Annotated in this window: 56 protein-coding genes, 1 tRNA gene and 2 pseudogenes (1 of these 59 running past the window's edge); 54 read left to right on the forward strand and 5 right to left on the reverse strand. The window is 40.5% G+C overall.

What is annotated here, in order from left to right; all coding sequences use genetic code 11:
• The 7 genes and pseudogenes from HCJ50_RS11235 to HCJ50_RS11270 all read left to right on the forward strand — a co-directional run.
• Positions 1-276: the 3' end of a hypothetical protein gene (locus HCJ50_RS11235; protein ID WP_185344415.1), read on the forward strand. 291 nt of this gene lie to the left of the window's left edge; the window shows 276 of its 567 coding nt (coding positions 292-567); its start codon lies off the left edge, out of view; its stop codon occupies positions 274-276.
• Positions 277-403: 127 nt separating this feature from the next.
• Positions 404-577, forward strand: a pseudogene (locus HCJ50_RS11240) (FtsK/SpoIIIE domain-containing protein); the annotation flags it as partial.
• Positions 578-1,084: 507 nt separating this feature from the next.
• Positions 1,085-1,951: a hypothetical protein gene (locus tag HCJ50_RS11245; RefSeq protein ID WP_185344417.1), complete on the forward strand. Its 867-nt coding sequence runs from the start codon at positions 1,085-1,087 to the stop codon at positions 1,949-1,951.
• Positions 1,951-2,118 carry a hypothetical protein gene (locus HCJ50_RS11250; RefSeq protein ID WP_185344419.1) on the forward strand — a complete coding sequence of 56 codons (168 nt, stop codon included), beginning with the start codon at positions 1,951-1,953 and terminating at the stop codon, positions 2,116-2,118. Before HCJ50_RS11245 ends, HCJ50_RS11250 begins: the two co-directional genes overlap by 1 nt.
• Positions 2,119-2,598: 480 nt before the next feature.
• Entirely contained in the window at positions 2,599-3,786 is a 1,188-nt protein-coding gene (locus HCJ50_RS15820; protein ID WP_260443758.1) for a hypothetical protein, read from the forward strand.
• Positions 3,787-3,901: 115 nt separating this feature from the next.
• On the forward strand, positions 3,902-4,675 hold the full coding sequence (locus HCJ50_RS11265) for an isocitrate lyase/PEP mutase family protein (protein WP_185395696.1): 774 nt from the start codon (positions 3,902-3,904) through the stop codon (positions 4,673-4,675).
• Positions 4,672-5,724 carry a bifunctional transcriptional activator/DNA repair enzyme AdaA gene (locus HCJ50_RS11270; protein ID WP_185395695.1) on the forward strand — a complete coding sequence of 351 codons (1,053 nt, stop codon included), beginning with the start codon at positions 4,672-4,674 and terminating at the stop codon, positions 5,722-5,724. Before HCJ50_RS11265 ends, HCJ50_RS11270 begins: the two co-directional genes overlap by 4 nt.
• 19 nt (positions 5,725-5,743) lie before the next feature.
• Here the strand turns inward: HCJ50_RS11270 and HCJ50_RS11275 are convergent, their stop codons facing one another.
• Positions 5,744-6,382: a pentapeptide repeat-containing protein gene (locus HCJ50_RS11275; RefSeq protein WP_185395694.1), complete on the reverse strand. Its 639-nt coding sequence runs from the start codon at positions 6,380-6,382 to the stop codon at positions 5,744-5,746.
• 130 nt (positions 6,383-6,512) lie between these two features.
• On the opposite strand from HCJ50_RS11275, the gene HCJ50_RS11280 reads away from it, so the two are divergent.
• Entirely contained in the window at positions 6,513-7,454 is a 942-nt protein-coding gene (locus HCJ50_RS11280) for an NAD(P)-dependent oxidoreductase (RefSeq protein WP_185395693.1), read from the forward strand.
• An 83-nt stretch (positions 7,455-7,537) separates the two neighbouring features.
• Positions 7,538-7,610: transfer RNA gene (locus HCJ50_RS11285), tRNA-Lys, on the forward strand.
• 105 nt (positions 7,611-7,715) lie between these two features.
• On the opposite strand, the gene HCJ50_RS11290 is transcribed toward HCJ50_RS11285, so the two are convergent.
• The 4 genes from HCJ50_RS11290 to HCJ50_RS11305 form a co-directional block, all read right to left on the reverse strand.
• Entirely contained in the window at positions 7,716-8,873 is a 1,158-nt protein-coding gene (locus HCJ50_RS11290) for a site-specific integrase (RefSeq protein WP_185395692.1), read from the reverse strand.
• A 79-nt stretch (positions 8,874-8,952) separates the two neighbouring features.
• Complete coding sequence (locus HCJ50_RS11295) at positions 8,953-9,696, reverse strand: hypothetical protein (RefSeq protein WP_070783172.1); 744 nt, start codon at positions 9,694-9,696, stop codon at positions 8,953-8,955.
• 24 nt (positions 9,697-9,720) lie between these two features.
• Positions 9,721-10,248, reverse strand: a complete 528-nt coding sequence (locus HCJ50_RS11300; protein WP_185395691.1) for an ImmA/IrrE family metallo-endopeptidase — start codon at positions 10,246-10,248, stop codon at positions 9,721-9,723.
• Between the two features lie 15 nt (positions 10,249-10,263).
• Positions 10,264-10,599 carry a helix-turn-helix domain-containing protein gene (locus HCJ50_RS11305; protein WP_085621348.1) on the reverse strand — a complete coding sequence of 112 codons (336 nt, stop codon included), beginning with the start codon at positions 10,597-10,599 and terminating at the stop codon, positions 10,264-10,266.
• A 277-nt stretch (positions 10,600-10,876) separates the two neighbouring features.
• On the opposite strand from HCJ50_RS11305, the gene HCJ50_RS11310 reads away from it, so the two are divergent.
• From HCJ50_RS11310 to HCJ50_RS11530, 45 genes and pseudogenes are all read left to right on the forward strand, one after another.
• On the forward strand, positions 10,877-11,074 hold the full coding sequence (locus HCJ50_RS11310; RefSeq protein ID WP_085621341.1) for a helix-turn-helix domain-containing protein: 198 nt from the start codon (positions 10,877-10,879) through the stop codon (positions 11,072-11,074).
• A gap of 2 nt (positions 11,075-11,076) precedes the next feature.
• The gene (locus tag HCJ50_RS11315; RefSeq protein ID WP_185395690.1) at positions 11,077-11,355 is read left to right on the forward strand and encodes a hypothetical protein; all 279 of its coding nucleotides are present in this window, start codon (positions 11,077-11,079) and stop codon (positions 11,353-11,355) included.
• 13 nt (positions 11,356-11,368) lie between these two features.
• Positions 11,369-11,569: a helix-turn-helix domain-containing protein gene (locus tag HCJ50_RS11320; protein WP_038406398.1), complete on the forward strand. Its 201-nt coding sequence runs from the start codon at positions 11,369-11,371 to the stop codon at positions 11,567-11,569.
• Positions 11,562-11,837 carry a hypothetical protein gene (locus tag HCJ50_RS11325; protein WP_070783177.1) on the forward strand — a complete coding sequence of 92 codons (276 nt, stop codon included), beginning with the start codon at positions 11,562-11,564 and terminating at the stop codon, positions 11,835-11,837. The genes HCJ50_RS11320 and HCJ50_RS11325 overlap by 8 nt, the downstream gene beginning before the upstream one ends.
• Entirely contained in the window at positions 11,834-12,109 is a 276-nt protein-coding gene (locus tag HCJ50_RS11330) for a hypothetical protein (RefSeq protein WP_070783178.1), read from the forward strand. The genes HCJ50_RS11325 and HCJ50_RS11330 overlap by 4 nt, the downstream gene beginning before the upstream one ends.
• A 24-nt stretch (positions 12,110-12,133) precedes the next feature.
• The gene (locus HCJ50_RS11335; RefSeq protein WP_185398478.1) at positions 12,134-12,676 is read left to right on the forward strand and encodes a hypothetical protein; all 543 of its coding nucleotides are present in this window, start codon (positions 12,134-12,136) and stop codon (positions 12,674-12,676) included.
• Positions 12,673-13,002 carry a DUF3310 domain-containing protein gene (locus tag HCJ50_RS11340; protein ID WP_077916388.1) on the forward strand — a complete coding sequence of 110 codons (330 nt, stop codon included), beginning with the start codon at positions 12,673-12,675 and terminating at the stop codon, positions 13,000-13,002. Before HCJ50_RS11335 ends, HCJ50_RS11340 begins: the two co-directional genes overlap by 4 nt.
• Positions 12,995-13,225, forward strand: a complete 231-nt coding sequence (locus HCJ50_RS11345; RefSeq protein ID WP_038406402.1) for a hypothetical protein — start codon at positions 12,995-12,997, stop codon at positions 13,223-13,225. The genes HCJ50_RS11340 and HCJ50_RS11345 overlap by 8 nt, the downstream gene beginning before the upstream one ends.
• A complete protein-coding gene (locus HCJ50_RS11350) occupies positions 13,213-13,404 on the forward strand; it encodes a hypothetical protein (RefSeq protein ID WP_085621335.1) in 192 nt (63 codons plus the stop codon). The genes HCJ50_RS11345 and HCJ50_RS11350 overlap by 13 nt, the downstream gene beginning before the upstream one ends.
• The gene (locus HCJ50_RS11355) at positions 13,401-14,111 is read left to right on the forward strand and encodes a hypothetical protein (RefSeq protein WP_185395687.1); all 711 of its coding nucleotides are present in this window, start codon (positions 13,401-13,403) and stop codon (positions 14,109-14,111) included. Before HCJ50_RS11350 ends, HCJ50_RS11355 begins: the two co-directional genes overlap by 4 nt.
• 1 nt (position 14,112) lies before the next feature.
• On the forward strand, positions 14,113-14,634 hold the full coding sequence (locus HCJ50_RS11360) for an NUMOD4 domain-containing protein (protein WP_185395686.1): 522 nt from the start codon (positions 14,113-14,115) through the stop codon (positions 14,632-14,634).
• Positions 14,634-15,818 carry a DUF2800 domain-containing protein gene (locus tag HCJ50_RS11365; RefSeq protein WP_185395685.1) on the forward strand — a complete coding sequence of 395 codons (1,185 nt, stop codon included), beginning with the start codon at positions 14,634-14,636 and terminating at the stop codon, positions 15,816-15,818. The genes HCJ50_RS11360 and HCJ50_RS11365 overlap by 1 nt, the downstream gene beginning before the upstream one ends.
• Positions 15,819-15,835: 17 nt before the next feature.
• Positions 15,836-16,423, forward strand: a complete 588-nt coding sequence (locus tag HCJ50_RS11370; protein WP_185395684.1) for a DUF2815 family protein — start codon at positions 15,836-15,838, stop codon at positions 16,421-16,423.
• On the forward strand, positions 16,420-18,354 hold the full coding sequence (locus HCJ50_RS11375) for a DNA polymerase (RefSeq protein ID WP_185395683.1): 1,935 nt from the start codon (positions 16,420-16,422) through the stop codon (positions 18,352-18,354). The genes HCJ50_RS11370 and HCJ50_RS11375 overlap by 4 nt, the downstream gene beginning before the upstream one ends.
• Positions 18,355-18,364: 10 nt before the next feature.
• Positions 18,365-18,532 carry a hypothetical protein gene (locus HCJ50_RS11380; protein WP_185395682.1) on the forward strand — a complete coding sequence of 56 codons (168 nt, stop codon included), beginning with the start codon at positions 18,365-18,367 and terminating at the stop codon, positions 18,530-18,532.
• A 10-nt stretch (positions 18,533-18,542) separates the two neighbouring features.
• A complete protein-coding gene (locus tag HCJ50_RS11385; protein WP_185395681.1) occupies positions 18,543-18,953 on the forward strand; it encodes a hypothetical protein in 411 nt (136 codons plus the stop codon).
• Between the two features lie 13 nt (positions 18,954-18,966).
• The gene (locus tag HCJ50_RS11390; RefSeq protein ID WP_260443757.1) at positions 18,967-19,104 is read left to right on the forward strand and encodes a hypothetical protein; all 138 of its coding nucleotides are present in this window, start codon (positions 18,967-18,969) and stop codon (positions 19,102-19,104) included.
• Between the two features lie 336 nt (positions 19,105-19,440).
• Positions 19,441-21,879: a virulence-associated E family protein gene (locus HCJ50_RS11395; protein WP_187127555.1), complete on the forward strand. Its 2,439-nt coding sequence runs from the start codon at positions 19,441-19,443 to the stop codon at positions 21,877-21,879.
• A 312-nt stretch (positions 21,880-22,191) separates the two neighbouring features.
• Positions 22,192-22,473, forward strand: a complete 282-nt coding sequence (locus tag HCJ50_RS11400) for a PDDEXK family nuclease (protein ID WP_070783189.1) — start codon at positions 22,192-22,194, stop codon at positions 22,471-22,473.
• A complete protein-coding gene (locus HCJ50_RS11405) occupies positions 22,470-23,861 on the forward strand; it encodes a DEAD/DEAH box helicase (RefSeq protein WP_185395679.1) in 1,392 nt (463 codons plus the stop codon). Before HCJ50_RS11400 ends, HCJ50_RS11405 begins: the two co-directional genes overlap by 4 nt.
• A 13-nt stretch (positions 23,862-23,874) precedes the next feature.
• Positions 23,875-24,210 (forward strand): nucleoside triphosphate pyrophosphohydrolase family protein, encoded by a 336-nt coding sequence (locus HCJ50_RS11410; RefSeq protein WP_185395702.1) that lies wholly within the window; start codon positions 23,875-23,877, stop codon positions 24,208-24,210.
• Positions 24,210-24,392 (forward strand): hypothetical protein, encoded by a 183-nt coding sequence (locus HCJ50_RS11415; protein WP_185395678.1) that lies wholly within the window; start codon positions 24,210-24,212, stop codon positions 24,390-24,392. Before HCJ50_RS11410 ends, HCJ50_RS11415 begins: the two co-directional genes overlap by 1 nt.
• Positions 24,389-24,931: a hypothetical protein gene (locus HCJ50_RS11420; RefSeq protein WP_185395677.1), complete on the forward strand. Its 543-nt coding sequence runs from the start codon at positions 24,389-24,391 to the stop codon at positions 24,929-24,931. Before HCJ50_RS11415 ends, HCJ50_RS11420 begins: the two co-directional genes overlap by 4 nt.
• A gap of 276 nt (positions 24,932-25,207) precedes the next feature.
• Positions 25,208-25,474, forward strand: coding sequence for an HNH endonuclease (locus HCJ50_RS11425; protein WP_221637525.1), 267 nt, complete (start codon positions 25,208-25,210; stop codon positions 25,472-25,474).
• Positions 25,475-25,597: 123 nt separating this feature from the next.
• Positions 25,598-25,951: a P27 family phage terminase small subunit gene (locus HCJ50_RS11430; RefSeq protein ID WP_085621325.1), complete on the forward strand. Its 354-nt coding sequence runs from the start codon at positions 25,598-25,600 to the stop codon at positions 25,949-25,951.
• Entirely contained in the window at positions 25,938-27,584 is a 1,647-nt protein-coding gene (locus HCJ50_RS11435; protein WP_185395676.1) for a terminase TerL endonuclease subunit, read from the forward strand. The genes HCJ50_RS11430 and HCJ50_RS11435 overlap by 14 nt, the downstream gene beginning before the upstream one ends.
• Positions 27,585-27,595: 11 nt before the next feature.
• Positions 27,596-28,804, forward strand: a complete 1,209-nt coding sequence (locus HCJ50_RS11440; protein WP_185395675.1) for a phage portal protein — start codon at positions 27,596-27,598, stop codon at positions 28,802-28,804.
• Positions 28,801-29,613, forward strand: coding sequence for a head maturation protease, ClpP-related (locus tag HCJ50_RS11445; protein WP_185395674.1), 813 nt, complete (start codon positions 28,801-28,803; stop codon positions 29,611-29,613). The genes HCJ50_RS11440 and HCJ50_RS11445 overlap by 4 nt, the downstream gene beginning before the upstream one ends.
• A 32-nt stretch (positions 29,614-29,645) precedes the next feature.
• Positions 29,646-30,788, forward strand: a complete 1,143-nt coding sequence (locus tag HCJ50_RS11450) for a phage major capsid protein (protein ID WP_185395673.1) — start codon at positions 29,646-29,648, stop codon at positions 30,786-30,788.
• 25 nt (positions 30,789-30,813) lie between these two features.
• Positions 30,814-30,933, forward strand: a pseudogene (locus HCJ50_RS11455) (HeH/LEM domain-containing protein); the annotation flags it as partial.
• Entirely contained in the window at positions 30,926-31,222 is a 297-nt protein-coding gene (locus HCJ50_RS11460; protein WP_185395671.1) for a hypothetical protein, read from the forward strand. The pseudogene HCJ50_RS11455 and the gene HCJ50_RS11460, both read left to right, overlap by 8 nt.
• Positions 31,200-31,538, forward strand: coding sequence for a hypothetical protein (locus HCJ50_RS11465; protein ID WP_077957311.1), 339 nt, complete (start codon positions 31,200-31,202; stop codon positions 31,536-31,538). The genes HCJ50_RS11460 and HCJ50_RS11465 overlap by 23 nt, the downstream gene beginning before the upstream one ends.
• Before the next feature lie 391 nt (positions 31,539-31,929).
• Positions 31,930-32,355 (forward strand): hypothetical protein, encoded by a 426-nt coding sequence (locus tag HCJ50_RS11470; protein ID WP_070783199.1) that lies wholly within the window; start codon positions 31,930-31,932, stop codon positions 32,353-32,355.
• Between the two features lie 14 nt (positions 32,356-32,369).
• Positions 32,370-32,957 carry a phage tail protein gene (locus HCJ50_RS11475; RefSeq protein WP_070783200.1) on the forward strand — a complete coding sequence of 196 codons (588 nt, stop codon included), beginning with the start codon at positions 32,370-32,372 and terminating at the stop codon, positions 32,955-32,957.
• A 10-nt stretch (positions 32,958-32,967) separates the two neighbouring features.
• Entirely contained in the window at positions 32,968-33,222 is a 255-nt protein-coding gene (locus HCJ50_RS11480) for a plasmid partitioning protein (RefSeq protein WP_077916389.1), read from the forward strand.
• Between the two features lie 55 nt (positions 33,223-33,277).
• On the forward strand, positions 33,278-33,649 hold the full coding sequence (locus HCJ50_RS11485; RefSeq protein WP_038406433.1) for a hypothetical protein: 372 nt from the start codon (positions 33,278-33,280) through the stop codon (positions 33,647-33,649).
• A gap of 179 nt (positions 33,650-33,828) precedes the next feature.
• Positions 33,829-38,223: a phage tail tape measure protein gene (locus HCJ50_RS11490; RefSeq protein ID WP_185395670.1), complete on the forward strand. Its 4,395-nt coding sequence runs from the start codon at positions 33,829-33,831 to the stop codon at positions 38,221-38,223.
• Positions 38,220-39,131: a phage distal tail protein domain-containing protein gene (locus tag HCJ50_RS11495; RefSeq protein ID WP_038406436.1), complete on the forward strand. Its 912-nt coding sequence runs from the start codon at positions 38,220-38,222 to the stop codon at positions 39,129-39,131. The genes HCJ50_RS11490 and HCJ50_RS11495 overlap by 4 nt, the downstream gene beginning before the upstream one ends.
• Complete coding sequence (locus HCJ50_RS11500) at positions 39,131-40,159, forward strand: Gp37-like protein (RefSeq protein WP_038406437.1); 1,029 nt, start codon at positions 39,131-39,133, stop codon at positions 40,157-40,159. Before HCJ50_RS11495 ends, HCJ50_RS11500 begins: the two co-directional genes overlap by 1 nt.
• Position 40,160: 1 nt before the next feature.
• Entirely contained in the window at positions 40,161-40,931 is a 771-nt protein-coding gene (locus HCJ50_RS11505; RefSeq protein ID WP_038406438.1) for a hypothetical protein, read from the forward strand.
• Positions 40,931-41,266 carry a hypothetical protein gene (locus HCJ50_RS11510; protein WP_052010514.1) on the forward strand — a complete coding sequence of 112 codons (336 nt, stop codon included), beginning with the start codon at positions 40,931-40,933 and terminating at the stop codon, positions 41,264-41,266. The genes HCJ50_RS11505 and HCJ50_RS11510 overlap by 1 nt, the downstream gene beginning before the upstream one ends.
• Positions 41,266-41,403 (forward strand): XkdX family protein, encoded by a 138-nt coding sequence (locus tag HCJ50_RS11515; RefSeq protein WP_077916390.1) that lies wholly within the window; start codon positions 41,266-41,268, stop codon positions 41,401-41,403. Before HCJ50_RS11510 ends, HCJ50_RS11515 begins: the two co-directional genes overlap by 1 nt.
• Positions 41,404-41,440: 37 nt before the next feature.
• Complete coding sequence (locus HCJ50_RS11520) at positions 41,441-41,662, forward strand: hypothetical protein (protein WP_038406440.1); 222 nt, start codon at positions 41,441-41,443, stop codon at positions 41,660-41,662.
• Between the two features lies 1 nt (position 41,663).
• Positions 41,664-42,074 carry a hypothetical protein gene (locus HCJ50_RS11525; RefSeq protein WP_038406441.1) on the forward strand — a complete coding sequence of 137 codons (411 nt, stop codon included), beginning with the start codon at positions 41,664-41,666 and terminating at the stop codon, positions 42,072-42,074.
• A 6-nt stretch (positions 42,075-42,080) separates the two neighbouring features.
• The coding region (locus tag HCJ50_RS11530; protein ID WP_187127556.1) for a phage holin at positions 42,081-42,229 on the forward strand (149 nt) is incomplete at its 3' end.

Raw genomic sequence — 42,229 nt, forward strand, 5'->3', positions numbered from 1 at the left:
GTAATTGGAGTAGGTCTATTTGTGGCTAACAACAGTGGTAAAGATATTGATAGCTTTACTATGGATATGGAGCTACAGATAGATGGTTATCCGGAAGCCATAATCATGAGTAAAGATGTAGAATTTGAGCATAATATGCTTGGTACAATGAAGCCAAATAGTATTGTCCCACTAAAAGTTCTACTGCCTTGCCAAAATTTCAATCCAAGCAAAGATGAATTCCCATCAAACGAGATGGATATGACAGTAAAAAATATAACAGTTAATTATCATTAAGTATTTAGTAAGACTAATAAAGAATAGAGGAATTAATCTGAGAGAAAAGAAGTCCCTCAGATTATTTTTCTTGGATAAAAAAATAGTTAAAATGAGCTAAATATTACTTCTTTAAAAGCTTAGAATAAAAAATGAAACCTATAAGAGCCTTGCTGTCCCACTAGGTCTTCGCGGAAAAGACGATATCGTGCAGCTTAATTTACATGAAAAAGCACACGGACCGCATGGATTGGTAGCTGGGACGACTGGTTCTGGTAAATCAGAAATCATTCAATCCTATATTATTTCACTTGGCGTCAATAGATACATTGGCATCGAGCAGGAAGATAAAGACCAGGCTGTGAGCAGTTTGGGGCTTTAATATTACTTTGTTATAAAAGTAATATTAAAAGAGGATGTGTGCCTTCAAAGGTGAATTCTTCATTCTAATTTTGAATAGGAGTAACATTAAGAGGTGTTAAGTTGATTAGTAGTTTTTGAGTGAATAATTATTCATTAATATACAGTGAAAAAGGTATAACAAATGATTTTTTAATGAAACCGCTATCATTTCATGGTCGTATGTGAATATTTTGTGACATATTCGCAAGTTATTGTATAAAAATATGTATATGAACACAAAATGTGACTATATCATAAATTATTTTTACGAAATAGTCAAAACGTGTTTAAAAAAATGACGATTTTAAACAAAAACAGTCATTCATGACAAGAATCGGACATTTCATTACATTTTTGGTTATACATGTGATTAATTTGTTATTATGTTTGTGAAACTAAATACATATTAAGAGGGAGAGAAAACAACATGAAAATGAAAAAATTTGTAATTTTCTTTATTATTGGAGTTTTAGGGATTTCTATTGTTGCGCCATCGGTTGCAAACGCTGGTCGTATAGTGGACACGCCATATGGTCAGATTAAAGAAGAATGCATTGATGGGAAAATTGTGAGCAGTGAAGAAGATTTAGCAAATATAATAACTAACATTGATAATCATTATAACATTTCAATGTTAACGTATGATGATAGAGAAAAGCTTTATGCTAGTGCATATGATTTAGCTTCCCCTGATATTATCCAGTCTTATGAACAGAAAGTTACTAGTAAGCTTGTTGAAAATACCGAAGGATTGACTGAAATTGATGAAGAAACAATAGATAAGGTAGATGAATATGTACAGTTATCAGCGTCTGGATACAAATTGAACTTACCGTCAGAAGTTAAAAATGAAATGACAACTGAAACGTATGAATCTATTGTAAACAGTATAAATAACAGTAATCAATTCGTAGCTGAAGAGGGAGTTATAATTGATGAAGAGAATAAAGAAGCTTCTTATGCAGTAAGTGATACATCCATTTTAAGGGAAAATGGTGAAACACCTATGTTAAGGGCAAGCGGGGTCTCAAAAGTAAAAACATATTGGTGGGGCTATAAAATATATATGAGTAAGACGCTCCTGCGTTATGCTGGTGGTGGTTTAACTGGGGCGGCAGGGTACATGGTTAGTAAATTAAAATTAAGATATCCTATTGCTATCGCAGCAGCAGCAGCTATGGGGATGGCTGGTGTTTTAGGAACTAGTGCTAAGCATGGTTATGTGGTGAGAATTACAAGAGTTAGTATACCGTATGGCCCTAAATATATTGTGACTGGAGTGTGGCGACAATAGTGGATAAAAAGAAAATTATAGAGTATGTGGTTGTTGCTGTTGTTATTTTAGGTTGGACATACCTGGTAGTAATTAAGGAAATACTTCCTAAAAATGTAGGGTTCATCTCATTAGTTATTTTATCTATTATTCTTTATTTTGTAGGTAATAAGCTTAATAAAAAATGATAAAAAAGAAGCATTGCAGGGCGACCTAAGCTATATTCAGCAGATGCGAAAGAGCCACAAAAACAGGCTGTCTATCATCAAATAGTTAAAATGATAAATTATGGAATGGTCATAAAGGATATCGCGAAAAAAATAGAGTAACTAGAACGACGGTGTATAGAATTAAAATTGAAGAACTTAACGAAAAAATAATTAATATTGATGATTGAACAAAACCTGTAGTTGTTTCTGGGAAGATAACTATAGTGGAATGGAAACATTTTTCCGAATAGGAATTATAAGGTGTCAATTGATTAAGTTTGTACCCTTGAAATTAATTGGTTTTCGATGGGAGCCCTAATGGATTTCGCGATACCAAAATGAACAGGACTTTGATAATTCAAGATTCCTTGGAAGCGAACATGATTCCACCTACTGACGTAATCAAAAATAATAAACACGTTTCTATAAAAATATCCACATAAAAACGGAGGATTTTCATTGAAAATAGACCTAGAACAAGTATATACACTAAACTTCACGATGAGATTAAGGGCAGATCCCTTGGAAAATAAGAGGTTTTTAAAATGGAGTTTCTTAATAATTTTCTTTTTGAATTTAGGGCAACAAGTCTTATTGGAAGATGTATCAGGTAATTTTGGTTCGCCTAAAATAACTTCTAGCATGCTTGCTGTTGCGATAGCATCATATTTTCTGCTATCTCCAAAGAATTTGACCGTAAAATATCAAGCAACTCAGTATTTACTATCTGCTTTTTGTTTACAAGGGGTCATATTTACATTGGCAAAACTCTTCTATACGTCATTCTTTTATGTACTTCAAAATGAAATAACCCTTGATATGAGAATTCTGTATTTTGCCAACGTTATTTTTTTAACGATATGGCTGATAATTTTTATGCTTTCTTGCTTTTATTTTAAGAAGAGATTACTACGAGGAGATTTTCGGGAAGGCTCAATGACACAAAAGAAACGTAGTAATAATGACGGACTGAATTTAAGTATAAAGAGTTTAATATTTATAATTGTTTTTTCCTGTCTACTACTCGTAATGCGTATAGTTGGAGAAGATATAAATAATATATTGTTGGCGGTAATACTTCTTATCATGATGTTTATCACTTTAGGAGGAATAATGCTATTTCCAGAATACTTACTAACTGCTTACTGTAAATATAAATTCCCAGAGTTTTTTGTAGAAGTTTATGGGAAAATAGAGGAAGAAGGATTATACTTTGAACATTGTTTGACATACCAAACTAGAAGTAAATTAGACTATTGGCATTTTCCGCTTGAGGATTTAGAAGAAATAGTTATCAAAAATAATATCAATCAAACTGGGCCAGTGTTCTTTTTCATAAAAAAACCATTTAAGAAAAAAACCTATTATGAATTTAAATATTATTTACCAACAAATCAAAAAGTAGAATTAAATAATGATTTATTTGGGTATGAATCCATCGAAGTCGCAGATGCTCTTAAAACACGTGATACGAACAATGTGGATTTAAAGTATATGCGAAAGCGAATGAAGCGCTACGCTAGAGAAAGAAAATGGAAAATAAAAGCGGATGAATTATATGGGGTTATTTTAAATAATTCAGATGAAGTCATATTTGATTTTTATATTCCATTGATAAAAACGATTAACCAACGTAAAAAGTTTTAAGAAAAATCAAGTTTGTCAGCAGACTTGATTTTTTACATTGGTGTTAATTTTACTGGTATACTTCGATCAAAATTCCATTATAGTAAGTCTATCTTAACAAATGGAGTTGAAAACAATGATAAAAAACGAAGAAAAATTAAAAATGCTACACCAAAAAAAGGAACCGCTAATTTTATATAATTGTTGGGATGTTTCTTCTGCTCGAGCGATACAAGCAGGCGGGGCAAAAGCCATGGCAACAAGCAGTTACGCAATCGCAGAAAATCTTGGAGTGGCAGACGGAGAGCGACTAACTTTTGACGAAATGTTCCAAGTTCTATCACGAATTGCGGCAAATACACCACTCCCGCTAACTGTAGACATCGAGAGTGGTTATGCTGAAAATCTTAATAAACTTGCCAAAAACACTGAACGCCTACTTGAAATTGGAATAGCTGGTATAAATATAGAAGATCAACTCATGGGTGCTACCAATCCCGCATTATGCAGCACGGAGGAATATTGTGATAAAATCAAGGCAATAAAACAAACGGTAGCTAAAAGAAATGCGAATATATTTATAAATGCACGAACGGACATCTTTTTCCAGGGACGAAAAGAGACAGAAGCGCTAGTAAATGAAGCAATCAAACGAACAAAAGCATATGCCAAAGCAGGTGCAGATTCGATTTTTATTCCAGGGTTACTATCGCCGCAATTAATCCGTACTTTTGTCCAGAAATCTCCATTACCAGTCAATGTTATGCTAATGGACGGAATGGTTTCCACCGCTGAACTAACAGAAATCGGCGTAAAAAGAATAAGTTACGGGCCAAATAGTTATTTTCAGGCTAATTTAGCGATTCAACAAGCAGCGGAAAAGATTTTCGGAGGAGTTGAAAATGTATGATTACTAACTCGCGAGATATTGATAAATATTATGAAATGTTAGTAGAGAAAAACTCGAATTACGAAGGAGTATTTTTTGTTGGGGTGAAGACAACCGGGATACTTTGTAGACCAACTTGTCCGGCGAAAAAGCCACTAAAAGCAAATTGTGAATTTTTTAGTACAGCTAAAGAAGCACTTTTGGCATCTTATCGACCTTGTAAACGTTGTGAACCACTTTCAAATCCAACAAAAATGTCGCCAGCTGTGAAGTTGCTTGTTGATGCTATTGAAAAAAATCCGGAGAAGAAGTGGACGGATAAAGATTTTGATGATTTGTCAATTAGTGCAAATACGGCACGACGCCAGTTTCAGAAGCGATTTGGAATGACATTTATTGAATATGCTCGGTCGCGTCGCTTGGGGCTTGCCTTTAAACACATTCGAAATGGTGAATCAATCATCAATGCGCAGATGGATAGTGGTTATGAGTCAGGAAATGGATTTCGCGATGCTTTTTCAAAAACGATGGGAGATGTTCCTCATAAATCAAAGGACATCACCATTTTATACTCCGCCTGGCTTGAGACGAAACTTGGCTCGATGTTGGCAATTTCAGATGAGGACCACTTGCTACTTTTAGAATTTGTTGATCGAAAAGGTTTGGAAACAGAAATAAAAAAATTGCGCACACGATTAAAAGCAGGAATTTCACCTGAAAAAACAGATGTTATCAAGCAAGTGGAAGCAGAATTGGCGCTATATTTCGATGGGAAGATTGTGGACTTTAAAACACCAATTCGCTACATTGGTTCCGCTTTTCAGCAAAGTGTTTGGAACGAATTGAGGCGGATTCCAATTGGTGAGACGATTTCGTATAAAGCACTTGCGGAGAAGCTTGGAAAACCTACTGCAAGTCGCGCTGTCGCAAGAGCAAATGGGGCGAATCAACTATCGCTAATTGTTCCGTGTCATCGAGTAATCAATAGTAATGGTGCATTAGGAGGCTATGGTGGCGGACTTGCTCGGAAAGAATGGCTTATCAATCATGAAAAGATGGTTCCGGAATGAAAGGGAGCCATCTTTTTTATCATTTTATGTGAATTCCAAATAGTGGCATTAAAGCCGGGGCATGAGAATAACTAATGTTTACCCCTTTTAAATCTTGTGGTAGGGCAGTGATAGACTCAAAAATGCAAGAGCTAATATCAATTCCACTCAGCGTACAATTTAAAAACTGTGCTTTATTTAAATCAAGACCTTCTAAATATGTATCAACTAATTGCGCACCACTAAAATCACTATTTGTATAAGCGCCAGATTCAAACAAAACCCATTTTAAATTAGCATAGCGAAAGGCGATATAATCCGCATAACAATCATCAAAAACACAATTTCTAAGTGTCGCATCGCTGAAATTCACCCCAATTAATTTGCAATTTTCAAATCGAACGCGGTGGATGACAGCTCCCATCAAATCTAAATTCGACAAGTCGCAATTTCTAAAAATCACATCTGTTAAATTCGCACTTACAAGAGAGACGGAATCAAACACACAGCCTTCAAAGATAATTGTTTCTAATTGAAAATGTTCGAAAATTTCTCCTGTAAGCAAAGTTCTTTTAAAGATTTTCTCACTCACTTCCCCAATATCTTCAAGCACGTATGTATCGTCTGGATAGACCGTCAAATCTCCATCCGGAATCCGCGGCGCAGTAATTTTTTTCATTTTTCTTACCTCACTTTCACTTCTATTATAGCTTATATTGTTTGGAATTGGGCTGAAAAATCATTTACCTTTCCTAAAAAACGGCTTACAATGAGTTTAGATGAAAAATGGGATTGGAGGATTGAACGAAATGACTGCAAGCGTATTAGTAACGGGAAAATTACTACCAGAAACAATGAAAGCACTAGAAAAATGGAAAATTGAAACACTTTTAGGCGATGATTTAACAGAAACTGAACTAATCAAAAAGGTGGCGGAGGTAGATGCAATTATTTGCCCGCTTTCCACACAAATAACCGCAAAAGTTTTAGAAGCCGCAAAAAATCTTAAAATCGTTGCGAATATTGGTGCAGGATTTGATAATATTGCTGTGAATAAGGCGAAAGAATTAGGGGTTGTGGTAACTAATACCCCGGATGTATCAACAGAAGCAACTGCTGAATTAACATTGGGGCTTATTTTGGACGTAGCCCGGAGAATTTCTGAAGGAGACCGTCTATGTCGTGAAGCACCTGAGAAATTTACAGGCTGGGCACCGACGTTCTTTTTAGGCACGGAATTAAGTGGAAAAACCCTTGGAATTATTGGCTTAGGTAGGATAGGACAGGCAGTTGCAAAACGAGCAGCCGCTTTTGGAATGAAAATTATTTATTCTGGGCATAATCCGAAAGACTACAACGCCGAATTTGTTAGCCAAACCGAATTGTTAAAACAGAGTGATGTAGTAACAATTCACGCGGCCTACAATCCTGATTTAAAGCATTTAATCAATGAAAAAACGCTCCAAATGATGAAACCCAGCGCATTTTTGATCAATGCAGCTCGTGGGCCGGTTGTCGAGGAAGTTGCACTCGTAAATGCATTGAAAAGTGGAGAGATAGCTGGGACGGCGCTAGATGTTTTTGAATTTGAACCTAAAATTGGCGCAGCGTTACGAGCCTTAGATAATGTAGTTTTGACCCCGCATATTGGTAATGCAACTGTCGAAACTCGCACAGAAATGGGACGAATGGCGATTTCAAATGTCGAAGCTGTATTAGCCGGAAAAGCTCCCATTCATCCGGTTTATTAGAACAGTAAAAATAGCCGTGGTTAGACGCTGCGGCTATGTAATTTTGCTAAATTATGATATAATATTTTTTGTCGGAATACGACGGGTTGTTAGCTCAGTTGGTAGAGCAGCTGACTCTTAATCAGCGGGTCGTGGGTTCGAACCCCTCACAACCCATATTGGAAAACCGTTTAGGCCGTGGGGCTTAGACGGTTTTTTTATCTGAATTAGTTTACATTAATGTGGGAAAATAGCTTCCGTGGGCAGAGCGTGGGCAGAGAATCATGTAAAAGGGTTTTTAAATGTATTTGCAGCTTCTTGTTGTTTCTCTTTCAGAACGTGGGAATAGATGTCTGCTGTTGTGTTAAATGACTTATGGCGTAAACGCTCTTGTATCACTTTAATATCGAGACCGCTATTCAACAAAAGGGTAGCAGAAGTGTGCCGTAAGTCGTGAAAACGAATAGATGGCAAGTCATGCCTTTCTATTAGTCTTTTCCATCGTTGGTAATAGCTGTCTGGTCGGAATGGTTTCCCGTTAGAATCCGCAAATAAGAAGTGATGTCCCGCCCAACCCCCGGTACCTGGCAGCGTTAAGGGTCTATAGCTTTCGAGCAGTGCAGAGAGCCATGTCGGAATATCTACTCTTCCAGTCTCTCCGTTTTTAGTCTCAGACTTGATGCTCACGCCTTCGCCAACAATCGTGATAGCTGTTTGTTCGAATAGTATTTCATTCTCGACAAAGTCAATATGTTTCCATTCCAACGCCGCTAACTCAGCTTCTCTGCAGCCTGTCACTAATGCTATATAAATCATTGCTTGCATTTGTATAGGCTCTTTTGCTAGTGCTCTATCTAGCTGAGCGACGTTTTCAGGTGTGAATATGCTGGGTGGTCGTTTTTTAACCCTCGGAAGCTTAATTCCTTTTGTGGGATTTGCTGTTAGAACTTTCCACTCCACTGCTGTCTCTAACACTGAGCTTAGCGCAAAATATATATGTCGTACTGTTCTAGCTGAAAGCACTTCTCCTGTTACTAGATTGGCGTCGGGTTTCTGTAACTTGTCTATCAAATTTACGATTTGTAGAGTAGATAATTTATTCAACTGTATACCGCCGATTTCCGGGTACAATCTTCTTTTAATCTGTGAGTAGTATTCGTTATATGTTTTGTAAGCAAGATGCCTTTGTGCGTGTTTCGGTAGCCACTCTTTTTCTACAAATTCCTTGAAGGTGAGCCTAGAAGGGGCTTCATATCCATTCCTTTCTAACTCTTCAATAAAGCGATTGAGCTCTTTCTCCCTTTCTTTTGCACTCTTCGTTTTTGTCATCTTAGACCGTTTAATAGGTGTGCCTTTCTCATTGTAGCCTACAGTTACCCTCAGGCGCCAGCCCGTTTTTAACTTCTCAATAGAGCCAACGTATCGTTTTTTGTTTGCCATTTCTTTTCACCTCCTTTCAATTAGGAATGTATGTTCGGTTTTCGGGCTGTAAGGACCCCAAGAAAAGAGTCCTGTGGAGTTATTTTAATTTGATGTTCATGCTCATTAGCTGAGAAGACGCATTGGTCGCACTGATTATGTATTTGTTAGTCTCGTATTCCTTAGAAAAAACGCCATCTTGGCTAATCAGCCAGTCCATGTAATCAGCGTAGTATGGGACATCTTTCTCGATGCCAAGAGCTGTTAACATATAAAATCCGTAAAAATTGTCACCACCAGAAAACGCATATTCAGTTAAGTTAAAATCGTCGTCATAATAAGCAAAAACACGGCTCCCTGTAGGGACATCATTTAGGAGTAATTGAAGATAACCACCTTTAGTATTTTCTAGGAAATCAGCATTTTCGTCAATTTTAGTCATACCTTTTTTGGAAACTATCGTATTGTACTTGGTTATAAAGTTTTTGGTTTCGGAAGGTATCTGAGCTATATTATTAATTGGGGGTTTGACTGCAACAGTAAATAAGTTCCAGTGCCCGTCCTGTAAACTGACTTCAACATCAAAGTCTTTGTTTTCATTGCTATCATTGCTCATTTCTATATTGAAGGAACCATCTTTTTTCACATTAACGGATTTGCCTTCAAGTGTTACTTGTGCCCCTTTTTCTGTTTTACCGGTTAGCTTAGCTTTGCCATTAGGGTCTGCTTGTACAATATCTTTTTTAAACGGGGTTTTTATGTTTGTGTCTTTGACGGAATCCGTCCCGCAAGCCCCTAGGAGTAAAACCAATCCTAGCAGTAAAATTCCAATTCCTTTTTTCATTCTCGCTCGCTCCCTTTTGTTATGCTATATGATTTTATTTGAGTAAGCCAAATCCGTGTTATCTCTATAATGACAAAGCACATTGTCTTCTATTTTCTTTAACCGTCGCTTTGCTAGATTTGCAGAAACACCAAAAAGGTCTACTATCTCCATTATACAGTCCTCTGACGAGAAGTCTACCATACCCAACATATGATAGGGAATTCGCAGGTACATGCTCATCTGTTTAGCTTGCTGCTCCTGCATAGCCTTTTGTTGCCTGGTCATTTGCAACTGATTCCCCGTATGCTCTAACCAATGCGCTAATTCATGAAAAAAGGCCTCTTTGTAATCCTCGCCTCTTAGTCCACGGGACAGTACAATCCCAAAATTACCGAATGCGACGGAAGGGAAGTCCATTTCCATCACTAAGACATTATACGCAATTTGTATTTTTTCTGTATCCAGTTGTGTAGGTTTAGTTATGTTGTGCTGGGTCAAACTCCCAGACATGCGTAGTTCCATCGCTGTTGGTTTGTAGTGTTTTATATAATCAAACTTAGAAATAGCCATCTAGTCATCTCATTTCTACATGTTTTCGAATTCATCAATCTTACGTTGCGCCTCTTTTAATGCTCTGATTATGCCCTCCACTTTTGCAATATCTTCTGAGGTCAACCCTTCCACATCTAAGAATTGCGCATCCTCTAACCCTTCTAACGGGTTTTTTATGTCTGTTCTTCCTAAAAGATAATCTACAGAGACATTGAAGTAATCAGCTACCTTTTGAAGCTTGTCGGTAGAAGGACTACTTTTTTTCCATGTGTACATGGAATTTTTTCCAAAACCAAGGTCATCTTCTAGTCTTGAGATTGGAATTCCCTGCTCATCACTAATTTTTTTTACTCGTTCAAATGCGGTCATACCAACCATCCTTGTCCACTTAAAGATATAATATACATAATTATGTAGAAAACACTTGCGTTCTATATAATTATAGAGTATACTCTATCCATAAGCTAATTTAATACGCTAACAGCGCAACAAACAAAAGCCAAAATATCAAGCTCCCCAGCAAGGTATGGCAATGTAGTAGGCTTATTTAGCTATGCCCTTATTCTACATTATTATGTAGTTTATGTCAACATTAGCGTATTGGATTAGCGGATACTATAGAAAAAGCAGGAAAGGAGATGACATAATGCCTGTGCAAAAACTGAAAGAGCTGGTTAAGATTGCACTTATCCGTCGCGGGATTAGTCAAGCAGAATTAGCTAAAACGATTGGTATTTCCCCTACGTATCTATCAGATATTCTAAATGATAATCGTAGTGGCAAGAAAGTAGATGATATTAAAAATCAAATCACAAAATTACTTGAAATCGACAAGGAGGCATAAGAATGAAAATCATTGAAGAGTTTAAAGATTACATTATCAATCACAAAGGAACAACACCGATATTTAATTTGCAACACGTGTATAGATTCCCTAATAACTATGGGGCAAGCGTTGTTTCAGGACCATATACTTATGGTATTGAGTTAGCTGTTATCCTTTTCGACAACGAGGATTGGCACATAATATACGACACTCCGATAACAAATGATATTTTAGGTTATCTAAACGAAGTCAGCTTAAAACGAGCTTTAAAAGATATTTATGACTTACCAATTAGGTAGGAGGTGGGCTTAGATGGAGATTAGTCAATTTAAAGAAACCATGACAGCTCAAGAGGTAGCGGAGTACTTAGGTGTGACCCGTCAGACTATTTACAAATGGGCAAATTATGCGGGACTACCAAATAAGCAAATGTGTGGAAGGGTAAGACTATTTAGTCGAAGTCAAATCGACGAATGGGTTAAATCAAACAAGGTAGGTGCATCGAATGAATGAGCTAATTATGTCTAAGAAATTAGTTAGAGGACACGTAGTAGAATTTTATAAAATAGCGAATAGAAAAGTAAGATACGAGCTAAAAAAAGGGCAAGATGCATTAAACTATGGTCCGTTTAACTCGCTACTAGAAGCAGTAAATCATTTCAAAGCAGAATACCGGGAACAAGAGTCAATTAGCAGAAAACGAACAGAGGAGCAAGAGCTCATTGACCAGTTTAATGCATGGGATGGCGATGTAAACGATATGGAGGGGTTCACTTTATGACAGGTGAGGAGCTTATAAAGCTAGATGTGTTATCAGAGAAGCTGAACAACGCTAAACACGAACTTCAAGCATTCAGATATGCGTCGCAAACTAGAAACAGAAAAGTGCTGACTAAAGAGCTTGCAGTAGAATTTGCTTCTAAGTACGGCACATGGCTGGTCACAAACACGGAGCTAGCAATCCAACAAAGTTCACGCATTCTAGAGCTAGAATTACAGGTTGAGGCCTTAAAGGCAGAACTTGAAGTTTGGAAAGGTGAGGAATCAGAATAGTGAAAATAGTAGGAGGCAGAGTAAATGACAATTTATAAAAAAGATTTACGTGAAATTGTTGAAAAAGGTTTGAATTTGGCAATTAGTAATGAGTGTGAAAGCTGGAAGCAATATCAAAGACGCATGTTAACAAAATACATCGAGCAGAATAAGTTACAAGATAGGATAGATATATTCCATAAGAATTTATGTGCGTTACAAAAACAAGCGGGAGAGTTACGAGAAGCAATTCCGAGTTGGCGTGGTCCTTTTGTGTGGGTGGATGATTTTCGATACTATGACACATCAGACGCGATGCTGGAGTTTGTAATAGAAGGTCTCCTATTCGAAAACATACAAGAAGACTATGACCTTTGGTTACAAGACCATCGGGATAAAAAGAAGGCAATTAGAGATGAATATGAAAAGTTAAATGGTCAGCTTACTAGTTTGAGCCCAGCAAAAGGCTATGACTTACTTCACGAGTTGGGTTTTGATGTGTCTGGTATAGATGTAGCTAAACAAAAGAATGAATTAGTAACTGTAGCACTCAATAAAAGTCTATTAGGGGTAGGTGTCAGTAAATGAGTCAAGATAACATAAATCCACAACACTACCAGCAAGGCGGTATACAAACCATTGACGTCATGAAGGCAAAACTCACACCGGAAGAGTTTAGAGGACACTTAAAAGCAACGGTAATAAAGTACATCACTAGAGAAAGTATGAAAGGCGGTATTGAAGACTTGCAAAAAGCGCAGTGGTATCTGGATTATCTCATTGCTTTTAACACTAACGTCCCATTTAAGTCACGTGCAGAAATTGACGAAATACTAGACGATTATGACAAACTCGAGACTGGAATCAAAGACCTACAAGACCGCATGATGCTGGAGGGTGAGACTAATGAGTGAGATAGAATCTCTTGTTGCTATAGCTTTTCTACTGATAGCCTTTGCAGTGCTCTGCTATTTAGTAGGCTATGCAGATGCAGTGAAGAAAACGAAGGGCGGTGGTCAAATTGAAAGTATGAAAAAAGCCCGTAACGAAGCGGCAACTTCGAAAACGAGCATACAGAAATTAGTATCTAAACATAATTTAACACGGATGGAGGCTAAAAGCAAATGGTCCAAGTAGGGGATACCGTAGAAATACAAGACCGGTCAGGAATAGAAAAAAGGGCAATAGAAGGTCAGTGGTGTTGCGTGCTTGCGGTCATGTGTGATGCCCTTCTAGTAGAAGATACCACTGGCGATAGATTCTCTATCCCAGCTAGCCAAGTCAAATTAATAAAAATGGAGGAATACACAAGATGAGATTAACTTTTGATATTGAAACAGTAGATGATGCGCTGGAACTGCAAAAGATTTTAAAAGTACTTTCCACAGAAGGGGAGCTAATACAATTCTCTACGGAAGATTCTAAATCAGAGATAGCTACTAGCAAAGAACAAGAGGAACAAGAACAAGAGGAAGAAGAGCAGGGGCAAGAAGAACAAGAGGAAGAAGAGCAGGGGCAAGAGGAACAAGAGGAAGAACAAGAGGAACAAGAGGAACAAGAGCAGGGGCAAGAGGAAGAGGAGCAGACACTCACGCTTGCAGATGTGAAGAGAGCCGTCTCTCGATTTGAGGGAGGAACAAAAAATGTACAAGTGAAATTTGTGATGGTTACTGCTTTCAAAGTTACAGCTCTAAATAAACTAAAACCTTCCGATTATCAGGACTTTATTGAGATGCTAGACGAACGCGAAAAAGAGTTTGGTCTTAGTCAAAACACGGACAAGGATGCTTCCGAGAATGAAGATAGGAATAAATCCAAACAGAATACGTCATATGAAGAGGTGCTTACCCTAGACGCTTTGCGTGTGATGGTTCGTCCGTTTGTTCAATCCAAAAACAATAAGGCTGTTAAGAAAATCTTGCGTGGAAACTTCGGCGTCGAGGCTATGGCCGAATTGGACGAGGAAGATTACCCTGCTTTTGTCGCTGAACTTGAAAAATCGAAGAAGAAACTAGGTCTCTAAGATGCCCGAATTATGGAGGGATATTGAGTCTTATGAGGGGCTTTATCAGGTTTCCAATTATGGCCGTGTAAAAAGCCTCAACTATGCACGAACAGGGAAGGCTCGAAACCTCAGACTTGGAAAGCATAGACAAGGCTATCGCGAGGCCCATCTGAGCAAAGAGGGGAAGACTAAGATTTTCAAAGTGCACCGTCTTGTAGCAAGTGCCTTCATCCCCAATCCAGAAAATAAAAAAGAGGTGAACCACATTGATGAGGTTACTAGCAATAACCATATGGATAATTTGGAGTGGGTCACACCTAGCGAAAATATGAATCATGGTACTAGGAATAGGCGTGTAGCAGCTAAAATATCAATACCAATTGTTCAGATAGATATGTCTGGCGAGGTGGTACACCGTTTTGCATCAGCTGCGGAAGCGGGCAGGCAGGGATTTGATTCGAGCCATATTGTTAAGTGCTGTAGGGGCATACTTACTACCCATAGGGGCTACTGCTGGGAATACGAAAGGGAGGTGATTTGATGTCACCAAATAGCCATGCCAAGCTGTCAGCCTCGGGGTCGAGTCGATGGCTAAACTGCACGCCGTCCGTTGCCCTTGAGGCAAAGTTTCCAGAGCAGGGCAGTGGTGGGGTTTATGCGCAGGAAGGTACACTGGCGCACAGCTTTGCAGAGCTGTTGCTTCAAAAGTTTAATGGCGATGTGGACAAGGCGAAATATGCTAGAAAGCTAAACCGTTTAAAGAAAAATAGTTTATATGATGCTTCGATGATTGAGCATGTAGAAGTTTACACAACTATTGTAATTGAGAAGTTTCAGGAAGCTCATGCAGCAGACAAAAACGCAGTTCTTTCTATTGAGCAACAGCTGGACTATTCCGACTATGCAAGAGGTGGGTTCGGTACAGGTGACGCGGTAATCGTAGGCAATGGTGTGGTTGAAATTGTAGACCTGAAATTTGGAAAGGGTGTTCCTGTTTCAGCAGAGGAGAATAGCCAGCTCATGCTTTACGGTCTTGGCGCATATAATGCTTTCGAATTGGAGCACACGATACACACAGTTCGAATGACTATTGTACAACCTCGCTTAGACAGCGTGACTGAATTTGAGATGGAGGTAAGTGATTTACTTGATTGGGCAGAGAACGTCGTAAAACCAGCGGCACTACTTGCGGATGCGGGAGAAGGCGAACTAAACGCAGGACCTTGGTGTAAATTCTGCCGAGCACGCAAAATCTGTAAGGCCCGTGCTGAGGCTAATCTTGCACTAACAAGCTATGACTTTAAAGACCCGCGCTTATTGCAACCAGAAGAGATAGCAAAGGTGCTTGGTCAGGTTGCAGAGTTGAAAAGTTGGGCGGAAGATGTTAAAGATTTTGCACTGAAAGAAGCAGAGGTTAAAGGCACGGAGTTTCCGGGGTGGAAATTAGTCGAAGGTCGGAGTAATCGGAGGTATGTTGACGCAGAAATGGTACAAGGCGTTTTAGAGTTAGAGGGCTACTCAGAAGAGGAGTTACTTAGCAAAAAACTCATCAGTATAACAGATATGGAAAAGCTAATCGGTAAAAAGCAAGTTGGAGTTATTTTAGGTGATTTAATTGAAAAGCCACCTGGAAAACCAACACTTGTAATTGAAAGTGACAAAAGGAAAGCAATTAAATTGAAAGCAGGCGCAGCGGATGACTTCGCTGACGACTTAGAAAATTAAGAGGAGATGTTGTAAAAATGGTAAAAGTAAAAACAGGTAAGGTCAGATTTAGTTATGTGCATGTGTTTGAGCCATGGGCAGGAGACGAAAGTCAGGAAAAGAAATACAGTGTTTGCTTAATTATTGACAAAACAGATAAAAAGACAGTTAAAGCTATTAAATCTGCAATTAAGGAATTGAAAGAGAGCAAAGAGGCAATCACTGTCTGGGGAGGCAAAAATGGCACAGCTCCAAAAAACCTAAAAACGCCGCTTCGTGATGGAGACGAAGAGCGTGACGAAATGGAAGAATTCGAAGGCAAGTATTTTGTCAATGCAAATAGTAAACGTCAACCCGGCGTAATTAACAAAAAACGGAAAGAACTAACAGCGGAAGAGTTCTACAGTGGCTGTTATGGTCGCGCTAGTATTGACTTATATGCATATAACAGTAATGGAAGCAAAGGCATCGCGGTAGGTTTGAATAATTTATTATTCCTAGAAGATGGTGAACCACTTGGATTCAGTGCGTTAAGTGCAGAGGATGACTTTGACGACGATTTGGATGATTACGATGATGACTTTGACGACGACGAAGAGGATGACGAGGACGAAGATGACCTATGAGTCAAAAAACACTGAGTATTGATATCGAGACCTACTCAGGTCGGGACATCAGGAATTGTGGTACCTATGCCTATGCGGAGGATGAAGCTTTTGAAATCATCCTCTTGGCATATGCCTATAGCGACGATAAGGTTGAAATTGTAGACCTTACTATCGATGAACTACCCGAGCATGTACTCGACGATTTGACAAACCCGGATGTACTCAAGACAGCACATAACGCTAATTTTGAAAGGACATGCCTCGCTAAATACTTTAATTGTGAAATGCCCCCAGAGCAGTGGCGGTGCACGATGGTACATGGTACTTTACTAGGATTACCTGCAAGTCTTGACATGATGTCTAAAGCGCTCAAGCTAAATCAGGAAAAAGACAGCGAGGGGAAAGCGCTTATAAGGTACTTCTGTATGCCTTGCAAGCCGACAAAGGCTAACGGTGGCCGAACACGAAACTACCCCGAACATGCTCCGGAGAAGTGGGCTAAGTTCATGGAGTACTGTAGACAAGACGTGATAGTAGAGAGGGCTATATCTAAGAAAATATCTAAATTTCCTTTTCCGATAGAGGAGCAACGTAATTGGGAACTGGACCAGCGGATTGTCGATAGAGGGGTTAAAGTAGACATTTCTCTTGTAAATCATGCTATCGCATGCCAAGAGTGGTATCAAGAACGCTTGTTTAAGAAAGCGAAAGATCTAACAGGCTTAGAAAACCCGAACTCTGTTGCTCAGCAAAAAAGCTGGTTAGCTGGGAAGGGTTATCCAGTCACTAGTTTAAATAAAGAATCTGTATCTAAACTGCTTGCAGATATGAAGCTTGACGAGGATGTAAGAGAGATGTTGCTACTACGTCAAGAGATGTCAAAAACAAGCATAAAGAAATATGAAAAAATGAAACATGCAAGATGTAATGACGGACGGATTCGAGGCTTACTACAGTTCTATGGCGCTAATCGAACCGGACGTTGGGCGGGGCGACTAGTTCAAGTACAGAACCTTCCTAGAAACTATATCAAGGACATTGATGAGGTCAGAAAAGACTTGAAAATAGGTGATTATGAAGCCTTCGAGATGATGTATAGTAGTGTGCCTGATGTACTCTCACAGCTCATCAGAACCGCTTTTGTTGCGGAAGATGGCTATACCTTCGACATTACCGATTTTAGTGCCATCGAAGCACGTGTTATCGCGTGGCTTGCAGGTGAACAGTGGCGATTAGATGTATTTAACAGTCACGGAAAGATATACGAAGCTTCGGCTTCTCAGATGTTTCATATACCTATTAACGAAGTGGACAAGAACTTACGTCAAAAAGGGAAAGTCTCAGAGCTCGCTCTTGGCTATAACGGCGGCGTGAATGCGTTAATTGCTATGGGTGCATTAGAAATGGGACTTCAAGAGAACGAACTGCAAGGCATTGTGGACGCTTGGAGAAAGGCGAGCCCAGCGATTACTAAACTGTGGCGAGGTGTTGAAAACAGAGCGAAGACGGCAATCGCAACGCGAAAAAGTCAAAGGTATAAAGGACTTACCTTTTATTACAAAGCAGGCATTTTGTTCATCCAGCTTCCGAGTGGACGCGACTTGGCTTATTTCAAAGCTAAGCTGGTACCCGGCAAATACGGCGAGCAAATATGCTATGAGGGGACCTCAGAAAAAGGTTGGCACAAGCAACACACTTATGGTGGTAAATTAGTCGAGAACATTGTTCAAGCAATAGCGCGGGATTGTTTAGCGGTCTCGTTACAACGAATTGAGGATGCAGGGATTAACACAGTTATGCACGTGCACGATGAAGCTATCACAGAAGTTCCAGTATCAGAGAGCTCGATAGAAAAGCTAAATGCGATACTTGCGGAACCAATTCGCTGGGCACCGGATTTGCCATTAAAGGGCGATGGGTTCTCATCTGCTTTTTATATGAAGGATTAGGAGTGAAAACATGACAGAATACGCAATGTACCAAGGAGACGATCTACTAATAATTGGCACATTAACAGAACTAGCAGAATTTAAAGACGTGAAGCGTGAAACTATATTGTTCTACGCTACGCCTTCTTACAGAAAAAGGACGACAGAGAAGGGGCTAAGAGTTATAAAACTGGATTAGGAGGTTAGACATGCAAAAACAAAACGTGTACAAAGATGACGTAACTACCAATGACTTATCAACGGCTCTGTGGTTGTATGAAAAAACTAACAGAGACTTACAAAAGGCAAAAAATAAATATCACAAGTGGACAGAAGATGAAGACGCATATCTTGCCTATTTTGCTTATTCCAACGATGCAAAAATACAAGATGCAGCAGACTACTTAAAGCGCACAAGGGACAGTGTAGAAAATCGACTTTCTTATTTGAGAAAACATAATAAAGCAACGTATATGGTCCGTCCGTGGAGCGAAAAAGAAGATGAATTTATTAAAAAATATTATGCAACCGTTAAAACGATACGGATAGCAGAACGTCTTAGAAGGAGCCCAAGCGCAATAAAAAGTCGGGCGTGGGCGTTAGGTGTAAATAAAAAATGAAGAAGGAAGCAGAATGACACTAACAACGGACGTAATAAATAATTTACTAAATGTCAAAGAGTCATATCAAGCTTCTGACGCCTTGATGAAAATGTTATTTGACAAAAAAGCAAGTGCCATTTCTGTGAATTTAATAAAGGAGAGTAGGTAATAGATGAATATAATCAAAAAAGGTGACAGAGTTCAGACTGTAACGGATACAGAGTGCAATAGGGCGGATTTGCAGGGTTACGCTAAAATCCCAAAAGGAACCCTTTTATACGTAGATACGATACTAAACCATAAATTACTAATTGTCTCACTTCCTGATGATGACGAACAGAGATATATGCTTAATGTATCAAAGGTATTGGTAGTTAAATATGAGTGGGAGGAGGTATTAAAGGGCCTGTAGTTATCGCTACTATCTCCCTAATAATAGCGATAATAAGCTTAATCTATAAACTAAATAGCTAGCAAGATAATTGTAAAGAAAGGAGGTTAGTAATTGAATGCGAAAGATATTGCTGTCTCCGCAGATGGCAAACTGACCCTAGCGGTCGGAAAAAGCCGGAAAGAAAAAGCATGGAAGAACGAAGGGATCTCATGGCAAAAGGTGCTTGAAAAAATAAGTCAAACAACCAGAACGAGCGAAACTATTGACGAGTATTTGCAGATGTCTAAAGCAGAGCAATCTAACATAAAGGATATTGGTGGGTTTGTAGGTGGCACGCTGCTAAAAGGACGACGTAAAGCCGAAAACGTGAAGTGGCGGCAATTAATCACACTAGATGCTGATTTTGCAGCACCCGGTCTTTGGGAAGAAATAGAGCTATTCTATAACTTTGCATGTGCTGTATACTCTACACACAAACACACAGCTGAAAAGCCACGATTGCGGGTAGTTATCCCGCTAGCAAGAGCAGTTACACCAGATGAGTATCAAGCGGTTAGTAGAAGGATTGCAGCCGATTTGGATATCGACGTATTTGACGATACGACTTATCAGCCTCACCGTTTAATGTACTGGCCGAGCACCGCAAAGGATGGCACATTTGAATTCCACTATCAAGATGGTGAATGGCTAAACCCAGACAGAGTGCTGGACCGCTACGATGATTGGACAGACCCATCGTTTTGGCCAGAGTCATCAAGGCGTGAAAATGCACGTAAAAAATTAGCTGATAGGCAAGGAAACCCGTTAGAGAAACCCGGCATTGTAGGAGCTTTCTGTAAAACGTATATGATACAGGATGCCATCGAGACCTTTTTGGCGGACAAGTACGAGCCGACAAATGACGGGCGATACACCTATACGGACGGAAGCACAGCAGGCGGATTAGTGTTATATGAGGATGGGCTATTTGCTTATAGCCATCATGGCACCGACCCTATCTCAGAGAAGTTAGTGAATGCATTTGATTTAGTACGCATTCACAAATTTGGCGCACAGGACGATGACGCACAGGAAGGAACTCCAGTCAATCGCTTGCCTTCTTTCTTGGCCATGGCGGACTTTGCGAGAAATGATGATAATGTTAAGGAACATCTAGTTGAGTCGTCGCTTACAAGTGCCTTAGAAGATTTTGCGGACATGCTAGATGAAGCGGATGAGGAAATCGAAGAAGTAGATAAAAGCTGGATGAAGAAGCTAACACTAAATCGAAACGGAAAAATAGAGTCTACTGCACCAAACATTTTAAGAATTCTAGAAAATGACCCGCATTTGAGAGGGAAATTTGGCTATAACGAATTTAATTATCGCATGTCTATTCTTGGCAATGTGCCTTGGAGGAAGACTGCTAAAAAGGTAGAGGAGAAGAATGACCTAGATGATAGTGCTTTGCGAAATTATCTAGAGTCTGTATATCAAATTAGCGGCAAGGAAAAAATTAAAGATGCGTTAAGAGAGGTCATGCACCGTCAACGGTTTCACCCTGTGCGAAATTATTTAAACGAATTAGAGTGGGACAAGAAAAAGCGACTTGATACACTATTGATTGATTATCTAGGTGCGACTGATTCGGAGTATACAAGAGTTGTGACGCGCAAGACGTTTGTGGCCGCGGTGGCTAGGGTGCAGGTTCCTGGTATCAAATTTGACCAGGTTCTCACATTAACAGGTATGCAAGGGATTGGGAAAAGTACATTACTAGATAAGCTTGGGAGAGAATGGTATTCGGATAGTCTAGAAGATTTACATGGAAAATCAGCGTATGAGCTTTTACAAGGGTACTGGATAATGGAGCTGGGTGAATTGTCTGCTTTGAATAAAACAGAAGTAGAGAAAGCAAAAGCATTTATATCAGCAAGAGAAGACCGCTTCCGTGTCGCCTATGGTGAGAACGTACAGGGCTTTCCACGACAGTGCATTTTCATAGCGACTACAAATGACAACACGTTTTTGCGGGACGGAACCGGAAATCGGCGTTTCTGGCCTGTAGAAGTGCAGGGGTTTGGTAAGAAATCGGTATTTAAGGATTTGCAAGAAGACGAAGTAAACCAGATTTGGGCGGAAGCCTTTATCCGATTTAAAGAAGGGGAATCGCTTTATTTACAAGGCGAACTAGAAAAACAAGCGAAGATACAACAAGCTAAATTTACGGAATCAAATGCATTAGAAGGCCTCATCCGTGAGTATCTTGAAACGCCAGTTCCAGCGGATTGGAGTGAATGGAACGCACCAGCTAGAAGAGCCTTTTTAAAGGGCGAAGACTTCGAGGAAGTGGAGCAAGATGGTTTAGTGTTGAGGGGCAAGACGTGCGCAATGGAGATATGGTGCGAAGTGCTGGATGGCGAAGCAAAACAACTGACAAAGCAGAAAGCACGTGAGATAAATGACGCACTAAGAAATATTGAAGGCTGGGAAGATAATCAGGGCGTTTTACGCTTTGGGAAGATATACGGAAGGCAACGGGCTTTTACTAGAAAAACTTTACCAGAGTAAAGAAGTTTGTGAAATTTGGGTGTCAACAAAGGGCGTCAACAAACGGGCTAAATGTCAACATTCTAGGACTTTTTACCCGTCAACATAATTTTTCTTTGTTGACACCCTTTGTTGACGGGTAAAAGCTTACAGCCCGTAAGGTTCAACCCTTAGCGTCAACAAAGTAACAATATTTATATATATAAGAGTAGTTTAGGTGTATTATGTGGGCGCGAGACGCCTGTACACGCCTATACACGTATATAGTATAAAACGAGCGTTTTTTTGTTGACACCTATGTTTTGAAATGTGAAATCTAAAAGAGGTGGTAAAATGCTAGAATCCAAAATCGAGACATATCTGAGGGAGCAGGTGCAGAAACGTGGTGGACTTTGTTGGAAATTTACAAGTCCGGGAACGCGAGGAGTACCAGACCGGATAGTGATGCTTAACAAGAAAGTCGCTTTTGTGGAATTGAAGGCACCGGGAAAAGAGCTCAAAAAACTACAAAGAAAGAGAAAGAAACAAATTGAAGCAGAGGGGCATTGGCACTGCAAGGTAGATACAAAAGAGCAAGTTAATCGTTTAATGGACCTTTTTGAGATGAGTCTATGAGTGGGCCCATACAGTTCAAAGCGCATGACTATCAAGATTTTGCAATAGAGAAAATAATGCTTTCTCCTAAATGCGGCTTATTTCTAGACATGGGCATGGGAAAAACCGTAACAACTTTAACGGCTATCGCGGAACTGATGTATAACAAATTAGAAGTTAGCAAAGTGCTTGTTATAGCCCCGCTTCGAGTAGCAGAAGATACATGGAGCCGAGAAACAGAGAAGTGGAACCACACTAGCTTTTTACAAGTTTCGAAGATTTTAGGACCCCTAAAGCAAAGAGAAAACGCCTTAAACCAGAAAGCGGATATCTACGTCATCAACCGTGAGAATTTAGTTTGGTTAGTTGATTACATTGGTAAAAGTTGGGACTTCGATATGGTAGTTGTAGATGAATTCTCTAGTTTTAAAAACAGTAAGTCACAGCGATTTAAGGCATTTCGGAAAGTATTGCCGAAAATTGGGAGACTGGTTGGGCTGACCGGAACACCAGCGCCAAACACACTGCTAGACCTGTGGCCTCAGATGTATTTGTTAGACAGAGGCGAACGTTTAGGCAAAACGAAACGAGCATACCTAGAAAGATATTTCACAGCGGGTGCAAGAAACGGGCATGTGATATTTGACTGGAAATTACGCGATGGGGCAGAGGAACTTATCCATCATAAAATTAGTGATATATGCGTGAGTATGAAAGCCGAGGACTGGCTTGATATGCCTAAACGAATAGATAATACTGTTGCCGTTACCCTGCCAAGCAAGGCAAGGGCGCAGTACAAAGAACTAGAAAAGGAACTACTTCTAGGATTTGAGAACTCAGATGTAGTAGCAGACTCGGCCGCAGTGCTTTCTAATAAACTGCTACAGATAGCGAATGGGGCAATATACGACGAAAATCAAGACTATCAAGAGATACACAATAAGAAACTGGAAGCCTTAGCGGACATCATCGAGGAAAGCAATGGCCAGCCTGTTCTTGTTTTCTACAGCTATAAACATGACGAGAAACGGTTACTAAAACACTTAAAGAAGTATAGACCGGAAAAGTTAACAGACTCAAAAAGTATCAAGAAATGGAATGCAGGTAAGACAAGCGTGCTACTTGCGCATCCAGCCAGTGCAGGGCATGGACTGAATCTCCAAGATGGAGGGCATATAGTAGTTTGGTTTGGTCTAACTTGGAGCTTAGAACTCTATCAGCAGGCTAATGCGAGGTTATTTCGGCAGGGACAGAGAGAGTCTGTGATAATACATCACATAGTAGCTAAGAACACACTAGACGAGAAGGTTATCACAGCATTAAGCAGCAAGAAAGTAGGACAAGATGCATTGCTTGAGGCGGTTAAAGCAAGACTTGAGGAAGTGAAGAACGATGAAAGGCGGAGATAATGTGGGTTATGGAATGACTTTGAATGAATACCAGCAAAAGGCAATGCGAACAAATACAGCACAAGGTAAAGATGATGTGATGAGCTTACTGAACTATGCACTTGGAACGGCAGGCGAGGCTGGTGAGGTAGCAGATATAATCAAAAAGCACGCTTTCCACGGACACAAACTAAGTATAGATGATTTAATGTCTGAGTTGGGCGATGTACTGTGGTATGTGTCTCAGCTAGCAATGATGCTTGGGGTAAACCTATCCGATGTAGCGAAGGATAATATAGCTAAACTTGAAGCACGATACCCAGATGGGTTTAGCAAGACCGATAGTATTAACAGAAAGGAGAATGGCTAATGACAAGAAAAGTAATGTGGCGTATTGTGATGCATGCATGCTGGCTTATGTTTGTTTTGTTAATGATATTAGCACCATTCCTTGCGTACGTCAGCGGGTTGCTAAATACTGGTGGAGCATTACTGGGATACATTGCGATAGGATTCATTGTGCATGTTTTTGAGGGAGGGAGTGCTGGATGAGTAAACACGCAATTGGTTTAAGTAAGAAACAGCTAGAGATAGTGACAGCAATGGCAACAAAGACAGCAACAGAAGAGTACAGTAAATTACAAAAGCAACAGAAGAAGAAAGATTACAGCTGGCGATTACGTAATGTTAAGTTGCTGTTAAAGAACTATCGCAACTTAAAGTTATATTGTGATGATGTAGTGAAGGACCTAACTATTCTAGAGCCGTTTCTTAATTTAATGGGTGGTAGAGCATTAGATATTAAATCCTTAACAGATACGGAGATTAAGACAGAGCTGATGATGAAGTATGTTGATAGTGTACTGCAAACATACGAGAAGGCTTGCACTGCTGGGACTGTTGAAGATAGTCGTCGTTATCGAATAGTTAAAGATATGTATTTGAATCCGAAGAAGCTAACAGCTGAGAAAGTAAGTGAGAAATATCATATCGACCGTCGGACCGTGTATAAAGAAATAAATAAAGCTTCTGAAACACTAGGCGTGTTAATGTTTGGAGTGGATGGGATTGAGGATATATTCCAACGTTAGGAACTTGGGCACTTTTTGGGCACCAATTGGGCACACTATTCATGTTAACATGTTAGAGTAAGATAATTAGTTAACTTCTCATAACATAGCAGGAGGTTGCTATGTTGCCGGGCAGAGGCTTTGTATCTGATTGTTGGTCTTGATTGGGGACGCATTCCAATCCTAATCTCATAACAAACATGTAAGTCCGGTGCATTATGCGCTGGGCTTTTATTTATGAGAGGGTGACAGGATTTGACAACAGCCGAGATAGTACGAATGATATTGCTAGATGATATGACTCGCTTTTATAACTCGAAGGAGTGGAAGAAGGTACGAGCAGATGCAAAGCGTAGAGACAACAACGAGTGTCAACTATGCAAGCAAGAAGGGAAACACAACAGATGTGAAGCTGTTCACCACATCAGAGAAGTGCGAGAATATCCTGAGCTAGCATTAGTACTAAGTAATCTAGTATGTGTCTGTAAAGTTCATCACAACAGAGAACACCCAGAAAAGTTACAGAAACAGAAAAAGAAATTTGAAAATGAAGAGCGCTGGTAAATCTAGAAGAAATATACACCCCCCGGTCAAACCAAATGACCAAGTTTTTGGGAAACCGAACAACGGGGAAGGGGCATGGGTGTCCAACTTTTTAAAATTTCCATGTGAGAGGATGTGAGAAAAATGGCAGAAAATACAAATTGGGAAATGTTAGTAAAATCACAGAAATACAAGCAAAGACGCGGCAAAATAAGAAACGCACTTTTAAAGCATCTTGAGTTACAGAATGCTAAACGGGAGCCATTCCTTGATATAGTAGAGCAGTACATGTCACTATGGGACACAGCTTGTCAGCTAGAGCTCGATATATCAGAACGGGGTGTTGTTGTTGAAGGAATGCACGGAGTGAAGAAAAACGACTCTGTCCCAGAACAGCAAAAAGTCAATAAGCAAATGCTTAGTATTCTCGCATATCTCGACATGAGCCCGGAGGTAACAGAGGGCGCAATAGGTGGGGACATAGATGATACCGTATAAATATCATCCGGCAATATCAGAGTGGATGCACATGGTAGATAGCGAGGAGGTTCCTAGCTCCCAGGAGATGAAAGACCTCATGCCTTTTCTTCGCGAGAAGTTAGATGCACCTAGTGCTTTTGTTGATAATAAACGGATTGACAACGCTCTTGCAAATGTGGAGCGTTTTTTTGGTCTTAAACAACATCCATTTCAGAAGTTCCTCTTAGCGTTTATTACCTACGTTTTTGTAAGAAATGAGCAGGGTGAGCTAGAACTTATGTTTAATGAATTCTTCATTTACGCGGGCCGTGGATTTGGTAAAAACACTATTCTATCAGAGTCTTCTTTCGAATTAACAACGGGGAATCACAACGTTAAAAACTACAATGTCGATATTGTGGCAACATCAGAGGAACAAGCGATGACTTCATTCAAAGATATTCACGATATGTTGGAGAATAATAAGGAGTTCATGAAAAGCAGATACTCTTGGAGTAAAACTGAAATACGGAATAAGAAAAATGGTTCGACTATTAAGGCAAGGACATCAAACCCAAAAACGAAAGATGGCGGAAGACCGGGGGCGGTCGGATTTGATGAGGCTCACGCCTACGATTCCTATAAAGCTTTTAATGTCCACACCACTGGTCTTGGTAAGGTTCCGTTTGCTCGTCGCTTCTATTTGACCACAGACGGGTATATCCGAGGCAGCGTTCTGGATGATATAAAAGAACGTGCAAGAATGGTGCTCCGAGGAGAGTTACCTAACTCAAAATTATTCCCATTTATGTGTAAGCTTGATGACCCGGAGGAAGTCCACGACCCGAAAAACTGGGAAAAGGCAAACCCGATGTTGCGATATAAAAGCGACCTCCGAGCTCAAGTAGAACAGGAGTATGAGACTGCAAAAGTGACACCTTCTCTAATGGTCGAGTTTATGACAAAGCGGATGAATTGCCCTACTGAGAATCTAGCGACAGCGGTTGCAACTTGGGATAACATATTAGCAACTAACCAAGACTTTCCGGATTTAGCAGGCAGGAATTGCATCGGGGCTGTTGATTATGCAAGGGTTCGTGATTTCTGTGCAGTAGGATTACTTTTTAAAGTTGCAGATAAGCGTTATTGGATACACCACACTTTCATACCCGCCTCAGCCCTAGTCGTTCAAAAATTTAATTTTGATATTGAAGCGGCAGTGAAATTAGGGCTTTGCACAATCGTGCAGGGTGAAACAATAGAACCATACGTGGTTGCAGATTGGTTTGAGGTTCAAGCGCGGAAATACAGAATACAACGAATCTGTATGGATGACTATAAATATCAATACATGAAGCCTGAAATCTCGGGGCGAGGATTCGAACCGTGGATTGTGAGGAACGGTAAAACAACGCATACAAAAGTGTTGCCCCTCGTCGACATGCTTTTCGCTAAACATAAGCTTGCGTACGGCGACGACATGATGATGCGTTGGTACACGAATAATACCTATTTGGATATTGATACAAAAGGTAATGTGAGCTTTGAAAAAATAGACCCCGAGAAACGTAAAAACGACGGGTTTATGGCTCTTATCCACGCGTTAACCCAGGATGGCGAATTAAAAGAAGTAAGGCGAATTAAGCGCAAACCAAGAAGCTACAGCTATTAGGAGGTGATAAATTGGGATTATTAGATGCTTTTCTAAGCCTTGGAACAGGTAGTAAAACTAACACATATGAATCACGAACGGAACGGATGAACTACTTAATTGAGGAAGTAACAGCAAACATTTACTTCAAACAGCTTGCGGTCCAGACGAGTGTTAACTTGATTTCAAAAACGCTAGCACGGTGTGAATTTAAAACATTCAAAGATGGTAAAGCACATAAAGGAGAAACATACTACAGGCTGAACATACAGCCAAATCAGAATCAATCAAAAACCGCTTTTTTGAATGACTTAGTGTCACAGCTTGTATACAGTGACGAAGGGGCGCTTGTCGTGCAAACAGACGACATGCAACTTTTAGTGGCGGACACCTACCAGCGAAACAAATATGCCGTCATTCCTAACAGCTATCAATTTGTAACGGCAAATAATTACACTTTTAACCGCACTTTTCATGAGCAGGATGTGCTGTTCCTCGAGCTAAATAATAAACAGATACGTACAACGATTGATGGCTTGTATGATAGCTACGGGAAGTTGATAGCGGGCTCTATTAAAAACTATAATCGGAAAAATGCAAGAAAACTTGTGCTCAACATCAGCTCTCTCTTTGACCAGGAATTTGATAAATATGAGAGTGAAGACGACGAGGAGACAGAAGCGGAAAAACGAATCGACGATTTGATGAATAACAGGTTTAGGAACTTTTTCGCGGAAGGAGACTCAGTTGTTACTTTAGAAGAAGGATTGTCACTAGATGATTTCAGTAATTCAGATACAAAAAATCAAGGGACAAGTCGAGACATTCGAGCGGCTGTAGATGATGTTATCGACTTAGTAGCGATGGCATTTCACATTCCGCGAGGATTGTTAAAAGGCGATGTAGCAGATATCGAGCAGATGACTAATAACTTTTTGACATTCTGTATCAATCCTATCATTGAACAGATTGAAAACGAGCTAAACAGAAAAATGTTTACAAAAGAGGAGTACCTAGCGGGAAACAGAGTTAAGATTTCGACTGACCGCATTAAGGCATTCGATTTGAAGGATATTGCTGGTAGCATGGAAACACTCGTACGCATTGGGGCGTTCAGCGTTAACGATGTACTTGAGTTTGTAGGGAAAGAGCGAATTGACGAAGATTGGGCTGACACGCATATTATTACAAAAAACTATGCTGAAATTAATGAGTACTTGAAAGGGGGTGATGAAGAATGACAAAAAGAAAATTCTCTTGTTTCAATTTTAGAAAAGATACAGAGGCAAATACCGCCGAGATTGATATCTATGGCGATATAGTGGCAGATGGGTTTCAGTGGTTCGAGTCAGATATTACATCATTTGAATTTAAGAAAGACTTGGATGCGCTAGGTGATGTCGAAAAGATTTTTGTGAATATCAACTCTAATGGTGGTTTTGTATATGAGGGACAAGCGATATATAATCAGCTGAAACGTCATAAAGCAGAAATTCATGTCCGCATCGATGGCATGGCGGCTTCTATCGCATCCGTAATCGCGATGGCAGGTGATGTTATTGAAATGCCTGCAAATGCGCAGATGATGATACACGAGCCCGCTGGCGGAGCGTTTGGCAATAAAGCAGACCTTGAGTCTGCAATTCGAGCGCTAGATGCGAGTAAGCAGTCTATCATCGCCGCCTATAAATCCCATACGAATGCAGATGATAGTGTTATCGAGGCTTGGATGGCGGAAGAAAAATGGATGACCGGTCAAGAGGCATATGAACTTGGTTTTGCTACTATAGTTACGGACCCAATTCAGCAGGTAGCACTTTCTAAGAGCCCAATTGTTAATACTTTTAAAAATGTGCCCAACCAGTTGGCAGATAATCACGATAAGCTACAGGCTGAAAGTCGTACACCGTCTTTAGATATTAACGCATTAACAGAAGCCGTTGCTGCTAAGCTACGAGCTGAAGGACAAGGAAATTCAGACACAGAAAAAACAAATATAGTAACGAAAGGTAATTCAGTTCTTAATGTGCTTAAAGCACTATCAGAGTGAGTGCCTTTTTATTAAGAGGAGGAAATGAAAGTATGAAAAATCCAGACAAATTAAAAGGAAAAGCAGAGCTTCAAGCTTTGCTTGACAACGCAATGACACTTGAAGACCCTAAAGAGCAAATGGCAGCAATGTCGGAGTGGTCAGATGGGTTTCAGGCGAATCTTGTAGCGGAAGCTGAAAAGGCAGCCCGTCAAGGCTTAACAGATGACCAGGTGATGGCGCAAAGAGGGTTTACCGTTCTCAATACAGAAGAACGAAACTTCTATAGCACTATCATAGAAAACAAAGGCCTAGATAATCTAGATGTGGTAATTCCTGTTACCGTATATGACCGTATCTTTGAGAACCTAGAAGAGCAACATCCGTTACTTGCCGCAATCGACTTTGTAAATACAACAGGTATTACAAGATGGTTATATCGCAAGGCGGACGCGGAAGGCGCTTTATGGTCCGACGTTACGGCTGCAATTACGAAAGAGCTTTCTAATGGCTTTGACAAAATTGAAATCGGGCAAACAAAACTTACAGCGTTTATTCCGCTGTACAATTCCACATTAGACTTAGGTCCAGTTTGGATTGATAAATTCATCGTGACACTATTGTCTGAGTCTCTAGCAATCGGACTTGAGAAAGCAATTGTGACAGGAACTGGTAACAATATGCCGATTGGTATGGACCGTAATTTAGATGGTGCGGTTGTGGGTGGAGAATACCCTCAAAAAGAAACTACAGTTCTTAGTGATTTACTACCCCAAACTTTAGGCGAGAAGATTATGGCACCTCTAACGCTTGATGGAAAACGAGCGGTTTCTGATATCATTTTTGTAATCAACCCGCTTACTTACTGGTCTAAATTTTTTGGGGCTATTACGACGATGACAGCACAAGGACAGTATGTACAAACGCTACCTATTGCTGCACGAGATATCCAATCACGTTATGTAGCAGCGGACAAGCTAATCGTAGGTGTTCCAACTGACTACTTTATGGGTATCGGAACTACAGGGAAAATTGAGTCCTCGAAGGAATACCGGTTCCTTGAAGACCAAACGGTTTTCGCAGCTCGTCAACTTGCAAATGGTCGTCCAAAGGACAACGTATCTTTCCTAGTATTTGACATCACTGACTTAAAGCCCCTTCTAACATTAGTTAACGAAATCACTACACCCAGCTGAGCCCGTACAATTAAAGGGTACGGGATACTCAGAAATGACAAATAGTGAACTCAAAGCAATTCTTGACGAGCTTGGTGTCTCTTATAACGCAAAAGCAACTAAGGCAGAATTAATTGCGTTGATCGAGGGTGCTAACGATGAGTGACTTTAGTTTAAAAGAGTACGTTAAGCGTGGGTGTGCTATCACGTGGGATGACCCAGCGCTGGATGAACAGATAATGGAAGCGATGGAGGACTTGCGCGATATTGCCGGGTCTTCCATTGATTTTAGTTCACCAGGAAGCGCAACACGCTTGCTTAAGAATCGCGTTCGATATGAACGGAATGGCGTAGGGGCATTATTTGAATCAGACTATCAGTCAGAGCTTCTGAGGCTTCAACTGAAAGAAGGACTAAAGGGCGGTGCCGTCGATGATGAAACAAGCACGAACTGATGTTTATAAAGACGGATTACTTGACTATGGAACTGTACAGACAAAGCGTGTTAAAGGTAAAGCCGTTGGTAAAACTTTTGTAAAAGCGGGGAGTCTTTATTTTGCTTTCATGGAAGCTCGTTCATCGGATTATGCGCTAGCAGAAGGAGAAAACGTTTCGATAGATTTAAAGGTTAAGACGCCCTTTGAGCCCGGATTTTCAAAACAAAAGCCGGGACAAGTCCTACTTGAAAATGAACAGTACGATGTAGTAAGCATTGACTGGAATGCAGAAAAAACGAAGCTATTTTGGTATTTGCAGAAGGGTGGGGCTTGACATGGGCTTTATGCCACCGGGGATTACAGATAACTTTATCTACGATACATTATCGAGTTCGGGAAAGGTCCCGGTCTTTAGAGGATGGCCAAGCACGGACGAAATACAGAACAGCAATTACCATTTCATTTCTTTTAATCGAGAAGGCATAGAGCAGGGAACTAGCCCATCGTCATATGTAGAGCGCGTCAATGTGTCTTACGTATCTCCTTCATCCTCTGAGGTTGCAGCAGACCTTGAGGATATCATTGACGCACTTGTACAGATGGGTCTTAATTTTAGGGACTCAACGGAGGACACGCTACTATACAAGGACACAAAAGAGGAGTACACGATAATGCAGATTATCGTAACAAGGCCTCGTATGTATTCTAAATAAGGAAGTGTAACTATGGTCCGGTTTGAACTTGATAAAAGTGATTTGGATGAGCTTTTGAAAAAAATTGCTAGCTCTCCTGGGGACGTGGAGAAGGCAATAAACCAGTCTCTCGAAAAAGAGGGCGCACCGCTTGCGATTGAGGGCATTATTAGACGAATGCCTGTCAGTCAAAGAAATGGAAAGAATGTAAGAGAAAAAAACCACGCTAAGTTTTCAAATCCTTTATTGAAAAGAATGGAGAATTTAGGTTTTGAGATAGTGGCGAAGGGCGGCGCGGCGAGTAGAAAAAATTCCTTTGGGTACCTCGCCTTTCCTGATGAGGGGAAGGGCTCGTCTAACCTGGTAGCCTATCATTTTTTCAGTGAGGGTCTGAAAGATAGAACACCACGAATACTAAACGCGCTTAATGAAGCACTTGACAAAGCAATAGAATTTTAAGGAGGAACAAAAATATGGAAACAAAAAAAGAATATTTTGCTTATGATTTTACTAATGTTCACTGGCACAAAAAGAACGCAGATGGGCAACAATTACCGGGAGAGCTGTTTGGTGAATTCTCCAAATTTGAGGGAGAGGCCTCCATTAAAACGGTTACTCGTAAAGCGGAGGGTATTCCAGTCGAAGAAATTAGTAAACCAGAAATGCTGGAAGGGACTTTAACGGGGCATATTCACTTATCGGTAGCTCGTGACTTATACGGTCTAACGACAAACGGATTGCAAGAAGGTGTTTGGGCGTATGGTTCCGCCTCTAAAACAGCAAACTTTGCTTTAACAGCAGAGGAACGAGACATGTATGGACAATCGCATTTACTAGGTTTCCCTAATATGTCTGTAACAGGGGGAATTAAGTGGAGTCTTGAGAATGCGTCGGAAGAAGTGGCAGAGGTTGAAATCCCTGTTAAAGCTATGCGAGATGTAAATTCTAATCTTCGCTATGATGCATTAGCGAGTGAGATTACAGACCCGGTGGTAATCGAAAAATGGCATACCGACTTTAGCCCAGAAATGGTTAAAGCCGACTACGTGTTTCCCAGCTGAGCCCCAGAATTTGAGGGTCTCTGAATTCACGGACAAATCAATTACGTGGGCTTGGGACCCCGTCAATGGGGCCTCCTTTTACAGAGTTTATTTAGGGGGAGCACTAACTCCCGAAGAAACAACAGACAACACATTCACCAGTACTAATCTACTTGCTGATACAGTATACAGTGCAAGTGTTTCAGCTGTTTCAAGGTATAATTTAGAAAGTAAAGCATCTGATACTGTTAGTCAGAAAACTGATATTATCTCAGCAGAGCAGTAAATACGGAGGGCCCTTCCTAGGGCTCTCCTTTATTTTGAAATGGAGGCAGTAAAAAATGGCTCAAATTGAACTTAAAAAATATGGAATCGTGAATATAGATACACAACTTACCGCCGCAACTTTTATGGATTTACAGGACGAGGGCGCTATCGATAGTGATTTTCTAGATAAGATTATGAATGCAACAGGTGAGTCCGATATTCCGCTGAGGTTAAAGCTAAATACTTTATATGCCGCTTACAGGGAGGCAAACAAGGATGAGTTTCTAAGTTACGAAGATTTCATCCGTTCTTATCAGATTGACTACATTCAACTAACTTATGTAATTGGTGCAGTGATTACCAAGCAAGATGTAGCCACATTCAGCGAGTTTGCGAACTCTTTAACGAAGAAAATACCAAAAACAGGAGCAGGCGCGGGGAAGTAGCTTTCCCAAAGGTCAAAATAAGAACTGTAGAGGATTTGTATAGTTATTATGTGGATTATTTTGGGATAAGCGAAGAGATATTTTGGAACCGTCCGCTTTTTACTTTAAATAGATTTGTAAGAAATAAAATTGCGGTAGATGCGTGGAAACTGCATGTGCAAAAGGAGGCGGCAAAATAGATGGCAAAAGATGCAGAAAAGAAAATAAAATTTAAAGTAGATAGTCAACAGTATAATGCCGCCATGAAGCAGATGAACGCAGACACGGCAAAATTAAATAAAGAGTTTAGGCTAGAGCAGGAACAGTTAAAAGAGACTGGTTCAGCATCGGATAAGCTAGAAAGCCAAATGGGTAAGCTGGCAAAAGAGCAAGAGCTCGCAGGTAAGAAAATCGAAGCAACAGGGGAGCATCTCGACGAAGCGAAAAAAACATTTGGAGAAAACTCCAAAGAGGCTCAGAACTTAGAAAAGAAACTACTCGATTTACAAATTGCAGAACAACGACTTGCGAATCAATCTATAGATGCAGCTCGAAAGATGGAACAGCTTTCAAAATCAGAAAACGAAGCGAACAGTTCATCCGCAAAACGAAAGCAAGCACTTTCACAACTTGGCACGGAGCAGGACAGGCTATCACGTTCAAATGAACGGCTGGACCAAGAACTGGAACTACAGATTGCGACAATGGGGAATGGAGCTAAGGAAACAGACAAATTAAAAGCTTCGCAGTCAATACTTGGCAAACAAATGGGGAACACTGCTAGCCAAGTGAAGAATTTAGAACAGCAATTAGAGTTAGCAAAAAAAGAGTACGGCAAGAACTCACAGGAAGTAGAAGAGTTAGAAAAGGATTTACTGTCTGCTAAGACTGCTTATGCTAACTTTGGTAATGAACTTGATAAGACTAATAAGGACCTAGGAGTTTTTGGCGTGAAAACCAAAGAAGCGGGTGAGAATGTTGCTAAAGCAGGCGGTGCTATGTCGGCAGGTATTACAGCGCCAGTGCTTGCAATAGGTGCGGCATCTATTTCAGCAGCGGGCGATGTAGCCGACTCGCAAAGTAAAATCACAGGAGCACTAGGAACCACTCAAGCGCAAACTGCAAAGTTATCAGCCACGGCTCGCTCTATCTATGTGGATGGGTACGGCGAATCTTTAGAAGAAGTAACGGATGCACTCACTAGAGTAAAACTAAAAATGAGTGATTTAGACGGCAAAGAACTGGAACAAGCAACTATAACAGCCATGAATCTAGCCTCTACCTTTGACGCAGATGTGAACGAAGTAGTACGAGGCGGAGACGGCTTGATGAAAAACTTCAAAATTTCATCAGAGGAAGCCTTTCAAAAACTAGCTTGGGGTGCGCAGAACGGACTTAACTTCTCAGATGAGCTTTTTGATAATATCTCAGAGTACGCGCCTCTATTCAGTCAAGCAGGGTTTTCCATAGATGAGATGTTTGCAATTCTTGATGCAGGAACACAAGAAGGGGCATATAATCTTGATTATGTAAATGACCTTGTCAAAGAGTTCGGAATCCGCATCCAAGATGGTTCTAAGTCAACTACAGAAGCCATGGGCCAGATGTCCGGTTCAACGAAAAAGATGTTTAAGGAGTACCAAAACGGTAAAGTGACAGCCGCTCAAATGTTCAAGGCTATCGGTAAAGACCTAAAGGGCATGGACGACCAACAAAAGGCTACGCAGATTGGGACCGCCCTATTTGGTACAAAGTTTGAGGATTTAGGGAACAAGGCGGTATACGCCATGACGGATGCGCAAACTGGCTTGATGGATACAAAAGGCGCTTTAGACAGGCTGAATGAATCCTCAGAAAGCAATCATCAGCTGGAAGTTGCAATGCGGTCTTTAAAAGATGCTATAGCTGAGATTGGTACAGCGCTTTCACCAGTCATGGCAGCAGTTGCTGATGCGGCACAAGAGTTTGCAGCGTGGTTTAAAGGGCTTGATGATGAGACGAAAAAACTAATCATTGGCCTTGCAGCAACCGCCGCAGCAATCGGACCCGTCACAGCAGGGGTAGGGCTCTTAATGATGACTCTTAACCCGGTTAGCGCAACTATAGCTGGGATTGGACTGGGCATTGTCGCACTAGGTGGAACGTTAGCGCTCGCAACCGCGGCACAGAAAAAACATGATGCAGAAGTAACAAAGTCGATTGATAATGCCGTGCTTTACGGTGAAGGTGTCTCAAAAGGGACACAGAAAGCCGGAGCCTCATTTGTCAAGTTGAAAGATACTGCTCATACGAACATGACTCTGATGAAAACTGCAACAGTCGAGAATGCGAAACAGATGTCTAATGAAGTAGTCGAAGCATATTCAGGTATGGCTAGCAAAGCTATAACCGCACTCGAAACGTACAGAAGCAGACTTACAACTGAGATAGATACTCTTACAAAAGGAACTGGTAAAGTAGGTAAGAAGACGGCGGACAAAGCAACTAAAGAAGTTAATGACTCCATCGACGAGAACATTAATAAAATTAAGAGTGCTATGGACACTGTGTCTGCTTTGAAAGATAAGTACAAGGGTAATCTCGCACAAATGACAGAAGCGGACAGAAGCAGGTATAACGAAGCGACGTTGGTGCTAGATGAGCAGCTAAAAGTATTCTCTAAATCTGTTGCCGAACAGGAGAAAATAGCAAAAGCAGCAAGTGCTAATCAAGATACTATTTCTATGACATCCTATGATAAGCAACTCGATGCTGCAAGAAAGGCAAGAGATGCCTCAACGAAGGAAGCAGAAAAGTACTACAAGAAAACGAATAAGGATTTAGAGAAGGCGCTTGCGGACGGGAACATCAGTCAGGAAAGCTATAATCAGCTGACAGCAAGTAATAGCAAGCTACTTGCAGAGAACAGCTACAAAGCACAAAAGGTGTTCGCGGGGACAAATAAGAGTCTAGCAGAGTCAGTAAAAAATACGGGGGATGTAATTCTCGAGTCCGGTACTAAGCTTAGCCAGCTACAAGTTCGACAAGCAGATGGGACCATAAAATACTGGTCCCAAGAGAAAAGAGCCCTTGTAGATAAAGCGGCTATGCAAGAAGAAATTAAAGCTAAAAATGAAGAATACATCAAGAGCTTAACAGACAACAACAAAGAAGCAAATGGTAGCTTGAAGGAATTCAAAGACAATTTGGTTAAATTCTATATGCAGGCTGGCATGAGTGCAGAGCAAGCTAAAAAGCAAGTAGAGATTGACACGCAAGGCTTAGTGGACTCTGTTGATTCATCGGGTAATAAGATTGCAACGCACGCTACTACCCTTAGCGAGAAATTCATCAAAGGGCTTAATGAGAAAAATGCGGATATTCCCGCTACCGCGAAAAAATGGGGATTAGATCTAGAATCTAACACCAAAATCGATTTAGGTAAAAACGGAAGCATGACCGCAAAAGATTTCTTTAAAGCTATTCAAGCTGGCGGCGAAGAGGCACTACCTATGTTGCAGTATTTCTTTTCCAGCAAACTGGAGGCTATCACAGCTAAAGACCTAAGTGAGGTTGGTAAAGCGGATATGGATACACTCCGCGGAGGTTTAGAAACAGGCGCTATTACACTAGACCAGCTAAAAGAGAAATTTGGCTCTTCCATGCTAAACATATATAACAAGGATTTGTCCAAAGTAGGGCAGGATAACATCACTACTTTACGCAATGGTCTAGATACAGGTGCAGTTACGCTGGATGAACTGGAAGGAAAATACAAAACACAACTTAATAAAATCTATGACAAGGATTTAGCAAAGATTGGTAAAGGTGATATTGCTACACTGAAGGCGGGGATGGACTTAGGTCTTCCTAGTGTTAATACCTATCTGTCTGGATTGAAATCAACTATCAAGAAAGATACAAAAGTGGATATAAAAGGCGTTGGTAAAACCAACATTGATGGACTTGTAAAGGGGTTTCAGAATGGGAAAATTAATGTTGACCAATTCCTCTCAGGTTTGCGCGCATTACAGAAGAAAGGTAGTAAGCAGGATTTATCTAAAGAAGGTAAAGCCAACTCGCAAACTTTCGTAAATGGAGCAAACAGTAAAAAAGGGAGCGCTAAAACAGCGGGTACGAATATAGCAAAAAGTGCAAAGTCCGGCGCTGGTTCAGTCTCTGCCGCCCAAGAGGGTAAGAATTTTGGGGATGGCTTTGCTTCTGGTATTAGCTCTGTAGCAAAAAAAGCGGCGAGCTCAGCGGCTAATATGGTAACTAATGCAATAGCAGCCGCAAAAAAAGCACAGAACTCTAATTCACCGGCTAAAAAGCTGATAGCAAAGGGTAAAGATTTTGCGGATGGCTACACCCTCGGTATTGACGAGAATGCAGACAGCGCAGCAATGGCAGCCGCTAATATGGCGGAGGGGGCTATTAGTGCAGCAAATGGAGTGCCTAGCATGTCTTATCTGCAAAACATGCAGGATTTAGCTACAAACTTCAATTCTACTCAGAACTATCTACAATTTCAATTTAATGGGCTCACTATTCGCGAAGAGGCCGATATCAATAAGCTAGTTGATGCCATAGATGAAAGGCTAGGTGATAAGTATTGACAACTACCACGTATAGAACTATATCTTACAAAAACAGCGCCGGTGAAATCGTTGACTTCTCCATGCCCTATCAGCAATTTTTGTATAACATCGAGGGCATGGGCTTTGCCTATGAGAACACGATTGAGGAAAGCAATTACTCAGACCACATTTATGTAGCAAATACTAAATTAACTACGCCCGATTTTTCTGGTGAGCTTAGCCTTCTGAGTGTATTTGGGGATAATCGAAACATCTACGAGAATCAACGAGAGGTTACTCGCGTGCTGAATTACGACCAGCTTATGCGACAGCAAGGCATAGAAGCGTATGGCACATTAATTTACAAGAACGCTTCTGGAATCGAGATGTTTTCAAGAGCGCTAATTAAGTCGTTCAGCTTCGGAGAAATTGAAGAGGACGGCGACGAGTTAAAAGTAAAAATATCATTTGACCGCATTTCAAAAACATGGGTATCTACGGTGCCTAAGAAAGTGCAAATTAATCTAGAAGGCTCCGACGAAGCACATAAGCATCCGTTTTCCCATCCTTGGACACATGGGCAGACTTACAAAGCGGGCTCTGGTACTATCGCGAACATTGGCGGGAACCACTTCGCTAAACTTGTCATAAAGATACACGGTGAGGTGTCAGCTTTCAATTTAATAATTAGGGACACAACTTCTAGCTTTATGAAACAAATTAAATACGAAGGTAATGTTAACAAAGGGGAGACGCTTGTCATAGATAATTTTGAGATGTTTGTTCGAAAAGATGGTATTAATTCGATAGCTTACTTCGACCTCTTTTCTGCTGACCCGCCATTTTTCGATTTATTACCGGGTGTGCCTTATGCAATCAGTGTAGACAGTCAGAACCTACGCGGCTCTATTGAAGTCGAACTGTATGAAACGTGGGTGAGTGCTTAATGCTTACTTGTTTAGTGTTTGATAAACTCTTGACTCAAAAGGATATTATACCAATTACAGCCGGCTCCTTTACCGTTCATGTATGGGAGTATCAACAGTTTGAGATTAAGACAAATGCTTCTAGCGTTCAGACTGACGATTTTATAACTATATTAGATGATAAGGAGCCTATTTTTTCAGGCGTGGTGAAACAGTCAGAAGAAGAGGCAAACGGAACGTTCACCTATTCAGGTTTTGACCTTCGCTATTTGCTCGACCGAGTTCAGATGAACTACCTACTTAACAGGAGTTTGGTAAGCTCTACAGCCTACGCGGGGGACTCCTTCGTAATTCTTAAAGATACGATACAGAGGGTATTTACATCCGCCATGGTCATAACGAATTTGGATGCAAGTAAAACTACTTTCTCGCTGTCACCGCGTATGCAAACAGCATTTGCCTTTCATCGCGCGAACTGTGTATCAAATGACATGACCTACCAGCTATACATCATATCTAACAAACGGCTATTTTTGGCTGGAAAGTACTTGAGAGATAAACGAAGAGAGGTAGTTCTACTAACGAACATCACGCATACACAGGGGCAAGTTATAAAGAATACCAAAGAAGCATATAATCAGATTTTAGGCCTTGGCGCGGGAGAGGACAATAATAGGGATTATCACTTTATAGATAAAAAAGCTAGTAGTGATTATGCAAGTTGTTTCGTCTATGATATCCGCGAAAATATTAGTCATGCGGAGTTAGTACAGCGGACTACTGCTAAACTTAAAGAGTTGCAATTTGAGTACACGGTTAAGTTCTCTACATTAAACAACCACATTGCGAAGTTAGGACTGGACTATAGCGTTGGGGACTATGTAAGTTTTCGAATGCAAAATGGCTCTCTCGTAGATGATTTAGTATCAGCTTATACTATCAATATTGATAAAGGAGTCTTATCCCCAAAATACGAGTTAGAGACGGGCATAAAAAAGGGCTCGCTTACAACAAAATTGAAGGATTTAAAAGAAGGAGGCTACAAATAAAATGGCAATTAAGACATTTAACTACACAGGCGATGCATATATCGAAGCCGCGGACACAAGGTCAGAGATAGGCGCACTTGTAGGAGGCGCTGGCAGCGGCTTTTTTGGTTCTATTGAGCAAATAGGAACAACGAATAGTTACACTGTGAAATCGGGCTCTGTGGTCTTTGTTGGTGGTCTATGCGTACGTGTGCTTTCGGATGAGGTGTTCGACCTTACAAGCGCGACTTATATAGTTGTTGAGACAAGCTATCAGACTATCACAGATGCATATACATGCAGTCTAAAAGCCGTTACGCTTCTCGAGGAAACCACTCGGGCGGGAGAAGTTAATAAACACGTACCAATTTTTAAAAAAGGTCAAGGCGTGTTAAATGGAGGACGAGGACTAGCGGATATGGTTAAGAAGGCAAATCGCGCCGACTGCTTCTGGGCAGGTGGTAGTTATCTAGACGAGGGGCATAAGTTCAGCTTTCCAAATCTAAAAGTGAATGATTACAAAATGCTGTACTTAATTTTCTCGCACTACACACCCGGAGTTGGCGCTGACGACTGGGGATGGTTTGTATATTCAATCCCAGTGCCCTACATTGAGAATCACCAGGGAGGCGGGCACTCAATACCCCTTATGGCAGAGGATACAACAAAGGTCTTATATAAGTACGCATACATCAGCCTGACACAGGTTGTGGGTAGTTCGAGTAATATACGCGTTATTGACGGCATAAACTTTAGAACTAAATGTCTAAGAGAAATTTGGGGGGTGGGATGATGATACAATACTATGTACTCTTAGATGCTGACGGGTATATCACAGCGTGGTCAATGAAAGAACAAGAGGGATTTATAAAGGTTAAAGCAAAAGAAGAGGATTTTAACAAATTAGACTTCGTACGAGTTGAAAAAGGTAAGGCGAAAGTGGATGAGTCGCGCAGAAAAAAAGTGGTTGAAGAATATGAGACGGGTGCCAAGTCAGAACTTGAAGAACTAATACAAGAGAATGCTAATCAGCTGTTATACACAGCAGAAGTTGAACAGGTATCTCAACAGTCACGACGAGATTATGCAGATTTACTATTAACTTTAGCGGAAGCAGGTGTTTTATAATGATAAACTGGTATGAAAAAGTGAAAGAGTACTTTATTGGCGGATACTACACAGATGAACAGGTTAATAAATTTGTTGCATTGAAAAAAATAACATTAGAGCAAGCTAAAGAAATAATCAGTTTAAAAGAAGCCTAATTAGCTTCTTTTTTATTTTGAGATTGGAAGTGATAGAATGCCAAAGGATATGTTAGAACCTATTCAGAGATGGGAATTTGAGGCACTAAAGAAAGATGTTGAGAAGCTATCTAAGGATAAGGCGGCACTAAAGAGAGAGCTGGATGGCTTTGTAAAAGAACGTGAAAAAGATAGAAAAATGAGCTTGAACGTGATATCGGGCGCGTTGGCATCTTTGCTTGTGGGCATACTTACTTTTTTAGTAACGAGGGGGTTTTAATATGCCATTTAAGAAGACAGTAGAGTTTAAAGGTATTGCGGTAATCGAGAGCGGTGTGACCGTGTTTGGAGCTTATGAAGTAGTTGCGCTTCTCTACAATCCGTCGCTATTCGATAATCAAACATCAGAATCATACGAACTATTAGCGCATTTCATACCTGAGAACATCTGGGCGTATATCTTTCTAGCAATGACGCTATTCGTTGGTGTAGGAACACTTCTACAAGCGCACTTTCAAATACGGTTAGGGTTAGTAATGCGAATGCTAGGGCTGTTTATGGCGGCAATGATAACAGGGTTTTTTGCAGTTGTCTTCCTGTTTGATTTTCCGAATGTGTTGCCGGGCGTCTTAGTAGGATTTGCAACAATTGTAGGCATGGGATTAATACAAAATTTTATAAAAAGGACGTGACTGAGTATGAAAAATATTAACTGGAAAGTACGATTTAAGAATAAAACATGGGTGATTGCGATGATAGCAGCAGTCTTTTTCATTGTGCAAGCGGTGTTGCTTGTGTTCGGGATTTCATGGGATTATAACGAATTGCTACAGCGACTTATCACCGT

This window comes from Listeria immobilis, from assembly GCF_014322765.1.
In the GTDB taxonomy this organism is placed as follows: Bacteria; Bacillota; Bacilli; order Lactobacillales; family Listeriaceae; genus Listeria; species Listeria immobilis.

Coding starts and splice junctions, on each gene's coding strand:
- HCJ50_RS11245 (WP_185344417.1), top strand. CDS start 1,085: ATGAAAATGAAAAAATTTGTAATTTTCTTTATTATTGGAGTTTTAGGG.
- HCJ50_RS11265 (WP_185395696.1), top strand. CDS start 3,902: ATGATAAAAAACGAAGAAAAATTAAAAATGCTACACCAAAAAAAGGAA.
- HCJ50_RS11270 (WP_185395695.1), top strand. CDS start 4,672: ATGATTACTAACTCGCGAGATATTGATAAATATTATGAAATGTTAGTA.
- HCJ50_RS11275 (WP_185395694.1), bottom strand. CDS start 6,382: ATGAAAAAAATTACTGCGCCGCGGATTCCGGATGGAGATTTGACGGTC.
- HCJ50_RS11280 (WP_185395693.1), top strand. CDS start 6,513: ATGACTGCAAGCGTATTAGTAACGGGAAAATTACTACCAGAAACAATG.
- HCJ50_RS11290 (WP_185395692.1), bottom strand. CDS start 8,873: ATGGCAAACAAAAAACGATACGTTGGCTCTATTGAGAAGTTAAAAACG.
- HCJ50_RS11295 (WP_070783172.1), bottom strand. CDS start 9,696: ATGAAAAAAGGAATTGGAATTTTACTGCTAGGATTGGTTTTACTCCTA.
- HCJ50_RS11300 (WP_185395691.1), bottom strand. CDS start 10,248: ATGGCTATTTCTAAGTTTGATTATATAAAACACTACAAACCAACAGCG.
- HCJ50_RS11305 (WP_085621348.1), bottom strand. CDS start 10,599: ATGACCGCATTTGAACGAGTAAAAAAAATTAGTGATGAGCAGGGAATT.
- HCJ50_RS11310 (WP_085621341.1), top strand. CDS start 10,877: ATGCCTGTGCAAAAACTGAAAGAGCTGGTTAAGATTGCACTTATCCGT.
- HCJ50_RS11315 (WP_185395690.1), top strand. CDS start 11,077: ATGAAAATCATTGAAGAGTTTAAAGATTACATTATCAATCACAAAGGA.
- HCJ50_RS11320 (WP_038406398.1), top strand. CDS start 11,369: ATGGAGATTAGTCAATTTAAAGAAACCATGACAGCTCAAGAGGTAGCG.
- HCJ50_RS11325 (WP_070783177.1), top strand. CDS start 11,562: ATGAATGAGCTAATTATGTCTAAGAAATTAGTTAGAGGACACGTAGTA.
- HCJ50_RS11330 (WP_070783178.1), top strand. CDS start 11,834: ATGACAGGTGAGGAGCTTATAAAGCTAGATGTGTTATCAGAGAAGCTG.
- HCJ50_RS11335 (WP_185398478.1), top strand. CDS start 12,134: ATGACAATTTATAAAAAAGATTTACGTGAAATTGTTGAAAAAGGTTTG.
- HCJ50_RS11340 (WP_077916388.1), top strand. CDS start 12,673: ATGAGTCAAGATAACATAAATCCACAACACTACCAGCAAGGCGGTATA.
- HCJ50_RS11345 (WP_038406402.1), top strand. CDS start 12,995: ATGAGTGAGATAGAATCTCTTGTTGCTATAGCTTTTCTACTGATAGCC.
- HCJ50_RS11350 (WP_085621335.1), top strand. CDS start 13,213: ATGGTCCAAGTAGGGGATACCGTAGAAATACAAGACCGGTCAGGAATA.
- HCJ50_RS11355 (WP_185395687.1), top strand. CDS start 13,401: ATGAGATTAACTTTTGATATTGAAACAGTAGATGATGCGCTGGAACTG.
- HCJ50_RS11360 (WP_185395686.1), top strand. CDS start 14,113: ATGCCCGAATTATGGAGGGATATTGAGTCTTATGAGGGGCTTTATCAG.
- HCJ50_RS11365 (WP_185395685.1), top strand. CDS start 14,634: ATGTCACCAAATAGCCATGCCAAGCTGTCAGCCTCGGGGTCGAGTCGA.
- HCJ50_RS11370 (WP_185395684.1), top strand. CDS start 15,836: ATGGTAAAAGTAAAAACAGGTAAGGTCAGATTTAGTTATGTGCATGTG.
- HCJ50_RS11375 (WP_185395683.1), top strand. CDS start 16,420: ATGAGTCAAAAAACACTGAGTATTGATATCGAGACCTACTCAGGTCGG.
- HCJ50_RS11380 (WP_185395682.1), top strand. CDS start 18,365: ATGACAGAATACGCAATGTACCAAGGAGACGATCTACTAATAATTGGC.
- HCJ50_RS11385 (WP_185395681.1), top strand. CDS start 18,543: ATGCAAAAACAAAACGTGTACAAAGATGACGTAACTACCAATGACTTA.
- HCJ50_RS11390 (WP_260443757.1), top strand. CDS start 18,967: ATGACACTAACAACGGACGTAATAAATAATTTACTAAATGTCAAAGAG.
- HCJ50_RS11400 (WP_070783189.1), top strand. CDS start 22,192: ATGCTAGAATCCAAAATCGAGACATATCTGAGGGAGCAGGTGCAGAAA.
- HCJ50_RS11405 (WP_185395679.1), top strand. CDS start 22,470: ATGAGTGGGCCCATACAGTTCAAAGCGCATGACTATCAAGATTTTGCA.
- HCJ50_RS11410 (WP_185395702.1), top strand. CDS start 23,875: ATGACTTTGAATGAATACCAGCAAAAGGCAATGCGAACAAATACAGCA.
- HCJ50_RS11415 (WP_185395678.1), top strand. CDS start 24,210: ATGACAAGAAAAGTAATGTGGCGTATTGTGATGCATGCATGCTGGCTT.
- HCJ50_RS11420 (WP_185395677.1), top strand. CDS start 24,389: ATGAGTAAACACGCAATTGGTTTAAGTAAGAAACAGCTAGAGATAGTG.
- HCJ50_RS11425 (WP_221637525.1), top strand. CDS start 25,208: ATGACTCGCTTTTATAACTCGAAGGAGTGGAAGAAGGTACGAGCAGAT.
- HCJ50_RS11430 (WP_085621325.1), top strand. CDS start 25,598: ATGGCAGAAAATACAAATTGGGAAATGTTAGTAAAATCACAGAAATAC.
- HCJ50_RS11435 (WP_185395676.1), top strand. CDS start 25,938: ATGATACCGTATAAATATCATCCGGCAATATCAGAGTGGATGCACATG.
- HCJ50_RS11445 (WP_185395674.1), top strand. CDS start 28,801: ATGACAAAAAGAAAATTCTCTTGTTTCAATTTTAGAAAAGATACAGAG.
- HCJ50_RS11450 (WP_185395673.1), top strand. CDS start 29,646: ATGAAAAATCCAGACAAATTAAAAGGAAAAGCAGAGCTTCAAGCTTTG.
- HCJ50_RS11460 (WP_185395671.1), top strand. CDS start 30,926: ATGAGTGACTTTAGTTTAAAAGAGTACGTTAAGCGTGGGTGTGCTATC.
- HCJ50_RS11465 (WP_077957311.1), top strand. CDS start 31,200: ATGATGAAACAAGCACGAACTGATGTTTATAAAGACGGATTACTTGAC.
- HCJ50_RS11470 (WP_070783199.1), top strand. CDS start 31,930: ATGGTCCGGTTTGAACTTGATAAAAGTGATTTGGATGAGCTTTTGAAA.
- HCJ50_RS11475 (WP_070783200.1), top strand. CDS start 32,370: ATGGAAACAAAAAAAGAATATTTTGCTTATGATTTTACTAATGTTCAC.
- HCJ50_RS11485 (WP_038406433.1), top strand. CDS start 33,278: ATGGCTCAAATTGAACTTAAAAAATATGGAATCGTGAATATAGATACA.
- HCJ50_RS11490 (WP_185395670.1), top strand. CDS start 33,829: ATGGCAAAAGATGCAGAAAAGAAAATAAAATTTAAAGTAGATAGTCAA.
- HCJ50_RS11500 (WP_038406437.1), top strand. CDS start 39,131: ATGCTTACTTGTTTAGTGTTTGATAAACTCTTGACTCAAAAGGATATT.
- HCJ50_RS11505 (WP_038406438.1), top strand. CDS start 40,161: ATGGCAATTAAGACATTTAACTACACAGGCGATGCATATATCGAAGCC.
- HCJ50_RS11510 (WP_052010514.1), top strand. CDS start 40,931: ATGATACAATACTATGTACTCTTAGATGCTGACGGGTATATCACAGCG.
- HCJ50_RS11515 (WP_077916390.1), top strand. CDS start 41,266: ATGATAAACTGGTATGAAAAAGTGAAAGAGTACTTTATTGGCGGATAC.
- HCJ50_RS11520 (WP_038406440.1), top strand. CDS start 41,441: ATGCCAAAGGATATGTTAGAACCTATTCAGAGATGGGAATTTGAGGCA.
- HCJ50_RS11525 (WP_038406441.1), top strand. CDS start 41,664: ATGCCATTTAAGAAGACAGTAGAGTTTAAAGGTATTGCGGTAATCGAG.